Annotated in this window: 36 protein-coding genes; 11 read left to right on the top strand and 25 right to left on the bottom strand. The window is 41.5% G+C overall.

The genetic code is table 11. From position 1 onward, the window contains the following. The first annotated feature begins 129 nt into the window (after window positions 1-129). Together DD657_RS08120 and DD657_RS08115 are read left to right on the top strand one after the other, a co-directional pair. A complete protein-coding gene (locus DD657_RS08120) occupies window positions 130-1,329 on the top strand; it encodes a glycosyltransferase (protein WP_287049517.1) in 1,200 nt (399 codons plus the stop codon). A 100-nt stretch (window positions 1,330-1,429) separates the two neighbouring features. Next, entirely contained in the window at window positions 1,430-2,452 is a 1,023-nt protein-coding gene (locus tag DD657_RS08115) for a glycosyltransferase family 2 protein (RefSeq protein ID WP_287049515.1), read from the top strand. Between the two features lie 165 nt (window positions 2,453-2,617). Here DD657_RS08115 and DD657_RS08110 read toward each other — a convergent pair whose 3' ends face one another. Genes DD657_RS08110 through DD657_RS08100 form a run of 3 tightly spaced genes read right to left on the bottom strand, consistent with a single transcriptional unit; the run spans window position 2,618 to window position 6,304 of the window. Then, the gene (locus DD657_RS08110) at window positions 2,618-3,538 is read right to left on the bottom strand and encodes an FkbM family methyltransferase (protein WP_068691523.1); all 921 of its coding nucleotides are present in this window, start codon (window positions 3,536-3,538) and stop codon (window positions 2,618-2,620) included. Further along, on the bottom strand, window positions 3,538-5,037 hold the full coding sequence (locus tag DD657_RS08105; protein WP_287049512.1) for a lipopolysaccharide biosynthesis protein: 1,500 nt from the start codon (window positions 5,035-5,037) through the stop codon (window positions 3,538-3,540). The genes DD657_RS08110 and DD657_RS08105 overlap by 1 nt, the downstream gene beginning before the upstream one ends. Window positions 5,038-5,047: 10 nt before the next feature. Then, a complete protein-coding gene (locus tag DD657_RS08100; RefSeq protein WP_068691521.1) occupies window positions 5,048-6,304 on the bottom strand; it encodes a peptidase U32 family protein in 1,257 nt (418 codons plus the stop codon). Window positions 6,305-7,379: 1,075 nt separating this feature from the next. Between DD657_RS08100 and nhaC the strand changes: the two genes are divergently transcribed. From nhaC to frr, 4 genes are all read left to right on the top strand, one after another. After that, a complete protein-coding gene (nhaC, locus tag DD657_RS08095) occupies window positions 7,380-8,804 on the top strand; it encodes a Na+/H+ antiporter NhaC (protein WP_068691519.1) in 1,425 nt (474 codons plus the stop codon). A 137-nt stretch (window positions 8,805-8,941) separates the two neighbouring features. Continuing rightward, window positions 8,942-9,304 carry a BlaI/MecI/CopY family transcriptional regulator gene (locus DD657_RS08090; protein WP_021987891.1) on the top strand — a complete coding sequence of 121 codons (363 nt, stop codon included), beginning with the start codon at window positions 8,942-8,944 and terminating at the stop codon, window positions 9,302-9,304. A 6-nt stretch (window positions 9,305-9,310) separates the two neighbouring features. Next, a complete protein-coding gene (locus DD657_RS08085) occupies window positions 9,311-10,936 on the top strand; it encodes a M56 family metallopeptidase (protein ID WP_021987890.1) in 1,626 nt (541 codons plus the stop codon). Between the two features lie 309 nt (window positions 10,937-11,245). Then, complete coding sequence (gene frr, locus DD657_RS08080) at window positions 11,246-11,809, top strand: ribosome recycling factor (protein WP_021987889.1); 564 nt, start codon at window positions 11,246-11,248, stop codon at window positions 11,807-11,809. 24 nt (window positions 11,810-11,833) lie between these two features. Here frr and kdsB read toward each other — a convergent pair whose 3' ends face one another. The 6 genes from kdsB to DD657_RS08050 form a co-directional block, all read right to left on the bottom strand. Further along, on the bottom strand, window positions 11,834-12,577 hold the full coding sequence (gene kdsB, locus DD657_RS08075; RefSeq protein WP_287049509.1) for a 3-deoxy-manno-octulosonate cytidylyltransferase: 744 nt from the start codon (window positions 12,575-12,577) through the stop codon (window positions 11,834-11,836). Between the two features lie 7 nt (window positions 12,578-12,584). Then, on the bottom strand, window positions 12,585-12,953 hold the full coding sequence (locus DD657_RS08070; protein ID WP_021987887.1) for a bactofilin family protein: 369 nt from the start codon (window positions 12,951-12,953) through the stop codon (window positions 12,585-12,587). A 4-nt stretch (window positions 12,954-12,957) separates the two neighbouring features. Next, the gene (locus DD657_RS08065) at window positions 12,958-13,311 is read right to left on the bottom strand and encodes a bactofilin family protein (RefSeq protein ID WP_287049506.1); all 354 of its coding nucleotides are present in this window, start codon (window positions 13,309-13,311) and stop codon (window positions 12,958-12,960) included. A 113-nt stretch (window positions 13,312-13,424) separates the two neighbouring features. Continuing rightward, the gene (locus DD657_RS08060; protein ID WP_273133006.1) at window positions 13,425-14,423 is read right to left on the bottom strand and encodes a beta-ketoacyl-ACP synthase III; all 999 of its coding nucleotides are present in this window, start codon (window positions 14,421-14,423) and stop codon (window positions 13,425-13,427) included. Between the two features lie 182 nt (window positions 14,424-14,605). Next, complete coding sequence (gene rpmF, locus DD657_RS08055; protein WP_021987884.1) at window positions 14,606-14,791, bottom strand: 50S ribosomal protein L32; 186 nt, start codon at window positions 14,789-14,791, stop codon at window positions 14,606-14,608. A gap of 15 nt (window positions 14,792-14,806) precedes the next feature. Next, window positions 14,807-15,319, bottom strand: coding sequence for a YceD family protein (locus DD657_RS08050; RefSeq protein ID WP_068692365.1), 513 nt, complete (start codon window positions 15,317-15,319; stop codon window positions 14,807-14,809). 565 nt (window positions 15,320-15,884) lie between these two features. On the opposite strand from DD657_RS08050, the gene rplM reads away from it, so the two are divergent. The 4 genes from rplM (at window position 15,885) to tsf (ending at window position 18,564) form a co-directional block, all read left to right on the top strand. Beyond that, window positions 15,885-16,340: a 50S ribosomal protein L13 gene (gene rplM / locus DD657_RS08045; RefSeq protein ID WP_021987882.1), complete on the top strand. Its 456-nt coding sequence runs from the start codon at window positions 15,885-15,887 to the stop codon at window positions 16,338-16,340. A 6-nt stretch (window positions 16,341-16,346) separates the two neighbouring features. Continuing rightward, window positions 16,347-16,733 (top strand): 30S ribosomal protein S9, encoded by a 387-nt coding sequence (rpsI, locus tag DD657_RS08040; protein ID WP_021987881.1) that lies wholly within the window; start codon window positions 16,347-16,349, stop codon window positions 16,731-16,733. Between the two features lie 92 nt (window positions 16,734-16,825). Continuing rightward, complete coding sequence (gene rpsB / locus DD657_RS08035) at window positions 16,826-17,641, top strand: 30S ribosomal protein S2 (RefSeq protein WP_021987880.1); 816 nt, start codon at window positions 16,826-16,828, stop codon at window positions 17,639-17,641. A 104-nt stretch (window positions 17,642-17,745) separates the two neighbouring features. After that, on the top strand, window positions 17,746-18,564 hold the full coding sequence (tsf, locus tag DD657_RS08030; protein WP_021987879.1) for a translation elongation factor Ts: 819 nt from the start codon (window positions 17,746-17,748) through the stop codon (window positions 18,562-18,564). Between the two features lie 45 nt (window positions 18,565-18,609). Here tsf and DD657_RS08025 read toward each other — a convergent pair whose 3' ends face one another. The 3 genes from DD657_RS08025 to DD657_RS08015 all read right to left on the bottom strand — a co-directional run bounded on the left by DD657_RS08025 (window position 18,610) and on the right by DD657_RS08015 (window position 26,396). After that, window positions 18,610-20,250, bottom strand: coding sequence for an ArnT family glycosyltransferase (locus tag DD657_RS08025; RefSeq protein ID WP_287049501.1), 1,641 nt, complete (start codon window positions 20,248-20,250; stop codon window positions 18,610-18,612). 147 nt (window positions 20,251-20,397) lie between these two features. After that, window positions 20,398-24,921: a PL29 family lyase N-terminal domain-containing protein gene (locus DD657_RS08020; RefSeq protein ID WP_287049499.1), complete on the bottom strand. Its 4,524-nt coding sequence runs from the start codon at window positions 24,919-24,921 to the stop codon at window positions 20,398-20,400. Window positions 24,922-24,941: 20 nt separating this feature from the next. Further along, window positions 24,942-26,396, bottom strand: a complete 1,455-nt coding sequence (locus DD657_RS08015) for a putative outer membrane beta-barrel protein (protein WP_021987876.1) — start codon at window positions 26,394-26,396, stop codon at window positions 24,942-24,944. Window positions 26,397-26,643: 247 nt separating this feature from the next. On the opposite strand from DD657_RS08015, the gene DD657_RS08010 reads away from it, so the two are divergent. Then, complete coding sequence (locus tag DD657_RS08010; RefSeq protein WP_287049498.1) at window positions 26,644-28,188, top strand: ArnT family glycosyltransferase; 1,545 nt, start codon at window positions 26,644-26,646, stop codon at window positions 28,186-28,188. 38 nt (window positions 28,189-28,226) lie between these two features. Here DD657_RS08010 and DD657_RS08005 read toward each other — a convergent pair whose 3' ends face one another. The 13 genes from DD657_RS08005 to DD657_RS07945 form a co-directional block, all read right to left on the bottom strand. Beyond that, on the bottom strand, window positions 28,227-28,523 hold the full coding sequence (locus DD657_RS08005) for a PG0541 family transporter-associated protein (RefSeq protein ID WP_021987874.1): 297 nt from the start codon (window positions 28,521-28,523) through the stop codon (window positions 28,227-28,229). Between the two features lie 78 nt (window positions 28,524-28,601). After that, entirely contained in the window at window positions 28,602-31,757 is a 3,156-nt protein-coding gene (locus DD657_RS08000) for an efflux RND transporter permease subunit (RefSeq protein ID WP_021987873.1), read from the bottom strand. Between the two features lie 106 nt (window positions 31,758-31,863). After that, window positions 31,864-32,898, bottom strand: coding sequence for an efflux RND transporter periplasmic adaptor subunit (locus DD657_RS07995; RefSeq protein WP_021987872.1), 1,035 nt, complete (start codon window positions 32,896-32,898; stop codon window positions 31,864-31,866). Between the two features lie 18 nt (window positions 32,899-32,916). Further along, a complete protein-coding gene (locus DD657_RS07990; RefSeq protein WP_287049495.1) occupies window positions 32,917-34,203 on the bottom strand; it encodes a TolC family protein in 1,287 nt (428 codons plus the stop codon). Between the two features lie 72 nt (window positions 34,204-34,275). Next, the gene (locus tag DD657_RS07985; protein ID WP_287049494.1) at window positions 34,276-34,974 is read right to left on the bottom strand and encodes a TetR/AcrR family transcriptional regulator; all 699 of its coding nucleotides are present in this window, start codon (window positions 34,972-34,974) and stop codon (window positions 34,276-34,278) included. A 106-nt stretch (window positions 34,975-35,080) separates the two neighbouring features. Next, window positions 35,081-35,467 carry an HlyD family secretion protein gene (locus DD657_RS07980; protein ID WP_287049493.1) on the bottom strand — a complete coding sequence of 129 codons (387 nt, stop codon included), beginning with the start codon at window positions 35,465-35,467 and terminating at the stop codon, window positions 35,081-35,083. Window positions 35,468-36,338: 871 nt separating this feature from the next. After that, complete coding sequence (locus tag DD657_RS07975) at window positions 36,339-37,046, bottom strand: hypothetical protein (protein ID WP_287049492.1); 708 nt, start codon at window positions 37,044-37,046, stop codon at window positions 36,339-36,341. Between the two features lie 11 nt (window positions 37,047-37,057). Continuing rightward, window positions 37,058-37,216 (bottom strand): hypothetical protein, encoded by a 159-nt coding sequence (locus DD657_RS07970; RefSeq protein ID WP_287049490.1) that lies wholly within the window; start codon window positions 37,214-37,216, stop codon window positions 37,058-37,060. Further along, on the bottom strand, window positions 37,213-37,692 hold the full coding sequence (locus DD657_RS07965; protein WP_287049488.1) for a hypothetical protein: 480 nt from the start codon (window positions 37,690-37,692) through the stop codon (window positions 37,213-37,215). The genes DD657_RS07970 and DD657_RS07965 overlap by 4 nt, the downstream gene beginning before the upstream one ends. A 633-nt stretch (window positions 37,693-38,325) precedes the next feature. Further along, a complete protein-coding gene (locus tag DD657_RS07960; protein ID WP_021987862.1) occupies window positions 38,326-41,160 on the bottom strand; it encodes a M60 family metallopeptidase in 2,835 nt (944 codons plus the stop codon). A 131-nt stretch (window positions 41,161-41,291) separates the two neighbouring features. After that, window positions 41,292-42,620, bottom strand: coding sequence for a BT_3987 domain-containing protein (locus DD657_RS07955; protein ID WP_287049485.1), 1,329 nt, complete (start codon window positions 42,618-42,620; stop codon window positions 41,292-41,294). A gap of 30 nt (window positions 42,621-42,650) precedes the next feature. After that, the gene (locus tag DD657_RS07950) at window positions 42,651-44,483 is read right to left on the bottom strand and encodes a RagB/SusD family nutrient uptake outer membrane protein (protein ID WP_021987860.1); all 1,833 of its coding nucleotides are present in this window, start codon (window positions 44,481-44,483) and stop codon (window positions 42,651-42,653) included. A gap of 18 nt (window positions 44,484-44,501) precedes the next feature. Then, window positions 44,502-47,645, bottom strand: coding sequence for a SusC/RagA family TonB-linked outer membrane protein (locus DD657_RS07945; protein WP_021987859.1), 3,144 nt, complete (start codon window positions 47,643-47,645; stop codon window positions 44,502-44,504). Window positions 47,646-47,819 lie beyond the last annotated feature (174 nt).

Genomic DNA, 47,819 nt, shown 5'->3' with positions numbered 1-47,819 from the left:
GGACGATTTAATTGTAGATTTACAATTTTAGATTAAATGAATCTGCCAACCGCCAGCTTGTTAAATAATTTAAAATTTACGTAAACGATCAATTCAACAGTTACCGCAAATTTTATTCAGTACCGCAATATGAATATCCTATATTTTGCAGACTCGGATATCACAATTAACAAGGGAGGAGTTAACCGGGTAACTCATTTTCTATCCAGAGAATTTATGAACATGCCCGGTTGGAAATGTTACCTGGCTTATCTCAACGAAAGCAAAGTGTTACCGGTAAGTGAATTTAACGGGAAAATACACGTCTCCGCCGATAAAGCAAACGAACAAATCAAGGAATTCATTGAAACCCGGCAAATCACGCAAATCATTGTCAATCTGACCACTAAAAAAAATATCTATTTTTCGCTCCCGATTCTTTATGCATTAAAATCAGAATTTCCCAACCTGCATATCATTTTTTGTTATCACACCTATCCGGGATGTGAGCTTTTTGGCATTCCCCCCGGGATCGGCTTACGACGCCTGCTTCACCTACCGGACCGGATGAACACCCTAAAGTCTATAATACAGTATATCGTCGGTAAAACACCGTTCAGCGGCATATCGAAAGCCTGCATACGACACAAATACCGCTTTATATACGATCATTGTGACCGCCTTGTCCTTTTATCTCCTCATTATATTCCCCGTTATGCCGAACTGGCGGATATTAAAGGTGCCAACCACATCATTGCCATTCCCAACCCATTGTCGCTGCCTGAAATTCTCTCCCCGGATCAACTAATCCGGAAACACAAAGAAGTACTGATCGTCGCACGCCTTACAGAGCCGGTCAAACGCCTCTCATTGGCCCTTAAAATCTGGCAGATCATTGAAAAAACAGAATCATACAACGACTGGAAATTGGTTATCTTAGGGAATGGTGAAGACGAGCTATATTATAAAACTCTGGCCCATAAGCTGGGTTTAAAAAATATTTCGTTCGAAGGCAGAAAGGAACCTTTGGAATACTACCGCCGCGCATCCATTTTTATGATGACTTCCCTTTATGAAGGTTGGGGACTGACCTTAGTCGAAGCACAGCAAATGGGGGTAGTCCCGATTGCTTTTGAATCTTACGAAGCTCTACAGGACATGATCCGGAATCACGACAACGGCATCCTGATTCCCGACCGGCATATCCACGAATATGCCGCCCAATTAAAAGAACTTATGACAGACTTCTGCAAACGGGAGGAAATAGCCGTAAATGCTTTAGCCAGTTGCCGGCAATTCAGCATCGGTCACATTATTCAAAAGTGGTGCCGTTTATTTAGTAATCTCTAAAAGTCCGGTATCCGGATTTGGAAATGACGATTCAAATAAATATCTTTTTTATATATATATTTGTCGGCACAATATATAAACAAAAAGATATCCTTATAAAATGCATACGCCTAAAATCAGTGTTATTATACCGGTTTATAATGCAGGTATCTATCTTCCCGAAAGAATAGAATCCATATTAAATCAAACGTTAAAGGATATTGAAATTATCATCGTACTGGACTGTCCGACGGACGGAAGCGATAAAGTAGCAGAATCCTATTCCCGGAAAGATGAACGGATCAAGCTGATTTATAACCCTGCCAATTTACACATCGGACTCAGCCGGAATCAAGGCTTGAAAGCAGCCACCGGAGAATACATCAGCCTGGTGGACCACGACGACTATTGTACTCCGGATATGTACGAAAAAATGTACTCCAAAGCACAGCAAAACCAGGCTGACATCGTTGTCAGCAATTTTTACGGTATAACAAGCACAGGAAAAACCCAGCGTTTCGGTTTCCCTCAAAACTATTCCGACGAAGTATTTCAAAAAGAATCATTCGCATTTTTAATCAGCGGCCCCTGTAATCACAATCCGGCCTGCTCCATTACATCGAATTTCAGTGTCTGGACACAACTCTTCAAACGACAATTTCTCGAAAAGCATCACATCGTTTTTCAGGATAACCGGGAAATAACGTTCGAAGATCGCTTGTTTTTGATAGAGACTTATTTCTTCGCACAAAAGGTAAATGTCATTCACGAAGCTTTCACCTATCATCGCTATCACCAGAGTAATTCCGGCTCAAATTACAGTTACAGATCCATCGAACTGATCACCAATTACCTGATGTACGTCCACGACTTCTTAAACAGGCAGCATATTTTGAAAAAAGAGTACATCCATTTTGCAGACAACATTCTCCTCTCACTGTACTCGGGTTTCCGCAATGAAGTGAAACACAAATCGCTGTTCAAAGCCTTACGGACTTTAACACCCATTCGCAAAAACCCGGCCTTCCAGCAGGCTCTCCGGTATCTGTACAAAAAAGAGAACCTGAAATACCTGAAAAAATACCCGGTAACCAAACTCTCATTCTTACTGCTGATAACACTATTCGGAAAAAAGACAGATTAATTTTTGATTTACGATTTATGATTTACGATTTACGATTCTTCTTTGAGGGTGGGGAGGATTACGGATATTATCTAAAATCATAAACCTACAATTTTAAATCCAGATTAATCCGACGCCAAATCCCTTGGTCAACCAATCTAAAATCTACAATTTAAAATTTAAAATCTACAATTTATACGTAGCATGCAACAGCCCTTTCCGGAAATCATAGGGTGGTTGTGCCTGGTAGCCCTCTGTTAAAAACAGCATATATCCCTGTGAAAAAGCGATTGTGTAATTGAAGCATTCCAATTTTGCAGACAGACGTTCAGGATCTCCTTTTTTGTGATAAGTACACACCAACAAATCAGAAATACGTCCCTCCTTCAAAAAAGCTGCCGCACCTTCCAGAACAGCAACTTCCGCACCCTCCACATCCAATTTCAAGATGTGGGGAACACTTTTATCTCTGAAAAAATCGTCCAATCGGACTGTATCGGACGAAGTCGTATCCGAAACGAAACGATTGACAATATGCACTTTATCCTTCCAGGGCTCAAAAGTGGCCTCCAAAGCCTCGATCCATCCGGCATCACATTCGAACAAATACAACTCCTTAACCCGGTCCACAATCTTCAATCCGAAATTCCCTTCCGCCACACCGATATCGGCAACGACACTATTTTCGGAAAGAGTCAGCCCATCGAAAAAATAATAATGCGGAGAATGCAAATCCTGCTCCTCTTCCAGAGAACGATAAGTCCGGACGGCTTCCTTACGGCTCATTCCTCTTTTGAAATACAATTTCTTTCCTTCCGGGGTATATACAAACCACAAATCCTTTTCCCGGTCCCGCAACACATTATACCCTCTGAAATTATACAAATGCACGAACGGATCATTAAAAACACCGACCAAATTCCAGCGAAGAAATTTCCGGATTCTTTCTGCCTCACCGACAGGCATATTCAAATCTCTACCCTGTTCCAGAAATAATCTCACACGTTGTGTCAACAAATACCTCGGACTACGCATGATTCTTTGCTTATTGTATTTACAAAAGCTCAACCATTTTCCTTTTATCTTTCTCAAACATTGACACGCCATTACTTCTCGTTTTTATTTCCAAAAAAATGAAACACATATTTATCCGCCAATGCACAAAACTCTGCGGATATTTTAAAATAATAAGTCAGGAAAAACCAAACGGAAACGATAATGACCGTCCGATACACTCCGTCTGCATAAGGATTACCGGCATACGGCAGCAACTCATTCAATCCCCACAAAAACAGAATCAAGCCTATCTGCTTAAAGATACCTGCCGAATAGGGATTCCCTTTTATTTTTTTCAAAACAATCCATTGCTGAAATGAATAACTCAACAAACAAGTAATCAAAGTTGCCATAGCAGCTCCGTTTATACCAAAATGAGGGATCAATAAATAATTAAAACCGATCGTCAGGGCTGTCAGGAAAAAAGTAAAATACAACCCCCAGTAATAATAACGCGAAAATGAAATCAATGAACCTCCGAAACTCAATGTCAAACTCACCAGACGGGACATTGCCAGAAAAAAAACGACCCATTTACCCGCCCGGTAAACCTCTCCGTTCGGAATAACGGAAAAAATAGTATCGATATTGATCCAAATCAGTAAAAACAACGTACTTCCGGCGATAAACTGATGCAAAGCCACTTTTTTATACAATAGGTTCGCTTCATTCAGATGCCCGTCTTTCAATGCGGAAGCAGCTAAAGGAGAAGCGATAGCCGTAATCGAACGCGCCGGAATTTCAATCACCGTCGCCATATAAAAAGAAATGGTATATATACCGGCGTAATTCAATCCCAATTCTGAACTCACCATAAAAAGATCCAATTGACCTATTATATTCCCACTTAAGGCAGCCGCCACCAGAAACAACGTGTATTTGCCGATCTTAACCAATAAATCCCTGTCAATGTATGTCGTATCGTGCTTCAAAGAAACAGAAGCAATACGGGAAACATAAACGAGACTTGCTACCATAGCCATGCCGTAAGCCAGGACAACACCGGTTACCAAACCGTTCAAATTCAAAAATTGAAAAGCATAGAGCAAATACACAGTCAGTAAAACGACACGTACTCCGATTTCCCGGATAAATTTAGGAACGACGATACGCAATAAAACATTGGCGTAAGTTTCCAAAACCGCCCAAAACACCAGAAAAATAACCAAAGGAATAATCCAATTGTAATAATCCACCAGTAGGGCAGATTTACTCTCGAAAAACTCAATCACCGGTGCTTTAAGAAGCCAAAACAGCGTAACAAATATCAAAGAACCGATGCAGGGCATAAGCATCAGATAAAAGAAAAAACCATTGTGATTTTTCTCCGGATTTTTGAAATAAGGGAAAAAACGCATCGCAGAAGCCGATGTCCCCAATTGCGCAAACCCTGCCACAAGAGCCGCAACCTCATAAATGACCTTCGTCAAGCCTATTTCTTCCGGTTTCAAAAAACGTGTCATGACAAACACTGTCGTTACAAACCCCAAAAAAGCCCCGACATAATTTACAATAGTCGCTTTTATACTCTGTCGGATAACAATACCCATAAGTTATCTCTTATTGCATCAAATCAGGTGTAGTTTCAACCCATTTATAGATTTTATCTCCTCTCCGGACTTTTTCCGGTACCGGCATCGAAAAAAGAATACCCTTTTTAACCTTCTCCACAGGCTGCAAATCGACCCGGATTTCCGGCACCCTCATTTCAATAACACCCGTCGTCTCCCCGACAATCAATACTTCATCTCCTACAGAAAGATCGAAAGATTCCAGCTTAAATTCCCCGACCTGAAGATTCGAAAAATAGTTCGTCACCTTGCCCAATGCTATCTTCTTCCGAGTCGCTTTCGAACCGTACACTTCACTCCACTCTCCCAAACGCTGTCCCAGGTAATAACCGTCCCAAAAGCCCCGGTTAAACACAGTCGCTAACCGTTGTTTCCAAATTTCAATTTTTTCAGCAGAATACGTACGATCCAAAATGGCTTTTAAAGCCTCATCGTAACAACGACAGACAGTCAATACATATTCAGCGGGACGGGCACGTCCTTCCAATTTAAACACCCTCACTCCGGCATCGATCATCTTATTCAGAAAACCGATCGTACAAAGATCTTTGGGAGACATGATATATTCGTTTTCAATATCCAGTTCGACCTCACCTTCCCGGTCCTTTACCGTATAGGCCCGCCGGCAGATCTGAAAGCAGGCTCCCCGGTTAGCCGACGCATTTTTTTCATGTAAACTAAGATAGCATTTCCCCGACACAGCCATACACAAAGCTCCGTGGGCAAACATTTCAATACGTATCAATTCTCCTTTCGGTCCACGTAATTGCTCTTCCTGTATCCGGCGGTAAATATCAGCCACCTGATTCATATCCATTTCCCTGGCCAATACCATCACATCCGCGTATTGGGCATAAAAACGTACCGTCTCGTAATTCGTAATATTACACTGCGTACTGATATGTATCTCAACTCCCCGGGAATGTGCATACAGAATAGCAGCCAAATCAGATGCAATAATGGCGGATACCCCGGCTTCTTTCGCACAATCGATCACCTCATGCATCTTCTGTAACTCATTGTTGTAAATAATGGTATTTACAGTCAAATAAGTCTTTACTCCTTTTTCCTCACAAATCCCCACTATATTTCTAAGATCGTCCAAAGTAAAATTAGCCGACGAACGGGCCCGCATATTTAAACCCTCCACGCCGAAATACACCGAATCCGCTCCCCCTTGCAAGGCCGCCGACAAAGATTCGTAAGACCCGACCGGTGCCATTATTTCAAAATCTTTTCTCTCCATACCGTAAATCAATTCATTTCCTGTTTTATCCTTCCCTTAAACCCAAAGAATTAAAACCTCCAATGCATCTTTAACTATTTCAAATTACATATTTCAGAACCCTGATTATTTTACTGACCTACAAAGGTATACTTTAATCGGTAATAAAAAAACAACTTCAAATTTTGAACCTGTACTTCCTATTTATCAATCCGGCAAATACAACTATAATAATGTATCTGTTTTATCATTATCAATGGAAAAAATTAGACAACAACAATTCGTTTTATTCAAATTCCGATTTTAAACGACTATTTTTTACTAAATTAGACTCGCTAAAAAGCATTGTAAGTTTTAACCTTAACACAAAATAGCTTTCTTTGGAGGCGTCGGTCCCGCCAAAAATCAGTCCAAACAATAAAACTATTTCTGAAAACGGACAACACAAGTTCATTGATATGCTGAAAACAAACACCTTAACCCAAGTCGTCAAAGGTCAGGGAAAATAAAAGAACGAAAGGTCGACTGCAAACAATCCTAAAAACAAAACACACACAACCAATAAATATCTATATATCATATATATACCACAAACCACTTAACGGATTTTAATAGAACTGGAGTAGAATTGAAATCATTATCACATTTTATTCTTTAATATTCCTGATTTGATTTTAATAGAACTGGAGTAGAATTGAAATCAGATAGCTGTGGGGATTTTATTCAGGTCAATTTGTTTTTTAATAGAACTAAATAGAATTTCCGTCCGTTTTTATAGACAGCCGGAGAAAATCCATACCCGGGAATCCATTTTCCGGTCTGACGATTTTTAAACAAATACTAAAAAATACACAATCCGGGAAATCTGTATATTTTTGATTATCGAATCATTAGCGTTAGTATTTCTTTTATTTTTGTATCCTCATTGAGTCGAAACGACAAAAGCTGTAAGTAAAACACATCGGTCTGGCAACTCCAGGCTCAAACAAAAATAAATAACGACAGCAGCCGGAGGATTGATGTATAAAAACATATCCCGGTAAACTTTCGGCCAGATTTATCGGTACAATAATGTTATAATTTAATTTGTTTATCCATGACTGAAAGTAAAAGCCCTTCGTTTATACAATCCCTGCTTCCCGTGCTGATTTTGATTGTTCTGCTATTTCTTAATGTAAAATACTTTGAAGATCCGATCGGTGGAGCCAACCAGATTGCCTTGTTTATTGCAGCTATAATAGGAGGACTGATCGGATGGCACAATAAAGTGAAATGGGAAAACATGCAACGCAAAATCGTTCAGACCATTCATTCGGCTATGACATCTATTCTGATCCTGCTGCTGATCGGGGCATTAAGCGGCGCCTGGATGATCAGTGGAGTGATCCCGATGATGATATATTATGGCGTCGATATTATGCATCCTTCCTACTTTCTATTGGCAACAGTCATCCTATGCAGCATTGTTTCTCTGGCAACGGGAAGTTCCTGGTCTACGATTGCAACCGTCGGGGTCGCCATCATCGGTATCGGGAATGCTTTCGGGCTCAATCCGGGACTAGTTGCCGGAGCGATCATATCCGGCGCATATTTCGGAGACAAAATGTCTCCGCTTTCCGACACCACCAACCTGGCTCCGGCAATCGCCGGTACCGATCTGTTCACGCACATCCGCTATATGATCTACACGACCGGTCCTACTATGATTCTGACCCTCGTTATTTTTGCCGTCATCGGCCTCTTTCATTGGAGCGACAACACAACCGTCAGCACAGAATTTATTAAGGAAGGAATAGCTCAAACCTTCCACATTTCGCCTTTCCTGCTTATCGTTCCCCTGGCTTTAATCATCATCATCATCAAAAAAGTACCCCCCATTCCGGCAATGATCTGTGGAACGACATTCGGCATACTCTTTGCCCTTCTGTTTCAAGGCGAACTACTGAACCAACTGATCACGGCGGAAGGATTAGAAAACAAATATCAACTATTGACCCAATCGGTATTTCAGGGAGTCTCGTTAACGACAGGAGTCACCGAAGTAGACAACCTCCTGACGACAAACGGGATGGCAGGCATGCTGAACACCGTATGGCTGATTATGGCAGCCCTTACATTCGGAGGAGTTATGGAAGCCTGCGGTTTTTTGAAAAAAGTAACCCAAACCTTCCTTCTATTCATTACCAACCAAACTTCACTGGTCGGTACAACTATCGGCACGTGCATATTTTTCAATATCACGGCCTGTGACCAATATCTGGCTATTGTCATTCCCGGAAAAATGCTTCAAAAATCTTATCAGGAAAAAAAGCTGAAACCCGAAGTACTCAGCCGGGCCCTCGAAGATTCGGCTACCATGACTTCGGTGCTCGTTCCCTGGAATAGTTGCGGAGCAACACACTCCAAAGTATTGGGAGTCGCCACGCTGGAATACCTCCCTTTTTGTTTTTTCAACCTGATTTCTCCGCTCATGAATATCTTTATCACCGCTATCAATTATAAAATCCGGAAATTAAAATAAAGAAGGTCAGTAAAGATTAACATCCCTAATACCGGGACGAAAAGTGGAAAATAGAGCCTGGAAATAAAAAAAAACTAAGGAATTAGTTTTGTAACTAAAAAATTAGTTATATATTTGTCCTATAAATAAGGGAGAAAATGAAAGAACTGACAAAAGCTGAAGAACAAATCATGCAAGTGCTATGGGAACTGAACCGGGCATTCGTAAAAGAAATTGTAGACAAGCTACCGGAACCCAAACCGGCTTATAACACGGTTTCAACAATCGTGCGCATATTACAGGACAAAGGGTTCGTAAGTCACGAAAGTTTTGGCAAAAGCCATTGTTACTATCCTTTAATGGATAAAGAAACATATACCCGTAAATTTCTCCGGCATTTTATTGGCAATTATTTCAATAATTCATTTCCGCAAATGGTATCTTTTTTTGCCCGCCAGGAAAAAATCGACATTCGGGAACTGGAAGAAATTCTCAAACAACTGAAAGCCAACCAAAACTAAAACGATATGTTATTTTTGACCTACATATTGAAATCCGCAACCATTTTAGGAATAATGCTTTTGTATTATCAAATGGTATTGAAAAAACAAACTTTTTTCAACCTCAACCGGATTTATTTGTTGGGATCAGTCATTTTTGCGGTTTGCATACCCTTTATACAAATTACTTTAACGGTGAACGAAAACGTTTCCCCACTTCCGGTATTACCGGCAAACTTCTTACAGGAAATCGAAACCGCCTCCCAACCGGAGCATATCCAGGCCCATGGCAATAGTCTTTACGACTATCTAAAATACATCTATTGGGCGGGCGTATTTTTATTCGGTTTACATTATCTGTCTTTTTGGAATAAATTATTCTGGTTAAGCCACGAACACCCGCATAAAAAATTCAGAGGCTTGTATTTTATATTATTACAAAACAAAAACCATTCAACCTTCTCAGTATTCAACCGTCTTTATATAAACACCCAAGGACTTGACAAAGAAAACAAACACAAGATATTCGAACACGAAAAGATTCATATCCGGCAATTACACAGTCTGGACCTTCATCTTCTCAGTATCCTTTGTATTTTCAATTGGTTCAATCCTCTCATCTGGATATTCAAAAAGGCTATAGTCCAAAACCATGAATATATAGCAGATCGGCAAGTTGTCAGGAGATTTCAAACCGGTAGTTATCTTCGGCTGCTCGTCAATCAGACACTGAAAGGAGACCTTTCTTTCAGCAATGGTTTTTCATGTTCAAATCTTAAAAAACGTATGATTATGATGACACAAAAACAAACACCCAGGTATAGGATATGGTATTACATTCCTGCTTTTATTCTTAGCGGAGTATTATTCCTATCTTTCAGTTGCATCGTTACCGGTAAACCGGCAATTGCCAAACCGGCAGAATTTTTTTCCGAAACAATTAAAACTCTGGCTGTCCAATCCCAGGATACGGCAAAATCAGAAGTTTTCCAAGTGGTAGAAGAGATGCCTCAATTCAGCGAAGGCAGCCCCACAGCATGGATAAACAAACATATTAAATACCCGGTCGAAGCTATCGAAAAAGGTATCGGTGGTAAAGTTTATGTCAGCTTTATTATCACCAAAACCGGAAAAATCAGGGATGCGAAAATAGCCAAAGGTGCTAATCCGCTATTGGATGCAGAAGCGCTTCGGGTAATCAGATCTATGCCAGCGTGGACTCCCGGAAAGCAAAAAGGACAAGCGGTAGATGTCCAGTATACATTACCAATCAATTTTGGAATAAGCAAACCGGCAGCACCCAAGCAGCAAACGGATACACCGGCTCCGAAAGCGGATGACATTTTTCAGGTAGTAGAAACAATGCCCCGGTTTAACGGCAATCAAAAAGCATGGTTGCAGGAAAACCTCCGGATTCCGGCAGGAGTAGATGTAAAAGCGCCAGTCAGAACTTACGTGCAATACGTTATTTTTGAAGACGGAACAATCCACAATGCAAAAATTTCCAAAAGCAGCGGCAATACGGCTCTTGATAACGAAGCTTTACGGGTCATCAACGCCATGCCGGCATGGACACCCGGAAAACAAAGGGGACAAGCTGTAAAAGTAGCTTATACGCTTCCAATCGTATTCGAGCCGACAACAGCAAAATAAGTCAACATATAAATTGCAGATTTTTGATTTACGAATTTTTAATTATACGCACAAATCAATCCCATCTTTGGGGGAAAATCAAAAATTAATGCAGGTTCAGGTATTTTTATCCGAATAATATAATACCGTATAATTATCCACAGCACTTACGATTGCAAAGTGCTGTGGATTTTTTAAATCCTGAAAAATTTTTCTACCTTTGTTTTATCCGATATTCGATACTGTTTTATTTAACTGTTACAGATGTAATTTATTTAAAGGCAGTGACAATATAGAGGAGGTCCGTTTAAATCATTCAAAAAATAAAATATGAACGAGGAAGTAAAATTATTTATGGACGATGCTAAAGAGCAAATGCAAAATGCCCTGACCCATCTCGAAAATGAACTGGCAAAAATCAGAGCCGGGAGAGCCAATCCTAAAATTTTAAACGATGTACTGGTAGATTACTACGGTACACCGACCCCGTTATCTCAGGTGGCCAATATCACAGCTCCCGATCCCCGTACAATTGCAGTACAGCCGTGGGAAAAAAATATGCTGGCCCCCATTCAAAAAGCAATCATGAACGCCAACTTAGGTTTCAATCCGGACAACAACGGAGAAATCATCCGCATTAACGTACCGCCTTTGACAGAAGAACGCAGAAAAGAATTGGTGAAACAAGCAAAAGGCATAGGAGAAACAGCAAAGATCAGTATCCGGAATGCACGCCGCGATGCAATCGATGAATTCAAAAAACTGGTCAAGGAAGGCCTGCCGGAAGATGTAGCCAAAGATGCCGAAACCGAAGCTCAGAAAATGACAGATACCTTCAGCAAAAAAATAGAAGACATGCTGATCGCCAAAGAAAAAGATATTATGACGATATAAGAAAAGCCGCATTTGCGGCTTTCTTTATATCAATGCATTGGCTCTTTCCAAATCCTCGGGCGTATCGATACCGATAGATTCGTGATCGGTGATACGAACAGCTATTTGATAGCCGTTTTCCAACCACCTCAATTGCTCCAACGACTCTGCTTTTTCCAATCTGCCTTGAGACAAGGCCGTAATCTCTTTCAGTACTTCCGGACGATAAGCATACATCCCGATATGTTTATAAAAAACCGCTGTTTTTATCCATTCTTCCTGATCGACACCTCTGCAAAAAGGCATCGGAGAACGGGAAAAATAAAGAGCTTGTCCCAAAGCGGAAAAAACCACTTTTACTTTATTCGGATCAAAAACATCCGCATTACACTCGAACCTTTTAGCCAAAGTTGCAATTTGAACCACCGGATTTTCAAAACAGGCAGCCAAAGCACGAATCTGTTCCGGAATTATAAAAGGCTCGTCCCCCTGAATATTCACGACGACATCGTATTCTTCCTGCCGTAAAGCCATCACATTACAATAAGCCTCATAACACCTGTCCGTACCGCTGCAATGTGTCGCAGCCGTCATGACGGCTTTTCCTCCGAATGCCACGACCCGGTCATAAATCCGCCGATCATCCGTAGCCACATAAACACAATCGGAAACAGCAACGGCCTTTTCCACCACATGCTGTATCACCGGTTTTCCGCCGATTTCCGCTAACGGCTTGCCGGGGAAACGGGTAGAAGCATAACGCGCCGGAATAAGAATCAATACTCGCATCCGGAACCTATTTAATGACTTCCTTTGTTTCCTTCGGTTCCTTCTTGATCATCTGGCAATTTCCATTGAAGAATACCCCCTGATCTATCGACAACACCGAAGACACGATATTTCCGATCACCTTGGCCGGAGCTTTTAAAGAAACCGTATTACTGGCTGTTATATTGCCGAGTATCACTCCCATCACATCGACATTTACACAGTCGATATCCCCTTCAATCTTGGCCGTATTTCCGACAACAAGCCGTCCTGAAGTGACAATCTTACCTTTGATGATGCCATCTATCCGGATATCATTCTTTGTTTTTATATCTCCGACAATAACAGTTCCTTCACACAACAAATTGACAGCATTACTATTCGTTTCTTTGCCCATACGCTTATTTATTTATTTTATCTTGCAATCTTAATCCTTTCTCTATCACTGACGATGTATACAACTTCAGACAGGAGGTAATCAGATGCCCCTTTATTACGGCATGTTCTTCTAAAAAAGCTTTATGTACAACCTCCACATTTCCTTTTATCACACCGCTGATATATAAATTATCACAATACACATCTCCGTCAACTTCTGCACCCTCCGCAAGTACCAAATCCGATTTACAATGGATATCGCCCGCTACCCGTCCCTCCAGATAAATACTGTTCTCCGAGCGGATATTCCCATTTACCACAGTATCTTTCAATACCCGTGACCCTTTATTATTTACATCCCAATTATAAGACTCCATATTCACATGTAAAATCAAAGACGAATATAGATAAAAATGTTGGTCGAGCCAAATAAAAAACTGGTGACATCCTTCCGGATATCACCAGTTTTCCCCTTGGAATCACATTCCTACTATTTCGTATCGTATGCCCATTTTAAATAAACAGATCCCCATGTAAAACCGGCCCCAAAAGCCGAAAGAATCAGATTATCTCCTTTGTGCAATTGTTTTTCCCATTCATAAAGGCAAAGCGGAATTGTCGCAGAAGTGGTATTCCCGTACCTTTGAATATTGATCATCACTTTAGAGGGATCGAGTCCCATCCGATGACCTGTCGCATCGATAATTCGCAGATTAGCCTGGTGAGGCACCAACCAAGCGACATCTTCTGCCTTCAGATTATTTCTTTCCATAATCTCAACGGATACGTCCGCCATCTTGGATACCGCATGTTTAAATACATATTGCCCATCCTGAATGATATAATGTTCGCGGTTCGTTACTGTCTCTAATGAAGGCGGATTTAAAGAGCCGCCGGATTTCATATATAAATGAGACCGTCCACTTCCGTCAGAACGTAAAATATGATCGATCACACCCAAATTCTCCGTCGTCGGTTCAAGCAAAACAGCGGCAGATGCATCCCCAAACAACGGACAGGTTTTCCGATCCGTATAATCGGTAATAACAGACATTTTTTCTGCTCCGACAAAAACAACCTTTTTATAGCGACCGCTCTCCACATATTGTGTAGCCGTCACCAATCCGTATATAAATCCGGAACAACCGGCATTCAAATCAAATCCGAAAGCATTTCGGATTCCGACCATGTCTGCGATAATCTGGGCGTTAGCCGGAAAATGCATATCCGGAGTAACTGTCGCACAAATCAATAAATCCACCTCATCCGGACTTGTTCCTGTCTTTTTCAACAAATTTTCTACGGCCCGGGCTCCCAGATAAGCACTTCCTTTGTCTTTATCCTTCAGGATATGCCGTTCTTTGATACCGACTCTGGTCATAATCCATTCGTCAGTAGTATCTACCATCCGACTCAATTCCTCATTATTCAGAATATAATCGGGAATATAGGCTCCAACTCCTGTTATTATTGCTTTTGGTCTTTCCATAACATGTATTTAATATACTTTGATTTATTTCTTCCCTGGCTTTTGTTCGAAAATTCCGGTCATCTGACAACAATTTCCGACATAAAAAGTCAGAAGTACACTAACGGGATTTAAATAAACAGGCATAGCCCCCTATACTATAGGAGGCTGTGTATGATAAGAACAATCCCGTATAGTATAAATCAGGCAACTACTGTTTTCTCAATAGCTAATTTTCCCCTGTAATATCCACATTCAGGACATACGGTATGATACTGTACAGCAGCACCACAATTAGAACACTTTGCAATTGCCTTCACGGTAAGTGCATCGTGAGTTCTTCTTTTATTCCTTCTCTGCTTAGAGATTTTGTGTTTAGGATGTGCCATTTCTCTTTACTTTATTTAGTTATTAATTAATTTTTTCAATTCATCCCATCTGGGATCTGTAGGTTTATCTTTTTCTTCCTTTAAATACTTACCCAACATTTCCTCCATCTCACCGTCACACTCACCGTCTTCATGCACAACCCGAATCGGATAATTCAACATATAGACCTCATACAAGCAAGTGCTCAAATCCAGGAAGTCATCTTCCGGTGCCAAAACGATAAAATCGTCATCATTTCCGGACTCCCGCTCACTCTGTTTTACATACATCTCCATTTCTCCCTCCACCTTCAAATCCAATTCTCCCAGACAACGATCGCATGCCGATTTTACAGAGCCGTCAATTTTTATTCTTACTTCCATAAGTAACGAACTCTTCAAAATCTCGACCCTGGCATTCACAGCACCCTGGGTTCCTTTTGTCGCATCAAAACAATTAAAAAAATTGTCATCCAAAACAAAATCGAACACGTGACGTCCCTCTCCCAAACCCCGGTGAGCTATTTTATATTCTGCCAGTCTGTCCACAATTCTAGAAGTAAAACGGCGCAAAGATAGAACAAAAAGTAAAAAGTAAAAAACAAACAATGAAAAAAATGATTAATGCCAGACGATTTACCTCCGTTTCCTTTAGCAACTTAAATCCGCAGAACAACAACAGAGCTTATTTCCGGCCAAGTTCCGGATTCAAAAAACTGACGTTTTAATTTTAGATTTCAGATTGACGATTTTCGATTATACCCACAGTCCTTCCTTGCAAAATGAAGAATCGTAAATCAAAAATAAACGGATGATTTATCACCGGGCGGCATCCGGAAGGCAATGAACCGCCCGGTTCCCGGAAGCATCGGCTACGATTCTTAAGGACCAAATCCTTTGATTATAAGAATATTTTATATACCTTTGTCCTTCATTTTGAAGTGGTCTGTGCTTTAAACTGTAAGGCTGAACCTTAGCCATTTACCTTACAGGCACATTCTGGGATAAAGGATTTATCAGTCTGCCCGGCTGTCGCGTTTCCCTTAATCCAAAGAACTGCAAGCACTTATCTTTTCAAAATACAAACAGATGTTTAATATTAAATTAAAAACAAGTGGATCAAATTAGTTACAAAACGACTTACGTCAACAAAGCCACGGTAAAAAAAGAATGGCTCTTGATTGACGCAGAAAACGAAGTTTTGGGACGTCTTGCCGCTAAAGTTGCGAAACTCCTGAGAGGCAAATACAAACCGTCCTACACTCCTCATGTAGACTGCGGTGATAACATCGTTATCATCAATGCCGAAAAAATCGTGTTAACCGGAAATAAGTTAACCGAAAAACAGTATACCCGTCACACCGGTTATCCGGGTGGACAGAGACACACCAATCCGGCCGCCGTATTAGCGACACATCCGGAAAGAGTTATCGAACATGCTGTTAAAGGAATGCTTCCCAAAAGCCGTCTTGGAAGAGCCGTGCTGAAAAACCTTTTTGTATATGCCGGTTCAGAGCACAAACAAGAGGCTCAACAACCGAAAAAAATCGATTTAAATTTATTTAAATAATAAGGTATGGAAGTAATTAACGCTATCGGTAGAAGAAAAGCAGCAGTAGCTCGCGTTTATGTAAACGAAGGAAAAGGTAATATCACGATCAATAAAAAGAATCTGGAAGAATACTTCACATTACCGACACTTCAGTATGTTGTAAAACAACCTCTTGAATTATTAGGTGTAACCGGTCAGTACGATATCCGGGTAAACCTTGACGGAGGTGGTTTCAAAGGGCAGGCAGAAGCATTACGCTTAGGTATTGCCAGAGCCTTGGTAGAAATTAATGCAGAGAACAAACCTCAGTTGAAAGCCGCCGGCTTCCTGACCCGTGACCCACGTGAAGTTGAACGTAAAAAACCGGGTCAACCGAAAGCTCGTAAGAGATTCCAGTTCTCTAAACGTTAATAGCAGTTTAGTATCTAAATTGACGGGACTTCTGATCAGGACTACCCGACAATTGCTTAAATTAAGAATGTAAACTTTTAGAAAAATTATTTATGTCTGTAAATTTTGACGAATTATTAAATGCAGGTTGTCACTTCGGACACCTCACCCGTAAATGGAATCCTAAAATGGCTCCGTATATTTTCATGGAGCGTAATGATATCCACATCATCGACCTGAACAAAACAGCTATCCAGTTAGACAAAGCTACTGCAGCTTTAAAACAGATCGCTAAATCAGGACGGAAAATTCTGTTTGTTGCAACAAAGAAACAGGCTAAGGACATTGTTGCAGAAAAAATTTCTAATATCAATATGCCGTATGTAACGGAAAGATGGCCGGGCGGTATGCTTACCAACTTCCCGACAATCCGTAAGGCTGTTAAAAAAATGACTACCATCGATAAGATGGAAAAAGACGGTACATTCGATCACCTTTCTAAGAGAGAAAAACTCCAGATTGCCCGCCAACGTGCAAAACTGGACAAGAACTTAGGAAGTATCGCTGATTTGACCCGTCTTCCTGCAGCCCTTTTCATTGTTGATGTTATGAAAGAATACATCGCAGTAAAAGAAGCCCGGGCATTGGGAATTCCGGTGTTTGCTATGGTTGATACCAACTCTGATCCGGACACGGTAGATTTCGTTATTCCGTGCAACGACGATGCATCTACTTCTATCTCTTTGATCATGGACACGGTTTGTGACGCTATCAAAGAAGGCTTGAACGAAAGAAAAGCTGAAAAAGATAAAGAAGGAGACAAAAAGCCTGTCGGCAAAAAAGCTGAAAAGGTAAACGCTGAAGCAGGAGCCGAAGAAGCCGTTGAAGTAGAAGAGGTTGAAGAAACCCAAGAAGCAACAGAAGAATAAATCGATTTCAGATTTACGATTTCAGATTTACGATTATAATACTCTGAGTAAAACAATCTGAATCCGGAATCGTAAATCGTAAATCTTAAATCAAAAATCAAGTTATGGAAATAAAAGCAGCTGAAGTAATGAAGTTGCGTCATGCAACGAATGCAGGGATGATGGACTGTAAAAATGCGCTTATCGAAGCCGAAGGAGACTTTGATAAAGCAGTAGACATTATCCGTAAAAAAGGTCTTGTAGTTGCCAGCAAACGTGCCGACAGAGAAGCCAAAGAAGGCTGTGTATTGGCTGTTGCCGAAGGCAAAAAAGGCGTTATGGTTAGCTTGAATTGCGAAACCGACTTCGTAGCTAAAAACGAAAACTTTATCAACTTCACCCGTCAAATCCTCGACTGTGCATTAGCAAATATGCCGGCTGATAAAGAAGCTCTGCTGGCTTTGAATATCGAAGGTCGTTCTATCGCTGATCAGATTGCAGAACAGACCGGTGTTATCGGTGAAAAACTGGAGTTGGCATACTACGGCAAAGTAGAAGCTGAAGCTACAGTCGCTTATATCCACCCGGGTAATAAACTGGCCACGGTCATCGGATTCAATAAAGAAGCCGACAACCAGGTCAAGAGAGATGTTGCTATGCAAGCAGCAGCTATGGCTCCGGTATCAATCGATAAAGACGATGTTCCGGCAGATATCGTAGCTCACGAGTTGGAAATCGGTAAAGAAAAAGCCCGCGAAGAAGGTAAACCTGAAAACATGCTTGAGAAAATTGCTCAAGGACGTTTGAACAAATTCTTCCAGGAAGCAACTTTATTGAACCAGGCATTCGTAAAAGAACCGAAAGAAACAGTTAAAACTTACATACAAAGTCATGATAAGGATTTAACCGTTACCTCTTTCATCAGATTTACACTGAATGACTAAAAATAAAAGCGCCTTTCGGGGCGCTTTTTTTACAATCAGACCAACTTATCTCTCTTTCTCTTTTACCAATGTCACGTATTTGATAAAAATATCGGAATACCAGCGGGAACCTTTAGGACGATGATTATCATCATATACATCTATCAACTCCAATTCCACTTTATCCAGAACACTTTCCGGTAATGTCTCCTCCGCATTCCGGGTGGAAACCAATACAAAAGGCAATCCAGCGGGTAAAGAATCTTTCTGCATATCCCAGGGCAATATTCTGCGCCCGGCCTCATACACCAATTCAATACGCAAATTTTCCCCTTCGGGATAATAAAACGGGACCCCTGACAATTTTTCTATTTTCCGGACACCGTGTATGCTTTTCCATTCCACATTATTGAATAAATTAGCCACAGAGGGCATCAGGAATATCTCAACAATAAAAAACAGGAATACCACGCCCCAAAGCATTAAATAAGGCCGGATTCTGACAATAGAACGAACCAGCAACCAGAATACAAGCAAAAATAAACAGGCAATAAAAATAAAACGCCCCAATCCCATCTTATCTTCTGCATAGAAAAGTACATACACAGCCACCGGTAAAACCAATCCCACCAAAGCAATTACCCCGGCATTGATACGGAATATAATTTTATCCGGATTCAGCAAACCTTTTCTACGGATCTGATGTGACCAATAAACAAACAAATGAGCGACAACCAAAGCTGCCGGAATCAGTATCGGCAATAAATAACGCGTTTTTTTCTCCGGAAGCAGAGACAACAGGATCAGGACGGAAAAAGTCCAGGCTACAGTCAGCAAATATTCCTTTTTTAAAGTCACCCTCTTTTTCCAGTAAGGCCAGATCAAAGCCGTAATCAGAAATAGCGACCAGATACCTGACTCCAGGAAAAATTTCCAATAATAATACCAGGGCCGGACATTATGTGACAACCAGGCCGTAGATTCCTTATCAGCCGCAAAAAGTGCCATATCCCGATGATACAAAAGAAGGTATACGGGCCACCAGCAACTGATAGCCAGGCAAATCAACACCATGACCAGCAAAGGAAAACCTTTCTTTTTAAACGACGGCCGGTAAAGGATAAAATAAGACAACAGGAAAGGCAACAATAAAGCATAAAAGGATACAGGACCTTTCCCTAAAAAAGAGAGGCCCATCAAGACCCCGGCCATACCGAAATTCTTCCACTGCCGGCCCTCCTGTTCAAAAGCTTTATAAAAGAAATAAATGGCCCCGAGCATAAAACTGTGGCAATAAATATCCCAGGTCGCCGTTCGTCCCATCAATATAATATTGAAGGAAGTACACAACACCAGGGCCGCAACCAAACCGTAACGCCGGTTATTCGTCAGTCTGGAGGCAAAAGCATATAAAAAAAACACCAGCAATGTCGCTGCAATCCCGGCAACAGCCCTTTGCAGGGAAAGATTATCCGGAGATATCAACTCAACTCCGGCCGCCAGCCAGGTGGGGAGAGGCGGTTTTTCCAGGCGAAGCACACCATTCATTGTCGGCACCAGCCAATTGTCGTACTCAACCATTTCATGGGCCGTAATCAGGTTACGGGACTCCATTATATCCGGATAAACTACCTTATTATGAATAAAAAAGGTAAAAAAGCAGACAATCCCTAACAATAAAAAATGGAAATTCTTTTTGTCATACATAGCCGAAAAATTAGAATTTATCACCAATCATCAGACAAATGTAATATTTTAATTGTAGGATTTAAATTTTAGATTTTAGATTTATAGACCGAATAAGTGATCACGTATCCGCTTGAGACAGCATCCAAAATCGTAAATACATAAAAATCAATAAGGCGAATTGTATCCGTCTTTAACACATCTTACACTTCGGGGAATTTCCAAATTGGCATGTTCTGAACTCAAACTGGAAGCATTGATCAGCCAAATCGATGCCGTACCGTCGCCATTTACCGGAGAACCGGACCACCATCCACCTCCCACAGAAGCCGATCCGAATGCAGAAACATCGAAATTATCGTTCAGATTACTCCAATCCTCGTTTGTAGGAATACGCCATCCCTGGGGACATATATTCGTCAATTCATTGTAAGTATACCCGTTTGCTTTCGTATATTTCAGATCTTCCGTCATCCACAATTTATTATCGAAACGATAAATCGTATACGTACGCTCATCCCGGGTGTCAACAAACGGATCTCCCAAAACCCAAGTCGTCTCTACCGTCAGAGAAGAAGTCCACACCCGTCCTTTTTGATCTGTCAATAACAGCACAACTTTATTATGATCCCATGCCCCGGGCGCTTGAATCGTCAACGTACCGGAACCAACGGCTTCGTCATAATACTGCAATACCTTCCAATTACCACCGACAATTGTCGTCAATGATAAATTCTTAGCATAGGAACCACTGACCGAAAAATTGACATTTTCACTGGAATTCTTCCGTACGGAAAGTGTACCGCTGACATTAAACGCAATAGTTATCTCTATATATTTGGCTACTTTGAAAGTAGTGCCGTCAGCCATGCTAAACAGGACATATTCGTCAGAAGATACGGCATCCACGCTTTCAATCAGAGAATCCCCTTTATCGCCCTTTTCTCCGCTCACCTTATACCACAATGTCCCTCCATCGACAGACAAATAATACGCAGACATAACAATCGCATTCCCCGCAGCATCTTGAGTCACCGTTACCGGTAATGTCGCACCGGCAGCAACCTGAGGCGTCGGAGCATCTTTTCCGGATACCGGAACATAACTACCGTCCGGAGTTGTCATAAACGCATCGTTCACTGTCCAATATAAGGTTTCATCTCCAGGTGTCGCGGGGTCTTTTTTCATTCCGATCACCGGAGAACTGCCTTCCGGGCCTTCCGCTCCGGGATCGCCTTTTTGCCCGTCCACTCCGTTATAAATCTTGTACGAAGGAGATATTTCCTGTCCGGTAATATCCATCAGCTTAATCTCCCAGCCGGTTTTTCCCCCCTCAGCAACCGGATCCAAAACGTCGATGCTCTTGATATATTTCGTTTTATCCAATACGTTTTTTAAAGCTTCAAAATTAGTATTCAAAGCATCCAGTTTATCTTTGATCTCCGTTACCCATTTTTTCGTCGGCACATCCACGACAGTACCATCCGTAAACGTAAAACGGATCCAATATTCATCGGGTTTTACCAACTCTGCCGTAAAACCGGCATCGGCAGGGTCTCCCGGTTTGCCATCCTCACCCGGCGTACCCTTCTCACCGGATACCCGTACCCATGCAATACCTCCATCCACCGACAGATAAACCGCCGCAATATCGATGGCATTTCCGGAAGCGTCTTGAGTAATGTGCAAATCATTCTGCAACTCTTGTCCGCTCTTCAATTGCGGCAGAAGCGCATCCTTACCGTCCTGTCCCGGATCTCCCGGAGTCCCGCTGTCGCCTTTATCCCCCTTGGCCGGGAAACGGTTCCCCCCTTCATCCATGATATATTCCCCATCCTTCGTCCAATAATAACCGCCGTCCGCCGGATCCTGCTTTATGGAAATTACCGGAGTTGCAGCATTTTGCCCATTGTAAATCTTTATCGTTTCACGAACACCGTTTTTCGTATAAATCAATTCATAACCGCTTTTTCCATCCTCATCGAAAGGAGTTACAGAGGTTATGATAATCCCGTTATTGAGAATCTGATCGATAGCATCGATACGGTCATTCATATCCTGAATAGTCTGCTGAATCGTATTCATCCATTTTTGAGTCGGGACAACAACAGGATCCGCCACATTTTTCAACGTAAGGGTCAACCAATATCCGTCCGCCGATAAAGACACATTTTCAAAAAAGGAATCGCCGGTATTACCATCTTCTCCCGGTTTTCCGGGTTGACCTTCCGGACCGGACACTTTTGCCCATGTCACACCGTCATCGACAGAAAGGTAAAAGGCAAAACCGTCGATCGGATTGCCCTCCATATCGGTAGCGACAGACAACATACTCCCTAGTTTCAACTGCGGAGCCGGTGCACTCTGTCCGGGAACACCGGCCTCTCCCTGCTGACCGTTGACCGGAATCGGATTGCCGGATGCATCTTTCAAAAGCTCGCCGTTGACGACCCAATAATAATTTTTATCGTCGCCCGTACCTGCCTGAACGCTAATTGTCGGAGTCAATCCTGCCAATCCGTCTGCACCGTCCCGGATGATAATCGTCCGGTCTCTTCCGCCGAATGTGCGGCATAACAATTCATAAACCTTCTTTCCGTTCTCCGTTTTTTCCGTTACACTCCTTATAATCATCCCCCCTTGTAAAAACTCTTTGACGGCGAGTACGTCCGCACTTAAACGAGTCAATTGCTCGGCCATATTATCGATATACAACTTCGTCGGGACAACAATATCCTCACTTCCGTCACCTAATTTAAACGTCACATAAAAACCGTCGGGATCTCTCACAACTTCTACAATCAGCCCACTTTGCCCCGGATCTCCCTGTTCCCCTTTATCCCCGGGGATACCCTGATCTCCGGTAAGCCTTACCCATTGAGAACCGCCGTCCACAGAAAGGTAATTAGCAGCCGGAATAATATTCTCTCCACCGATTGCCGTTGAAATGCCGGCATTTATCAGCTCCGTACCGGTTTTTATCTGCGGAGCTCCCAGTGCATCCTGCGCATTCGCTTTAATCGGCTGCCCGTTATACAATAAATCGACACCGTTGATCGTCCAGTAAAGATCGGACTGGTCCCCTCCATCTGCCGGGGTTGCGCTCCGTATACCAATCACCGTATTACCGAGCAATATTTCTGTACCGTCACTAAATGCAATTTTATATTGCTGCACATATCTGCCGTCCTCACTCCGTATTTCCGTTACTGCAGTTATATATTTGCGGTCCGCAACCTGATTCAGTAAATTCCACACATCCGTAAACTCCGTATTGATCTCATCAAACTTCGACTTTACCCAATCATACAAAGCGACCTTTATTTCTGTACCATCGCTCAAAGTAAAAATCACCCAACCGTTCGTCGCATCTATCTCAGGCGCCTTTTTAAAAAAAGCATCTCCGGTATCTCCCTTATCTCCGCTATCGCCTTTCTCTCCCGAAACCCGGGCCCACGTCACTCCGTCCACAGACAAATACCACACCCCGGCAACAACAGGTTGCCCCTGAACATCCGCCGGCACCGACAATGCTTCCCCCAATTGCAACTGAGGCGTAATTGCACTCGCTTTTACAGGTTGTCCGTCAATCAATAACTTCTCTCCGTCGACTGTCCAATAATAATCATCGCCTTCTTTTACCACACGTATCTCCGGAGTAGCTCCGGCAGGACCGGTAACCCCATCCTTACCGTTATAAACATCGGAATAAGTCGCATCATTATAACTGATCCGCCAGCCGATCTCCTTTCCCTCTGCATCTTTCAAAGGAGCAACGTCCGTAATGTATTTGGCATTCGTAATCCAAGTATTCAATGTGATAGCTAAATCATTTACCTGCTGCACCAAAGTTTCCGCCCAAGCCCAGCTCGGCACCCGGATCTCCTGACCGTTAGACAACAGAATAATCACCGTCATTCCATCCGCAGATAAGCTTATCGATTCGATCAGACAGCCGTCACCTCCGGTATTTCCGCCACTTCCTCCCGTATTCGCTCCATCTTTCCCCGATACACGTACCCATGTCTGACCTCCATCAACCGACAGATACCAAGCGGTATTCACAATCGTTGCTCCGGTCTTATCCTGCAAAACAGCATTATCGATCAAATCGGCCCCTATCTTCAGAGCAGGCTCTGTCACAGAAGCCTTTATCGCCGTAACCTCCCCGTTAATAACCCAATATCCGTCAGCATTGATCTCGACAGTAGGTGTAGAACCGGATGCTTTTATATTCGTCACAACCCCATCGATTACCCAATACCCATCGGCATTGATCGTAGGAGTTATACCGTCTTTTCCATTCATCCGGAGCGGATTTCCTGCTGCATCCGTTAACTTCTCTCCATTCAAAGTCCAGTACCATTCTTCATTCTCCTGTACGACACTGATGACGGGAGTCTCCCCGTCTTTTCCATTATATACCCGGAAAGAGGTATTATCCGTAAAAACAATTTCCCAACCGGATGCCCCGGTCTCTGCATCTTCGAAAGGACGGGTCTCCTTGATCATCGAACCGTTGATCAAGGTCTGCAACAACTCAACCGTCTTATTGATCTGTTCACATCGCTCCTGCAACTCCAAAATCATCACCTCTAATTTCGTCTGTTCGGAATATAAGCGATCGATATCTTCCTTATAGCATCCGGCAAAAAATAAAACCGACAACAATAACACACAAAGCTTCTTCATAACCTTCTCTTTTGAACACACTATCTTTTCTCAACCTTAGCAGGATTTGCCGAATAATCCAATATCAAGGCGTTCTTTATCATGTAATCGTCAAATTCACGAATAAAAGCATCCCAGTATTTTTTCTGTACTTCCGGCAAAAAAGCCCGCGCTTCTTCCTTACTGTCGTAAACGGCATACAGGTAACGGTAGAGCCTGTCTTTCACCAAACGCACCACCCGGATGCCGGGTGTATCTTTGAAGAAAGCAACAGGAAAAGGATTCGTCATGGCATAAATCTGTATCGCATACTTAGGCGTTGCATTCTGCCGAATTTCCGCCGGAACATTATCATCCGTAAAATATCCGGCATATTCCTCCCGGGCCTGAATAGCCTGACGTACCAGAGTATCGAACCCTACTTCCTCGATAATATCGGGTTGCTCCGTACGGATCTTATTCATCAGGCGCATCACCCATTCTTCATGGTCATCCGGACTGCCGGCGGGCAGCACCGGAGGGGCTTCTTTCTGTACAATATACAATGTATCGACAACCCGCTCGACTTTGACAACCGTCGTCGTGTCCCGGTTTTGTTTCTCCAGCAGAACAATCAACCGGGCCATCAATTCCTTCTCATTCTTTTCCCGTTCTTCTGCTTTTGCCAACAACGCGGAAAGCTCTGCCGAAGCAACGGCAGAACGACGAACCGGAGCATAAAGAATATTATCTTTTTCCCGTTTCGACTTCCGGTTGATTTTATAAATCAATGAAATTTTCGTACTCCATAAGAAATCATCTTTGGCCTTCGACAGATTATCGACACCGTCAAAAGTATTGTTCGTCGTCCAGATAATACCTGAACTCAACTGCATATCGAAACGGGAATTGATCCGTCCCCGCAAAGCCAAATCCGCTCCCAAACCAAAATCCGGACCTCCGTTCAAAGAACCGTCGGTTACTTTTCGTTTCTGCTGATTGTAAACCGTCGCACGAAAATGCTGCATATAAACAGCCGGCTGCAACAATACTGTAAACCGTTGTGGATTCTCCGGCTGAAAAAGGATACGATTCAAATTAAAAGCCGTCTGGATTCCGATATTGAAAAAACGAACCTGAGAATAAATTTCCGAAAAAGGCGTCCCGGGTAACGTCGGCAAATAATAGGTCGTACCGTCCGGTCCCAATTTACGGTCCAAGGCGTAAGAATGAGCCCCCGCTTTATTCATACCGTAATCTAAAGAAAGAGAAATTCCCAAAACCGGATTGAACTGGTAACCGCCGAATGCTCCGAAAGAAACGCCCCAATAGGTTTTACGGGCTGCAAATGAAGTTAAATTACAAAATACAAAAGGCTCTCCTATAGAAATCCCTGCAGTCCAGTGTGAATATTTATCGGCACCATCTTCTTCTCCGGATTTCTCAACAGACTGAGCATAACCGACAGAACACACCTCTAGCAGTACCCAAAAAAGGATTAATACATACTTGCACATTACAACTTACAACTATTGAGAGTTTTAGTAGTGCAAGTTTTATAAAATTATAATCATTTGCAAATTTTAATTAATTTTATTTACAATTCAACAATAAAACACCTGTATTCCGAATGCTTCGCCCATACTTCCCACATACAGAAATATCCCCCATCTTACCATCCGAATGATAAGAAACAGATCATAAAAAGGTGTAACTCATCCCTGCGGATTTCGTTAAGATTCAATAAAACAAAACCGAATTACGATGAAAGCCTGGAAATACGTTCTGCTCCTCATTGCTTTTATACCTCTCCTCTATTTCAGGGATTTCACCCCGAACAACGAACTAAAATACCTGAGTATTGCCGACGAAGCAATCCAAAACAAAACCTTTCTGACATTTTACAACCACGGACAGATCTATGCGGATAAACCACCCTTGTATTTTTGGATCATCATGGCAGGCAAATCACTACTCGGTTTTCACAGTATGTTATTCATCAGTCTATTCTCCCTGCTTCCCGCATTGTTAATCCTTTATATACTCAACCGGTGGCTCTCACCGTATACCGATAAAAAAAATTTACAGACATGCAATCTCATGCTGATCACCTCCGGCCTTTTCATGGGATCGGCCATCGTATTACGTATGGATATGCTGATGTGCCTTTTCATATTGCTCGCACTCCATACATTCTACAAAATTTACATCGGCCAGGCATCCCCCCGGGATAAGACGCTATTACCCGTATACATATTCATGGCCTTGTTTACGAAAGGCCCTGTCGGTTTATTGCTGCCTCTGGTTTCCATATCGGTCTTTTTACTTTTACAAAAAAAAATCGGCACATTCGGACATTATCTGGGCTGGAAACAATGGGGTATATTATGTATGCTATGTCTGATCTGGTTTTTAGGGGTATACGCCGAAGGAGGAAAAACCTATTTGAATAACCTTCTGTTCAGGCAAACCGTCCACCGCGCAGTCGATGCCTTTCATCACAAACAACCTTTCTGGTATTATTTCAAAACCATCTGGCATTCGCTGGCCCCTTGGGTACTATTTTACCTCACCGTCATTCTGATCGGTTTCCGGGATAAGCTATACCACAGAGACATCGAAAAATTTTTTCTCACAGTTATCGTTTCTGCATTCGTCATGCTATCGCTGTTCAGCAGTAAACTGGATATCTATCTGCTTCCGGTATTTCCCTTAATTGCCGGACTCTCTTTCTTACTATTACCACGCATTCCGCTGAAAACAATCAATTTCAGCATCATCGTACCGGCCATTCTGCTGATACTGGCTTTTCCAGCCTCCTACCTTCTTTCCGATAAAACCGGCTATACCTACCCTTTCCTGCTTCAATGCAGTTTATTTCTTTTTGCCGGTGGAGCCACATTTTGCCTTTATGCCTTGCATCAAAAAAAATTCTACCAAGCCGTAAACGGCTTGGCCGTCGGTTTGCTCTGCGGCCTATTTGTCATGGGATTTGCCATTCCTCAACTTAACAAACACATCGGATTCAGAGAATTATGCGAAAAAGCGGTACAAATTGCCAGTGATCAACACATCTGTCAATACTACTATTACAACATCAGAAGCGGGGAAAACATGGATATTTACCTGCAACAGAAAATCCGGAAAATAGATATAAAACAACTCGAACAATCAGACGGACAAGAAGACTTCGTATTATTTATCCGCCGAAAAGACATACTGCGGACACCCGGACTAAAAGAACTGATCAGTAATAAAATCAGATATCCGTTCACAAAATACGACATCGTCATCTTCCAAAGAAAATGACGATGTCCCGATAGCTCTTGCAGTAAAACAAGGAAATCTCAATACATATCCGTAATGTCCCAGACAAAAGCACGGATACCGTTTTCTTTATTTACCTCATCTAACTTTTTAACGTATTTCAGGATCAAAGGAACCATCTCTTCTTCTACGATTGTAATCGTAGCAGAATTCATTTCCGGCCAGGTATGGGATCCCATTCTGGGCTCTCCGCCCTCTGTCCCGGCGCCGTTTACCATAGGCCATTGGGTAAAGCCTTTTATCCGTAATTGCTCCAGGATATACGCGACACGCTCGGTCAAAGCCTGATTGTATGTAATAAATACCGCTTTCTTCATCTGATTCTTGATTTTAGATTTACAATTTGCGATTTCGGTTACCTTCTGTAATCCAAAACCGCAAATCCAAATCGTACATTATTTTTTAGGTAAATCTCTTTCGGGATCGAAATCACTCATAAACTTAAACTGTTTGCTAAGCATCTTTTTCTTGTCCCGGCTACCGCTCTTATCCATAGAAGCATATACCGCCGGAACGATAATCATTGTGATAATGGTCGAAAAAACCATACCACCGATAACCGCAACACCCATCGGACGCCATGTTTCAGACCCCTCACCGATACTCATTGCCATCGGCACCATACCCAGAATTGTCGTCAACGAAGTCATCAACACCGGGCGTAAACGTGAACGGCAAGCCAACGCAATAGCATCGTACAGGCGAATACCGCGCTCCCGCATCAAATTGATAAAGTCGATCAACACAATACCGTTTTTGGTTACGATACCCACCAACATAATAGCACCCAAGGCCGCTACGATACTTAACGTCGTATTGGTTATCAACAAGGCTAAAATTACACCAGTAAAAGCAAACGGAATAGCAAGCATGATAATGAAAGGCATCTTAAACGATTCAAACTGTGCCGCCATCACAATATATACCAACATCAACGACAACAACAACAACAATATCAACGAACTGAAAGATTCCTGCTGATCTTCATAGCTACCCCCGATATACATGGACACATCCTGAGGGATATTTTCCAGATTGTCAATAATTTGTTGTGAAGCCAAAGCAATATCTCCTAAAGCGACTCCGGCAGCCGGCGTAATGGATACCTTCAGAATACGCTGTTTACTCTTACGTTCGATATTCGGCGGAGAGAAATACTCTTTAATTTCCCCTAATTCTTTCAACCGGACTCTTTCTCCGTGTCCGTCCGTAATCAATATATTCTCTATTTCCGTAATGGAAGAGCGATATTTCTCATCAAGACGTACAATAATATCGTATTCTTCTCCGTTTTCTTTGAATTTACTGTTCCTAAAACCATAAACACGGTTACGTAAAAAAGAACCGACCTCGGAAGTTGTCAACCCATGACGGGCCAGCTTATCCTGGTCCAGAATCACCTGTAACTCGGATTTGTCATCGTCACGGCTGATCTTGATATCCTCTGCTCCCGGAATCTGACGGGCTTTCACTGCAATCTCATTTGCCAGTCTGGTAGTGGTATTAAAATCATGTCCCATAATTTCGATATCCACAGAGTTACCCCCCATTGAACCACCGCTACTTGAGGTACTTACCGTATATTGCAACACATCCGGGAATCGCTTCAAAATATTACGGACCTGATCGGCAATAACAAAAATATCCCGGTCCCTGTCCTTAATGTCCACCGTACGCAAACGCATATTCAGGATATTGTTACCGGTACTGTTCATCATGGAGGCAAACGAAGCTTCTTCCTCGCTACCGTAAGATAAGTTGATAATTGTTATCTCCGGTATTTCCGCACGAATGACAGAGTCGATCTGTAAAGCCACTTCCTTGGTAACCTCTACCCGCTGCCCGGACTGCATCTTCACATATACACTCATCGAACTTTGGTCATTCTGCGGCATAAAGTCGGTTTTAATAAAACGTGTTAAACTACACGAACCGAGGAAAATAGCAAACATCGATGAAATAATAAAGGTCTTATGACAAAGCACCCACCGTATGAGTTTCTCATAGCCGGCATCCAACCGGTCCAACTGCTTAGAAACGAAATGATAGAAACTAAAGCGGCTTTTTTCCGTTTTATCCTGTATCTTCATCAACTGAGAACAAAGCATCGGCGTCAAGGAGATTGCCGTAACAGTAGAAGTACATACCGTAATACAAACGATCCATCCCAATTGCTTGAATAAGATACCGGTCATACCGCTTACCAATGTCAAAGGGAAGAACACGGCTACCGTTACCAGAGTTGTCACGATGACCGACAGCCACACCTCATTCGTCCCGTATTTAGCAGCTTCACGCGGACGGCTCCCCCTATCGATGTGCTTTGTTACATTTTCCAATACCACAATCGCATCATCCACAACCATACCGATGGCGATCGAAAGCGAAGACAGGGAAATGACATTCAAAGACTCTCCGGTGGCAAACAAATAGATAAAAGCAACAATCAATGAAATAGGGATGGTCAATGCAATGATAAAAGTCGCCCGCCACCGGCCCAAAAACAAGAACACCACCAAAACCACAAAAATCAATGCATACATCAACGAACTCTGCAAATTGTTGATCGATTTTACAATGAAATCCGAGTTATCCGAAATAATCTGGAACTTGATATCGGAAGGCAATTCCTTTTGTGCTATCTCCAATTGCTTTTTAGCTTCCTTTGCAACCGCCACGGCATTTGCATCCGTCTGTTTCGTTATCAGCAAAACACCGCCCCGTCCCCGGTTAATCGTCTGCTCCAGAGTAATATCCTTAATCGTATCCCGAACAGAAGCCACGTCGTGCATATAAATGGTCTTATCGTTTTGGGTACCCAAAACAATATTCTTGATTTGATCGCTTTCTTCAAATTCCCCTTCAACGCGCAACGTATAATCCATATCCCCCATCTTCACATTTCCCGAAGAAATATCTTTATTTTCCGCCAGAATCTTATTAGCAATCTGTTCCAGTGTCAGATTATAGGCTTCCAACTGATTGGGATTGAGATCGACATAAACGACACGTTCAGGAGCACCGGCAACGATAACCGAAGCCACTCCATCCACCCGGTTTAAACGGGTAATCAATTTATCATCCAAAATTTTGTCGATACCCGGATAAGATTCATTTGCCGTAACAGCATAAATCAAAATCGGCATCATAGATGTATTGAATCGCATAATTGTCGGACGGTCGATATCATCGGGCAGATTCTGCATCGATTTATCCACTGCATCACGCACATCGTTTGACGCTTCATCCAGATTCACTTCCCACTCAAACTCCAATGAAATAACAGCCAGGTTATCATACGAAGTAGAAGTCATCTCTTTCAGATTATCTACCGAGTTCAACTGGTCCTCCAAAATCTTAGTTACATTTTCCTCAATATCCGAGGCATTAGCTCCCGGATAAGTCGCCATAACCGTAATATAGGGTGGATCCATCTTCGGATACTGATCTACAGGCAACTGTATATAAGAGGCAATACCCAACACCATAATAGCCACAAAAACCATCAAGGTAGAAATAGGTTTATTTACCGCTGAATTATATATACTCATCTTCTTAAAATTTAATACTTAAAATTTAGCGTAAAGTCAAAGGTCAAACCGTCGAAAGTCTGTACACAAAAAGACCTCTGACTTTAAACATGCTATCTTATGGCTATTATTTTGCAACATTCAAAGGCGAGCCGTCTACAAGACGTCCCTGGCCCACAATGATGATTTCATCCCCCTCATGGATTTCACTACTGATGATTTCCAGCTGATCCTCAAAACGGCGTCCCATCCGGACATCCACCCGTTTGGCTTTTCCATCCTTATTCAAAAAAACGTAGCGGTCGTTTGCTCCCTGCAACTTCAATACGGCAATAGCCGGAACAACCAAAGTTTCGGTTTCACCGATAAAGAAATTAACCGTTCCGTACATACCGGGACGCAAGGCCTCGTCCTGATTCGGAATACGCAACTCCACAGTAAATGTACGTGAAGCCGGATCTATCGTCGGATATACTATATTTACAGTACCTTCAAATACTCTGTCCGGGAAAATATTGCTTCTAAGTTCCACTTTCGTACCTTTTTTCACAGACAAGAAATACTGCTCCGAGAGATTTACATAGGCTTTTAAAGGATTGATCTTTTCGATGGCGATAACCGAAGGTTTTGAAGCGCCCCCCATTGCAGCTCCGGTATAAACCTCTCCGTTTTCAAAAAACTTTCCGGTCACAATACCGTCGAAAGGAGCCAGCATTTTCGTATTTTCATTCAAAAAATCATAATTCGACTTCGCAACCTCATAATTCGTAACCGCTGCATCATAAGCCTGTTTCGAAATACTTCCCGTTTCATTCAATTTTACAGCCCGGTTATACTCCGTTTCCAAGTTCTTCAACTGAACCTCTGCCTGCCGCAAATTTGTCGGATCCATTTCCACCAACAACTGTCCCTTTTTAATGCGATCTCCGACTTCCACATATATTTTACCGATACGACCGGTTGCCGCCGGAGCATAATACACTTGCTCATCAGCCTGTAACGTAGCCGTATAGTCCAATGTTTTGGCAATATTCTGCTTCTGCAGTTTCAATACCTTCACCGGAATAGCTTCAGTCTCCGTACTTTTAGTATCTTCTTTTTTCGACGAACAACCGATAAGAAGAGCGATTGTCAGCACCGTTAAAACGATATTCTTTATCATAACTGTATTAAATTGTTTTTAATAGGATAATTCATTATATAATCTCTCCAACTGGAGTTCTGCCTGCAATAAAGTCAGACAAGCGTTCGTATAATTATTTTCCGCTTCCAGATAATTGTTATTCGCCTGTGTCAAATCCAGACTGGAAACGGCACCGTATTCGTATTTACGCTGCATATTTTCCAATACCCGCTTAGCCACCTGAATATTGTCCCTTTGCAGAAAAAAATTGTCGGTAGCATTTTTCAACTCATATTTATATTGCTTCTCATTCACATACAACTGATCTTCCAGTAAACTTTTATTCAGACTCGATTGCTCCAGTTCGATTTTTGCCTGCTCCAGCAAAGCTTTACGCTGTAAACCGGAAAAAATGGGAATATCCATCGTCAAACCCGCAGAATGTTTCGGACTCATATCGAAATCCGGCTTCAAAAGCTTATAATTATAAGAATAGGTTCCGGAAATCGTCGGGGCATACGTCCATTTCTGCAAACCGACCATTTTCTTACTCAGATCTTCCTGGGTCTGGCTCAACTGATATTCAGGATTATTATCGATTTCAAATTTCTTTACTCCCAGCTTGACAAAATCTTCCTGTTTCAGAAAATAATCCAAACTTTCGGTCAGCTTCACCGGGTTTTCAGCTTGTAACCCCAACTGCAAACGCAAAAGATTATAACTGACTTCCACATTACGTTCTATGGAAGACAGACTGTTCTTTAACTGGCCCACCGTAATCCGGATCTGATCGACATCGGTAATTTCCACCGTACCCGCATTATACATATTCTGTGTATGCTCATATATCTGATCCATATTTTCCAGATTCTGCCGGACGATATCCCTCAGACGTTCACTCACCAATATCGCATAATACGTATTACATATATTTTCCTTTATATCCAACTCCGTAATCCCGACCTGCTGGCTCGCCAATCTTTCAGCGATCTTGCTGGTCTGAATACCCAATATCCACTGTCCACTGAAAATCAATTGAGAAGCCGTCACCTTGGCATTGGACTGATCCTTCATTTTGATCGTCCCTCCCTGACCGAAACTCATCTTATACCCGAAATTCGTACTGTAATCCAACTTACCGTTAATCTGCGGCAATCCTTGAGACACCGACTCACGCACTTTCTGCCTGTAAAGATCAATGTCCTTTCGGGAAGACTGCAACTGCTTATTATGCTCCACTGCATACTCGATTGCTTTTTTCAATGACAACTCCTGTACATCCTGCGCTCGGACAAACAAAGGAAGAATCACCGTCAGCAATATCAACACTAAAATTTTTCTCATCACTTTTACTTTATTTTCGTCAAATCCACACAATAAAAACATTCAAAAAACGTTACAAAATTCATGCCAACCTTAATAAGACAGGGATTCGGCACAATCGGCACGCCCGATCCGTTCCAACTCTTCTATGCCTTTAGGAGTAGCAATTGCCCGAATAAAATTATCGACAATCTCGGATACCAATAAGGGTACCGGGTATTTTAAATCGTCCGGCATCTCTTGTTCTTCAAGAAAACTCATCTGCCGTGAAAAAATATAAACCTGCAATTCCATATCCACATCTTGCCGAAAAACACCTTTCTCAACACCCATCGACAAAATTTCATTCAACACCGACTTCATAATCTGATCTTTTTCCGCCTCAATCCGTCTGTTTACTTCCGGATGATATTTTTTCAAATCAAAATAATTAGCCGGTAAACGGGTATTTAAATTATCGATAATATGCCTTTTGATTTCATACAAAAAACGAACCGGCCCGATTTTCTGTAATTCCTCCGGACTCGTTTCTTTCCGTAAATTCTCGAGCCGGTAATACATAACCTGCTCCACCACATCTTCCTTATTCTCGAAAATCTGGTATAACGTCTTTTTAGACACTTTCAGATGATTGGCCATATCATCCATAGAAGTACTACGCAAACCGTATTTCAGAAACAAATCCGAAATACAGCCGACCAATTCCTCCTTCAAATGATTTCCCTCACATGCCATAACTTTTATCGAAAACGTTTTACACATGGAAACGTTTCTCTTACATTTCGTTTCCATCGTGCCGCAAAGATATACAAAAGAAATAAAATGCAAAAACAATGACAGGAAAATTTCTCCCACTTAAGAATTATCCCGTAAAACACTCGACATCAAAAAATTCAGATTACTTTATACGGTATTTCAAGTTATCGAATAATCTTTCAATCAGCCTTCTTTTTTTGACAACAATTTCAGCCGTCCCCTTTATCTCATATTTAAAATAAAGAGATTCCCCATAATTAGTAGTTAAACCGTCAGGTAAGCTAACAATAACCAAATAAGTCTCTATATTCGACGTTTCTGTTTTCAGTTTTTTAGTCACAGGAGAAATTGATTTTACTTTTCCTTTAATCGATCCGAATTCAATATAAGGATAATTATCCAATTTAATTATAACATCATTCCCGACATCAACCTTACCGGCACCAGAAGCAGGGAGTAAAACCTGCCCGATTATATCTTCCTGAAATGGAACGATCGAAAAAACTTCTTCACTACGTTTATGTATCATTTTTACCTATAATATCATTGACTTCTTATTGAAAATTATATTCTGTTGGAATCAGAATCATATACAGCAACATTCCTGATTATAAAGCGATCAACATATAAATCACAGATTTACAATTAAATGAATTCGATAAAATTTCAGAATAACATTTTAAAATAAGGCCACACAACCGTCAATACTGCTATAAGAAAAGATATCGGTAAGTATAAAAATTTCTGTTTTAAAGAAAACTTAAAATAATCGAGAATGATTTTACGATTATATAAAATCGGAGCTATAATTATCAACACTAAAAAAGTCTGCCAATTAGCAATTAAATAATCAGGAAATGGTTTAGTTGTAAAGAAAAAGGAGTATACTAACTGACAAAATATATAAAATGGAACAATCATTGACAGAACATATCCTATATGCCCAAGCAAAAACAAGCCGATAGGATCCACTTAATAATACTACTAAATAAGCAAACATATTAAAATCATTCATCACGATTAAAGAGCTCCATTCAAAAGAAAAAAATGTCCATATATTTACCCATATCAAAATAATTTCATTACATAATTGAGAAAAGAGTATCATACCCATAAAAAAACAAGATGATAAATACACATTCTTTTCTATGCTGTCGAATAGACAAAAAAAGAGTATAAATATAAAATAGCAATCCAATTAAAAACAGGACCAAATAAGAGTAAACGAACTCCTTCACTTCCGGATACGGATTTACTACATTACAAAATACATGAAAACATTGAAGCATCAATACACCTAAACTCACTGGATAAAAAACAACAAATTTCGGTTGCATAAAAATTGTCTTTTGTTTTAACGTATAAAATATTCATCTTCCCTAGCCAGGTTACCCTGAATACTACATGTAATATTTGTATATATTAATCCACACGACAGACACAAAGGTTAGCAGAAAGGCTGCAGCCGTAAAAAAGAGTTGTTGCCTGCATTTTTGTATGCCAAAATATGACAATACCTTCGGATGATTCAAAAAAATCGGTACAAAAATCATAAAAACAAGCACTATCGGAAAAGCATCTCTTATGTAATAATACATAATACTACTATCAAAGATAAATTGGCGTACCAATAAGGAAAGCCACATAAGGGGATACAACATGGAAAGAAAATAACCGGATTTTCCCGGTATCCAGATGCCGATACCACTTAAAAGCGCAGCAAGCGATACAGTAAAGCCATTCTCTTTAAACATGGTTAATAATGATGCCCAACCGGGACCGTACCAACCGTATACAAAAGATATCGTAGAAAAAATTTGTACAAACAAACCGGAACCGAAGGCCAGTATCAATAACACCATCACCGGATGCGACCTAGACCTGAGAAATGCCGGTTTTTTTACAGGCAAAGAAAAAAAGCAAATACGAACAACCCAAATTATTCCCGAAATCAAAAACAAGGCGTACAAAATTGCAGTTATCTTCCACAAAAGAAGCGGATGATCAAAAGAATACTTTTCAATAGCGTAAACATACAATAGCAAATTCAAAAAAATACCGAGAATGGTAATGATTGCTGATTTTATAGTCAAAGACGAAGTTTTCATTACAATGGATTTTATAGTCCGACAATATTAATAAGTTTCAAATAAGTGCTTTTATCCCAACACCTGATTCTGATTACAGCAGCATTACCATTACGCATCTCGATTACATACACCGGATTGGTTTCGGTCCCTTCATTCTTCACCGTAATGTATTCTATTAACTTTTTCATACGATTTCAGAATAACATTTTACATCTATATCTCCAGCATATGTATTCTCAAAATATTGTTCTATATTGATCAAAAATCTAGAATTTATCTTTTGGAAAATTCGCGCAGGAAGAAATTTTCCAGTCATATGTAAATAAAAATACAAACCTAAAGTTTCGCTAAACTTGTGACAACCAACATCATAATGTGAAATTACTTCTATGATTTTCTGATGAGACTTTCCAAATATTTCCAAATATTCAGCCTCAACTCGCTTTTTTTCAATAAGATATAACAATGTAAAACCAATTCCTGCAAGCCCATCTGAAAAATAAATTATCTTTATTTTTGTAATCAAAGCTTCTTGTAAAAGTTTAAAGGCATGATATTCCAAATAATCATTTCGATAAAACAGGGCCAATTCAGATAAGATCAAAGATAAGCCTGCTTTCCCATAATACAAACCGGAAGCATTACAAGAACATCCATTAATCAAAATAAAATCAATCCACCTTAGATAATCAACATTTCAAATTATAAACAATGGAAAAATATACCAAAATTAAGGCAATTTAAACTACATTATAAGGAATTATTTACTTCATTATAACAAACAACATATCAAATATACAATTTTATTTCAAAAATCAAAACAATATTAAAAGTTATTATCAAATATAATATACAATTTTCACCACATATCATCATAATTACTTTATACTACATTTCATTTTTATAAAACATAGTATAAATAATGCAAATTTTAATAAAATACTGCACACGCAATTTCATTCAATGTATCTCAATATTCTCAATTAATAATAGATATATCTTTAGATTCACCTTCCGATATAGCATTTAGATACAAAGAAGTCCAAATATCGATTATAAGTACTTTCCCCCTTGTCGCAACAAGACCACCCTAAAAGACATAGTTTTACAAGCCATTTCATTTATTGTTAATAGCAGTCATATCATCCGTCGTAATTAATGATATGAACCAAATAATATATTCATTGTACACTTTAGGTTAATATATAAAACCAAATTACCGGAAATTTATATTTCAAAATTTCCGGTAATAACATTCCCCAAAAGTTCTATATAAAATATACGCTGATATCTACAATCAGTTTCCGGTAACCACCGTTATCCTCGTACCGTTGGCCTGGACTGCGTAGATTTTATCCATTTTATCCAGGACGGAAGAAGATACTTCGAAATTCAGGAAATTAGAAAACCAGATCAATTTGTCTTGAGCATCCCGGAGTTCGAAAGCCACGGCTTCTTCTCCGTTCGTGATCCGAATGGCTGTACCCGATAATTTATAAGTTACGTTTTTCGTAATTCTCTGGTTATCCCGGAATTGCGTCCAATAACCGACATCCCCCACCTCATCAACATTACCGGTATCGTTTTGTTTACGGTCTTCGATATATTGAATGACATGCGCCGGCTTACGGTACCTTTTGGCGGCAATCCGGGCCTTGGTCTCTGCAATCATTGCCGGAGTCACATTCAATGTCCAGTTCCCATATTGTTCGTAAGGAACATTATCTACAGGAACAAAGAATCCCCACATCTCAAAAAAGTCCGTCAGGTCGAGATTGGCAGCAGCACACGCCTGTTCGGCAAAATTCAATTGTGACCAACCCGGATTGCTTTCAACCGGAGGAGTCTGGCGCAACAATTTGAAAAGACGGGGCCAAAATTGTTCGTCACCCAAAACCCGGTGAAAATAAACAAACAACTGCCAATTCATACGCATATGAAGCTCGGTGTTTTCACCCTGATGTGTCGCACCGCTTATCAATGTAAAAGGTTGATCCTGCACTACCCGGTAATTGTTCAATTCGGAAAGGGCAGTTCCCCGGGAACAGAATTTACCGAATTTGAAAATGACATAATTCGAAAACAAATTGTTTGAAGATTCCGAACATCCGGGCCAGTTGATGGCGAACTGGTTGATATGCCCGATTTCGTGCGCCGGCCCCCACATATTGTCCTTATCTTCCATCATTGTTTCGGGCACCAGTATTTTATACAGGGTATTCTCATGAAATCCGGTACGATAATTTGTCGCCCACATATACCCTTCACCTTCAAAAGAACTGGCAAATAAGCGGTTGTTCCAAAGCTGTCCCCGTTCATTCTCAATGCCCATCAAACTAAGTTGCCAGGCAATAACATTATCCCACATCTCGATTGTCGGAATAATGGAATTCGGCACATATTGCCGTAACCGGTTCGTATGGAACGTCATCATAATATTACGGCCTTTGATCGTAAAATACTTATAGGTCGATTTAGTCAATAGTTCGGCATATTTGGCATCGGTTTTATGTTCTTCCAGGTCAAAATAACCGTTCACCAGGCCGCTTCCCATAGGAATATGTACACGTATCGGTAAAGCCCTGGGTGAAGAAAGGTCCGTATGATACATCACATAAAGCAAACCGGTATTACGAATAGCCAATTTATTGACACCTTCCGACAGAAAATAGCTATCTCCTGAAACATCACCGTCGGCAATACTCAGCAACGAAATTTCCTGTCCATGGGTATCTCCGACCAGAACGATAATCTCATCCCCGGCATTTGCATAAATACCGGTCGTATTATCGAGTATACCGTATTCTTTGGTTAAAAGCCTGTCCGCCCAATCTTCGGCAACACTGTAAGCGGGATAATCATGAACACGGAATTCCGTTTCATATTCTCCCCTTTTCATCTTCAAAGCAATTTCCGAAAAATAACCGGGTAATGCGTCTATCTGAGCGTCAGTCACTCCGGTTTTCAATTGAGAACAAGTAATATCGGTAAATACCGTCAGCAACTGATCTTCCAAAGCTCCTCCCGTCTTCTTCGCATAAAATTCCATTTCGTCACAACTGGCAAAACCGCCGGCACCGGTCTTCACCACAAATTTAATTTTCTTAGGTCGTACCAAACCATCTGTGAAAACAACCTTTGAAGGACTGTTTTTCATCTGGAAATCGTAATCTCCGTATTTGGTATACTCCGGTTGTGCTTCTGTCGACACCCAGATTTCCACTTCCCCGAAATTACCGTTTCCGGAACGGGTATAATAAATCAAATAATCGATTTGTTCGGGTAAAGTTTCCCCGCCATCAAAAAAGTATTCCAACACAACCGGAAAAACCGTTTCGTCCCCATAGGGAGCACCCCAGGGCGAATGGTACGGAGCACCTCCGTCGGCAGCAAATTTACCGTCCCAGGTATTTTCTATATTTTGCCCGGGTTGATATTGATTAGCCAATCCTCCCGTCGGTATGATATGGGGGTCTCCCTCCACTTCAACTTCTCCGGGAGAAGAAGTCTTGGCTTTCTGCATCACCGGCAATTTCACTTCCAATTGCGGTGCCGCCGCATCGGTCGAACGGAAAACAATCGTATCGAACCGGGCTTCATAACGGCTATTTTCGTCCATATTAAACGTATAGGTCGTTGTGGTTACCCTTCCCCGGGGAGCCTCTGTAATCCAACCGTTATCAGACAATTTCACGTCATAAGTAATATTCGCCGTCGCGGTAATCTGACGCGTTGCTCCCGCAGCATCTACTAATAATGTATCTTTTGTTAGCAATATACCCGGAGCTGAGCCCAATTGCTCTACTTTTATCTCGTGCTTAAAGGAGCCGCCTTCAATAAAAACAGAAGCTTTACGAAGATCGGTATCTTTATTTTCACTGACATAAATCTGAACCCGGTTGCCGGAAGTCATTAACCTGGCAGCAATACACCATTTCTCATCGGTAGAAGTCACGTCCCAGTCGTCAATATTCGTATTGACATCAATTGTTGTTTGTTGGGTTTTCTCATCCAACTGCAACAAAGTCTCTTCAACGTTTAAATAAGGCTCTGCTTTTGTCTCATCGTCCTTGCAAGCCGAAAAAGAAAAAACGGAGATAAACAGGACTATTCCTAATAAATATCGTATCATCTTTATTTTTTAAAATTTGATTTTCATCTTTCATTCCGTCTTTACAGACATCTTCTATATTAAATCAAAAAGAGCATTACGGTCAGGTTGCCCATACCGTAATGCTCCCAAGAACTATTTTAGTTTAGCAATTACTCGACGGTTCCCCGAACATACATCTCACCCATTGCCACACTATCGTTATTTTTCTCCGTAATATTCATCTTCACATAACGAGCCTGCACCGGCTGCGCACCGACCACTTTTTGAGCCGTAATAACCGACTTAAAGTCCAGCGTTCCGAAAAGCTCGAATGTCACGCCGTCCATACTGGTCAGAATTTCCACGGTCTTCGGACCCGAAGCATTGTTCTGACGGGCATACAGTTCTATCTGACTGATCGTAGCCGTCTTCGCCAAATCGACCAATTTAATGGTAATCCAGCTCGGAAGCTGCGATCCGGTACTCCATTGCGCATGCCAATAGGTATCGATATTATCATCGATCAAAGCATCCGGTCCGTCTCCGTCACCGTCCTGAAAATCCCGGTAATCACTGACCGTCCAATTGGATTGAGCTATAATCGGATCGACATATTCAATGACAATGTACTGGATAGCTCTGTCCGGATTAATCTCAAATTTAGAAACAGCAGCCAATTGTACCGGCAATAAATATTTGGAACCGATCTTCAATTTGGATTTGTCGATGTTGTATTTCAAACTCAGGTTTTGTACTCCCGATTTCAGGACAGGACTTGCAGGATCCAATGTATACGAACCCGAAGGAAGAGCCAGATAATCGGTACCGTTACTTTCATTATAAGCAGTCACCAAATCGTCCGTATTGGAGATCGTCAGACTGATATCCCATTTATTCGGGAAATCGGCAGAAACCAGGATTTCATCCGTACTAAAAATCGTCTCACCTCCGGAAGCAACCGTCAAATCCTCAACAGTTCCGTTTCCCAGGGTAATCATCGCTTTTACAATCTCCGGTTTTAACATCGCAACCGATTTATCCGGATTAATTGTCGCAGAAGATGTCAGTACCATGGGTAATACATATTCCGAAGTCGCTAAATCAGTTAACTGAGCGATCGTTTCTGTCTCAAACGTAACATCGATATATTGGTTGTTTTGGCCGGAGCCGAAATTCACCTTACTTCCCGATACAGAATAGCAATTTTGCGGCAACATTTTATAAGAAGTACCGTTTTCCGCATTGTACAACTGCAAATTGGCAGCATCCATAACATTTACTTCTGCAGATGCTTTCGTATCATTGAAAGCACCGGCTTTATAAATACCCAGACGGTAAAGAGTAGATTCTCCCGTTCTATAAAGAGTGATATCCGATTCTCCGCTGTTGGTAATGTATAAGGTAGTGGCATAGGGATCCATATAATCTTCCCGTTTATCTTCACAGGCGATCAGACTACCCAGTAACAAAACACCGGCAATTATCTTATTTATTTTCATAATTCTATATTTAATCGTTTCTGTAAAAACTTACCATCCATAATTTTGAGTAAGCAGCTTATTGCGGTCCAGTTCCCGTTGAGAGAAAGGATACAGGTAGTGTTTAGAGGTAAAGATCCGGGTTTCGAAAGCCGTTCTTTTCCAGAAATCTTCAGGTGTTGTGCTTACATTCGGACAAACGGCACTGGTATTCATTCCCCACATCTGTCCGCCATCCGTCTCTTCTGCAATCATCCAGGTACGGGTATCGAAATAACGCTGTCCTTCAAATGCCAATTCTACCCGTCTCTCTTTTCTGATCAATTCACGCATCAGAGTCTGACTGGTTTTACAATCCGGATATACGGTTTCCAGATCAGGCACTCCCGCTCTTTTCCGAATCTTATTGATATAAGTCAAAATATCGGGATGAGAAGGTCCGTAATATTCATTCAAGGCTTCCGCATAATTCAGATAGGTTTCAGCCAAACGATAGATCGGGAAAGTCAGATTACCCCAATATCCGGCATTGGTATTCTTTGTATGATCGTAAAAGCGATGACACATGTAACCGGATTTCGGATAGTCATGACTGGCTCCCGGGCCGGAGTTTCCGTTAAACCCAAATACAGGGTTCACCCAGTTCCCGGTACCATATCCCCACCAATCGGAACTCCAGAATACAGTTGCATAAAAACGGGGTTCCCGGTTTTTGAACATATTACGGTTAGATCCGTTAGGTACGTCATAACCATGTACTGGATTTACAAAAGCAGAAGTTCCCGTTTCAATATAACCGGAAGCGGCATCAACAACCGGAGTTCCGTCGGCATTGTAACCGGTAATCGGATAACGGCCGTTTGACATGGCATAAGCATCCACTAACTGCTGTGTCGGGGCTATACCACCGTAAGAAGTACCGCCGACAACACGCGGAGTGACATGTACCCGGTTGTAATAACCGCCTTCCCAACGGGCAAAGATAATTTCAGAATTCCATTCCACGAGTCCAACACCCCGGTAAGATTCTACAGGATCGCCGGTATCATATAGTTCATACTGCCCTAATTTGATCACCTCATAATTTGCATCGGCTGCTTCTTTCCACAATTCTTTGTCGTAAGCTACCGGAAAAAGATTCGTCCCGTCCGGATTCTTCACATTTTTATAAAGCTCATTTCCATTAAACAACGGACGTGCAGCATACAATTTCAATCGACCGATCACAGCATAACATACTCCTTTGGTAGGCATACCGTAATCATCATTTGTCGTAGGACTTGCCGGTAATTCTTTTGCACATTCAGCCAATTCACCGCATACATATTCCACACACTCTTCCCAGGTATTCCGGGGACGCTGCAAAGCCCCCATCGACTGGTTGAAATCTACCAACTCGTCCTTTACCAGAATAATCGGTCCATACATACGCATCAACAACCAATTGTAGTAAGCTCTGGCAAATCTGGCCTGCACTTTCCATAATTTCTTTTCCGTTTCATTCACATCTTTCGCAGAACAACGGTCGATATTCTGCATAAAAATATTAGCCTCACGGATAGCTTGATAATAATGCATATAACGGTTATACGGCACTGTAGAAGGTCCCCATGAACCATTATTCATATACCGGTAATCCCGGTTATAGGTGCAGGTTGCTTCATCGGAAGCTCCGATCCACGGATTTTCATCCACCCAGTTCGATTCCGTAGGCATAAATCCCCATACATTATAAAAATATTGTAAGGTTGTCGCCCGTTTGGTCCAGATCTTGTCGAAGGTCATCGCTTCGTCTTCCTGTTTGTCCAGATAATCGTCACAGGAAACGGCAAGCAGGGCTATACTCGTCAGGAGTAACAGTATCGCTTTATTCATGAATTTCATAATATCCTCATTTAAAGATTACAAATTAATATTTACCCCAACGGTGAATACCCGGGATATGGGGTATTTAGCTCCGTTAGAAGAGTACAACTCCGGATCCCATAGTTTAAACTTACTGAATGTAAGCAGATTCTGTCCGGACACATAGAACCGCAATGACGTAATAAAGGTTTTATCTAAAATTCGTTTCGGCATGGAATAACCGATTTCCATATTTTTCAGTCGCAGGAAAGAACCGTCTCTCATACGCCAGGTGGAGTTTCGGTTATTATTCGGACTATTATCAGCCGACATACGCGGATAGCGGGCATTCGGATTCGGATTCTCTGCCGTCCAACGGTGTTTGTACACATCTTCATTGATAGCAGCACGTCCCAGGTTACCGGAACTAAATCCATACATGGCATCTCCGCCGATAAAGAATGAAGTATGGCTTACTCCCTGGAAAAATACATTCAGGTCAAAACCTTTCCAGGCAGCCGTTGCACCGAAACCATAGTTAATCTCCGGCAGGGAAGGATAACCGATGGCCACCTCGTCGTTAGCATCAATCTTACCGTCGCCATCAATATCCTGGTATTTGATATCTCCAACCCTCACTGTTCCGTAAGTTTGTGTCGGGCTATTATCGATTTCTTCCTGACTTTGGAACAACCCTAAAGCTTTAAGTCCAAAGCTTTGTCCATAAGGCTTACCGATCCGGTTCTGGTATTTGTGCTTCCAATCCGGTTCGTCATTATCTATAATTTCACTTCTGGCATAGGTAAAGTTACCTCTGGCTGTCAATTGAACCTCACCGATTTGTTGTTCGTATTCAATGGTACCGTCAAAACCCTGATTATTCATCTTACCGACATTCACCCAAGGCATTGTACTCAAACCGACAATTCCGGGAAGAGCCGAACGCTGCATAAAGATTCCGCTACGTTCTTCTTTGAAATAATCGCCCTGGATTTTTACAGCATTGAAGAAAGAAATCTCAAAACCGACATTCAGTTTTTTAGCTTCCTCCCAACCCACATTCGGGTTAGCTACTTCTCCCATACGAATTCCGTTTCCTCCCATATTACCGGTAGATCCCCAAGTATAACCCGGCAGATTATTACCGTTAGCATCCTTATATTGTATTGTAGCTTCATAAATAAAACGACGTCCTCCGCCAATCTGATCATTACCTACAATACCGTAAGAACCTTTCAGTTTCAACATATCGATGATATGGGTAACCGGCTGGAAAAATTTTTCGTTAGACACCATCCATCCCAAAGCAAATGCAGGAAATACACCGAAACGTTTACCCGGACTGAAATTTTCAGAACCGTTATATCCGACATTTCCTTCGATAAAATAACGATCGTCGAAAGAATAGGTCAAACGTCCGGCAATACCCATATTTTTATAAGGCAAACTACTCAACATATTACCGGATGCGGTATAAGTTTTCTTCTTCTGATTATATAAAAACAACGCCCCAACCCGGTGTTTTCCGAATACCCGGTCATAGGTTAAAGAAGCTTCCAGATAAGTCGTTTTATAACCGCCTACCGTGTTGGTATACGTCAAAGATTCCGAACCTTTGTAAATTTCCTGATAATTCAATGTACCGTCTTCGTTCCGGCCGGTAGCGAAATATTGATTCACTTCTTTGGAACGTACCTCTTTATTATTGTGATAAGCATCCCAGGAAAGTTTAATATTAGCTTTCAAACCCGGAGTTACAATTTCACTGAAATCCTGTGTCAATCCGACCAAAGACTGTGCAGAGTTCCAATATTCTTCCGTATAACCGGATTGTGTCAATAAGTTATAAGGATTGTAACCGGAACTTCCGCCTGGAGCTGAAAATGTTCCATCCGAATAACGAACCGGGAAAGCATTGGGAGAAGTCATAAAAGCATATCCCCAAATATCGTCCAAACTGGCACCAGGACTGAATTTCTTCTCATACACGTTGGCCAAATTCACATTCAATATGGTACTTTGCGTCAGATTGATATCCAGGTTGGCCCTAAAGTTAATTTTATTGTAATTGATAGAAGAAGTATAATCATTCGATTTATCTTCTTTAAAAATAGACCCTTCGTTATAATAAGAACCGGCTACGTAATAACGGGCGATGCTACCACCACCGGAAACATTCGCATTTACCCGTTGGTTGGAAGCGAAATTTTTATACAAAGCATCAATCCAGTTTACATTCGGATAAAGGTCCGGATCACTGCCGTCCCGATACTTCTGAATCGTCTCGTCTGAATAATATTTACGCCCTATCGCTTCGTTGTACAATTGAGCCCATTGTACGGCATCTACCATCTTCGGCATTTTATTCGGACCGGTCAATCCGGCTTCTGCACGCACATTGATACGGGGCTTACCGTCAGAACCTTTCCGGGTAGTTACCAGGATAACACCGTTAGCACCGCGCACACCGTACACAGCCGTTGCCGTAGCATCCTTCAATATGGAAAAAGTAGCAATATCTTCAGGGTCTACCAGGTCAAGATCACGTTCGATTCCATCGACCAAAACCAACGGCCGCTGGCTGTCCGAATTAAAAGTACTGATACCCCGGATATAAAAATTAGAACCTTTTCCCGGTTCTCCGGAACGTTGTACGGAAACAACACCGGCCAACTGACCGGCCAGCGTATTGGACACCGAACTTCCCGGTACTTTCAATTTATCGACTTCCACCGAAGAAATCGCACCGATCACACTCTCCTTCTTCTGGGTACCGTAAGCAACCACAACGGCCTCTTCCAGTTTCTCCGAATCGGGTACCATTGTCACATCGATTGTTGACTGATTACCGATTACAATTTCCTGTGTTTTATAACCGATAAAAGAAATCACCAAAATCTGATAATTTCCTTCGTAGGTTAAAGTATATTCTCCGTTGATGTCTGTTGCAACACCGACGGTAGATTCCTTCAACCAGACGTTAGCACCGACAATCGTTTCTCCTTTTTCATCGAACACTTTTCCTTTGATTGTTTTTTTCTGAGCCTGTTGGGCAGTAACTTCCTCCGTCAGACCCGAAGGCTGTGTTTTTCGCAACGTCGTCCGCTCGTTATTCCGGGCAAAAACCGCAACCGTTGTGAAAAAGCAAAGCAGCAATACTACCGCTTTTCTACATTTGTTTGCTTTTAAACATTTGTTCATAACATAACTGTGTTTGATTAATACTGTTACTTTTTAGATGGTAAACACATCCGCCTATTCCACACCGAATTAGACTGATTAGAACTGTTTTATTAAATAATAACTTTGGTTTTCTATCTATATGATTGATAACAAGCAGATTAACCCAAAATCGACACCTGCTTACCAGGCATG

It is taken from the genome of Culturomica sp. (assembly GCF_003524185.1).
GTDB lineage: Bacteria > Bacteroidota > Bacteroidia > Bacteroidales > Marinifilaceae > Culturomica > Culturomica massiliensis.
Note: the sequence above shows the minus strand (reverse complement) of the source record. Positions and strands in the feature narration are given on the sequence as shown.

Bases quoted from the DNA above. Each gene is read 5' to 3' on its own strand.
- rpsI (WP_021987881.1), top strand. From the start codon at position 16,347: ATGGAAGTAATTAACGCTATCGGTAGAAGAAAAGCAGCAGTAGCTCGC.
- DD657_RS08105 (WP_287049512.1), bottom strand. From the start codon at position 5,037: ATGGGTATTGTTATCCGACAGAGTATAAAAGCGACTATTGTAAATTAT.
- tsf (WP_021987879.1), top strand. From the start codon at position 17,746: ATGGAAATAAAAGCAGCTGAAGTAATGAAGTTGCGTCATGCAACGAAT.
- DD657_RS08060 (WP_273133006.1), bottom strand. From the start codon at position 14,423: ATGGAAAGACCAAAAGCAATAATAACAGGAGTTGGAGCCTATATTCCC.
- DD657_RS07955 (WP_287049485.1), bottom strand. From the start codon at position 42,620: ATGAAAATAAATAAGATAATTGCCGGTGTTTTGTTACTGGGTAGTCTG.
- DD657_RS08025 (WP_287049501.1), bottom strand. From the start codon at position 20,250: ATGTATGACAAAAAGAATTTCCATTTTTTATTGTTAGGGATTGTCTGC.
- DD657_RS08000 (WP_021987873.1), bottom strand. From the start codon at position 31,757: ATGAGTATATATAATTCAGCGGTAAATAAACCTATTTCTACCTTGATG.
- rpsB (WP_021987880.1), top strand. From the start codon at position 16,826: ATGTCTGTAAATTTTGACGAATTATTAAATGCAGGTTGTCACTTCGGA.
- DD657_RS08120 (WP_287049517.1), top strand. From the start codon at position 130: ATGAATATCCTATATTTTGCAGACTCGGATATCACAATTAACAAGGGA.
- DD657_RS08015 (WP_021987876.1), bottom strand. From the start codon at position 26,396: ATGTGCAAGTATGTATTAATCCTTTTTTGGGTACTGCTAGAGGTGTGT.
- DD657_RS07975 (WP_287049492.1), bottom strand. From the start codon at position 37,046: ATGAAAACTTCGTCTTTGACTATAAAATCAGCAATCATTACCATTCTC.
- DD657_RS08085 (WP_021987890.1), top strand. From the start codon at position 9,311: ATGTTATTTTTGACCTACATATTGAAATCCGCAACCATTTTAGGAATA.
- DD657_RS08010 (WP_287049498.1), top strand. From the start codon at position 26,644: ATGAAAGCCTGGAAATACGTTCTGCTCCTCATTGCTTTTATACCTCTC.
- DD657_RS07950 (WP_021987860.1), bottom strand. From the start codon at position 44,483: ATGAAATTCATGAATAAAGCGATACTGTTACTCCTGACGAGTATAGCC.
- DD657_RS08090 (WP_021987891.1), top strand. From the start codon at position 8,942: ATGAAAGAACTGACAAAAGCTGAAGAACAAATCATGCAAGTGCTATGG.
- frr (WP_021987889.1), top strand. From the start codon at position 11,246: ATGAACGAGGAAGTAAAATTATTTATGGACGATGCTAAAGAGCAAATG.
- DD657_RS08070 (WP_021987887.1), bottom strand. From the start codon at position 12,953: ATGGGCAAAGAAACGAATAGTAATGCTGTCAATTTGTTGTGTGAAGGA.
- DD657_RS08005 (WP_021987874.1), bottom strand. From the start codon at position 28,523: ATGAAGAAAGCGGTATTTATTACATACAATCAGGCTTTGACCGAGCGT.
- DD657_RS07960 (WP_021987862.1), bottom strand. From the start codon at position 41,160: ATGATACGATATTTATTAGGAATAGTCCTGTTTATCTCCGTTTTTTCT.
- DD657_RS07990 (WP_287049495.1), bottom strand. From the start codon at position 34,203: ATGAGAAAAATTTTAGTGTTGATATTGCTGACGGTGATTCTTCCTTTG.
- DD657_RS07980 (WP_287049493.1), bottom strand. From the start codon at position 35,467: ATGATACATAAACGTAGTGAAGAAGTTTTTTCGATCGTTCCATTTCAG.
- DD657_RS08110 (WP_068691523.1), bottom strand. From the start codon at position 3,538: ATGGCGTGTCAATGTTTGAGAAAGATAAAAGGAAAATGGTTGAGCTTT.
- rpmF (WP_021987884.1), bottom strand. From the start codon at position 14,791: ATGGCACATCCTAAACACAAAATCTCTAAGCAGAGAAGGAATAAAAGA.
- kdsB (WP_287049509.1), bottom strand. From the start codon at position 12,577: ATGCGAGTATTGATTCTTATTCCGGCGCGTTATGCTTCTACCCGTTTC.
- DD657_RS08115 (WP_287049515.1), top strand. From the start codon at position 1,430: ATGCATACGCCTAAAATCAGTGTTATTATACCGGTTTATAATGCAGGT.
- nhaC (WP_068691519.1), top strand. From the start codon at position 7,380: ATGACTGAAAGTAAAAGCCCTTCGTTTATACAATCCCTGCTTCCCGTG.
- DD657_RS07945 (WP_021987859.1), bottom strand. From the start codon at position 47,645: ATGAACAAATGTTTAAAAGCAAACAAATGTAGAAAAGCGGTAGTATTG.
- DD657_RS08100 (WP_068691521.1), bottom strand. From the start codon at position 6,304: ATGGAGAGAAAAGATTTTGAAATAATGGCACCGGTCGGGTCTTACGAA.
- DD657_RS08065 (WP_287049506.1), bottom strand. From the start codon at position 13,311: ATGGAGTCTTATAATTGGGATGTAAATAATAAAGGGTCACGGGTATTG.
- DD657_RS07970 (WP_287049490.1), bottom strand. From the start codon at position 37,216: ATGAAAAAGTTAATAGAATACATTACGGTGAAGAATGAAGGGACCGAA.
- DD657_RS08020 (WP_287049499.1), bottom strand. From the start codon at position 24,921: ATGAAGAAGCTTTGTGTGTTATTGTTGTCGGTTTTATTTTTTGCCGGA.
- DD657_RS07985 (WP_287049494.1), bottom strand. From the start codon at position 34,974: ATGGAAACGAAATGTAAGAGAAACGTTTCCATGTGTAAAACGTTTTCG.
- DD657_RS07995 (WP_021987872.1), bottom strand. From the start codon at position 32,898: ATGATAAAGAATATCGTTTTAACGGTGCTGACAATCGCTCTTCTTATC.